This window comes from Limnobaculum parvum (assembly GCF_003096015.2).
GTDB classification, from domain to species: domain Bacteria; phylum Pseudomonadota; class Gammaproteobacteria; order Enterobacterales; family Enterobacteriaceae; genus Limnobaculum; species Limnobaculum parvum.
On sequence record NZ_CP029185.2, the window covers coordinates 2,244,192 to 2,301,862 of the forward strand.

Below are 57,671 nucleotides of genomic sequence, written 5' to 3' on the forward strand. Positions count from 1 at the left end.
ATCTGAACATCCGTTGGTCTCTCCATACCTCACTATCCTCATTCTTATTGTCAGGAAATGAGGTACCAAACTAATAGAAAAAATGTTCCAGCGCTTGAGCTGATATATGATATCTCAGTACATCATATATCAGCTCAAATATTGACCACTTGCGTTTTGATATTTATCTCTGTTCCCCATCATCTCCCAGTGAGTTTTACCCACCCCCTATCTTTTAAACAAAAATTTAACATACCTAAAACTTGGCACGTACCTTGCTACATACCTATTGAAGCCGGATAAAAGGTGAAAATAATCCTGAAATTTCCGGTTGTTAAGGATAAATTGCACCAATAAAGTGCAAATTTGCACTAAAAGCAAGCATATATGTGAATTCGCTCACTAATGGTGCAAATTGCTGGTAAACAAGGTGTTAATTGTTTTACACAAGCACAGCATTAAACTACATTTTAATTACATCATTGGCGGTCTTTAGACTGACTGATGGGCAACAAAAAACGGTTACAACATCATACTGATAATAATGAAGGAGTAAGTCATGCAATTACGCAAGTTGGCACTATCGCTCGTTTTAATGGGTCTGACAAGTACGGCGCTCCACGCAGAGGATTTGGACGGTACTCTGAAGAAAATCAAAGACACGGGAGTCATCACCGTTGGTCACCGGGAATCTTCTGTTCCTTTTTCTTATTATGATAATCAGCAGAATGTTGTCGGTTATTCACAAGACTACTCCAACCTAATTGTTGACGCAGTTAAAAAGAAACTGAACTTACCAAACCTTCAGGTCAAATTAATTCCAATTACCTCTCAAAACCGTATTCCATTGTTACAGAATGGTACTTTTGATTTTGAATGTGGCTCAACCACCAACAACTTGGAGCGTCAGAAGCAAGTTGACTTCTCTAACACCCTGTTTGTGGTCGGTACCCGTCTGCTGGTCAAAAAAGATTCTGGTATCAAAGAGTTTGCCGATCTGAAAGATAAAAATGTCGCGGTAACTTCAGGTACCACTTCAGAAACAATCCTGAACAAACTGAATGACTCCGACAAATTAAACCTGAAAATCATCAGTGCTAAAGATCATGGTGATGCATTCCGTACCATGGAAAGTGGTCGTGCCGTTGCCTTTATGATGGACGATGCATTGCTGGCGGGTGAAAGAGCAAAATCGAAGAAACCAGATCAGTGGGAAATTGTTGCCAAGCCACAATCTTATGAAGCCTACGGCTGTATGCTGCGTAAAGACGACGCTCAGTTTAAAAAGCTGATGGATGAAACTATTGCTCAAGCGCAAACCTCTGGCGCGGCAGAAAAATCTTACGACAAGTGGTTTAAACAACCTATTCCACCGAAGAATCTGAACATGAACTTCGAACTGTCAGAAGATATGAAAAAGCTGTTTAAAGCACCGAACGATAAAGCCCTGAACTAACAGAGTTACATCGCAGTTATCGGCTCTAGGTTGGCTCCCTTTACGCTGAATTGAGCGTAAAGGGATGTCGATAAAAAAGAAATAATAAGGGCTACGTTATGTTTGGAAATTGGAACTGGGGAATATTTTTAGAACAAGCCCCCTTTGGGAATGCTACCTATCTAGACTGGCTCTGGGCCGGTACTCAGATAACGATAGCACTGTCCATATGCTCATGGATTTTGGCATTTATTCTGGGATCGCTGTTTGGTATTTTACGTACCGTTCCTAACCGTGTGCTTTCCGGAATAGGAACGCTGTATGTTGCACTATTTCGCAATGTGCCGCTAATTGTTCAATTTTTTATCTGGTATCTGTTGGCACCTGAGTTATTACCCGCATCGGTTGGTGATTGGTTTAAAGGCGAGTTGGATCCTAATATCCAGTTTTTTATTATCTCAGTCTGTTGCTTAGGTTTTTTTACCGGTGCCCGCGTATGTGAGCAGGTCAAAACAGGTATTCTAACGCTTCCTCGTGGACAAAAAGGTGCGGCCTTGGCATTAGGATTAACCCTGCCTCAGGCATATCGCCACGTACTGTTACCTAATGCTTACCGCATTATTATTCCACCGTTGACCTCTGAAATGCTTAACATGGTGAAAAACTCTGCCGTGGCATCGACTATTGGTCTGATTGAACTTTCTGCACAGGCGAATAAGTTGCTGGAATTTACTGGCCGCTCTTATGAGTCTTTCTTCGCTGTTACTGTTGCTTACGTTCTGATTAACATTGTGGTTATGAGACTGATGAAGCTGGTAGAGAAGAAAACCCGTCTGCCTGGCACCTTTGGAGGATAATGATGCTTGAATTTGACTGGAGTACCATTATTCCAAACATGCCTTATCTGCTGGAAGGCATGTGGGTCACCCTAAGAATTGCAGGCAGTGCGATTATATTTGGTATAGCTTGGGGAACTGCATTAGCGATTTTCCGCCTTGCTCCACCGCCATTTCGTTGGATTAGTTGGATTGCCGCAGCTTACGTTAATACTTTCCGCTCAATTCCTTTGTTCATGGTTCTGCTGTGGTTCTATCTGATTGTCCCTCAACTGCTGCAAACATTTTTAGGGTTATCACCACAAACAGATATTCGCTTTATCTCTGCCGTTATCGCCTTCTCACTGTTTGAAGCGGCTTACTATTCGGAAATTATTCGTGCTGGTTTACAGAGCGTTGCCAGAGGGCAAAACTCCGCCGCACTGGCATTAGGCATGACGCCGTGGCAATCCATGCGTTTGATTATTCTGCCTCAAGCATTTAAAGCCATGACGCCGCTCCTGCTGACTCAGGGCATCATCCTGTTTCAAGATACATCCTTGGTTTACATTATTGGGGTCGCGGATTTCTTTCGTAGCGCCAACAACATTGGTAAGACTTCCGGCACCGAAATTGAGATGGTTTTATTTGCTGGTTTCGTCTACTTTATTATCTGTTTATCCGCCTCTTTACTTGTAACTTATTTGAAAAAAAGGACGACAGTTTGATGATTTCCTTAAAACATGTTTCTAAATGGTATGACCGTTTTCAGGTGTTGTCAGATTGCACAACCGAAGTGAACAAAGGTGAAGTGGTCGTAGTTTGTGGCCCTTCCGGTTCAGGTAAATCTACCCTGATTAAAACCGTTAACGGCCTTGAGCCAATTCAGCAAGGCACTATTTTGGTTGATGGTATTGCGGTTAACGATCCTAAAACCAATTTGGCACAGCTACGCGCTCGGGTTGGGATGGTGTTTCAACACTTTGAATTATTTCCACACCTGTCAATTATTGAGAACCTGACGTTGGCGCAAATAAAAGTACTCAATCGCAGTAAAGACGAAGCGCAAAAGAAAGGGTTAGCCCTGTTAGATCGCGTTGGATTGACCAGCCATGCTAACAAGTTTCCAAGCCAACTTTCTGGTGGGCAACAACAGCGTGTCGCCATTGCCCGAGCGTTGTGTATGGACCCAATTGCCATGCTGTTTGATGAACCGACTTCCGCTCTCGATCCTGAAATGATTAACGAAGTTCTGGATGTTATGGTTGAACTGGCTTACGAAGGGATGACCATGATGGTGGTTACCCACGAAATGGGTTTTGCCAAAAAAGTAGCGCACCGAATCTTGTTTATGGATGAGGGCAAAATTATCGAAGACACCAAAAAGGATGACTTCTTTAATAATCCTCAATCCGATCGCGCTAAAGATTTTCTGGCAAAAATTCTGCACTAAGATTGATATTCAATATCTAAAGGCTCTGCTATTTGCAGAGCCTTTGTACCATCAATCTACAACTCTATTGATGAACAGCACATTAAACTCTGTATAATCACCCCACATTGATACTCTCCCTGTCTCCCTTTATTATGCAACGCGCTAATTAATGATTGTGATTCTTTATGCAGACTGAACTCTCTATCCTATATCGTGCCATGCAACAATTTTTGCTTTACTCGCTCGCTGCAGCAGTATCAACCGGAATGATGTTTCTCGACGTTACGTTGGTAGGCAATCAGTTGGATGAGCTCTCCTATGTCGAGATTTCTCAAGAAATAATGTTATTGATCAGCATAGTATTATTTCTGAGACTAGCATGGAAAAGTATTGATATCAGATCCTCGAGTGTACTGATAGCGGGCTTTTTAGCTGTATGCTTGTCCGCGAGTTCGATAGTGTTTTAGATATGATCCATCACGGATTCTGGCTTTATCCCGCGCTACTGGTTACTGCTATTTGTCTGCTTTATGCCTCTTTCAATATCAAAAATACATTGGTGCAGTTAGCTAATTTTACATGCTCACCCAACTATGGTTTTATGATCTCCGGTCTGGTGTGTATCCTGATTTTTTCCCGACTGTTTGGCATGAAATACTTATGGTACCACCTGCATCCAGAGCAGCCTCATTTCTTAATGTATAACGTCAAAGCTGCCGTTGAAGAAGGCGCGGAGCTATTTGGCTATTCTCTCTGTCTGATTGCTAGCCTGTTTTACTATTATGAGCATCGTTCACCTCGGATAAACCTACCTTCTGAGCCTCATAACTGAAGGCTTCCCCTTCTCTTAGGATAAATAATTAACATAAAACTCATTTACATGCTTTTGAGTATTGTTGAGGCCGACGCTTATCGGCTATCCTATGGGGATCTATTTCCCAATTGCAGATAAATGCTACTGCTAGTCATTTAGCAAATTAAAACAGAAGGACGATGCGTCGCCATGCAAGAGCAATACCGCCCGGAAGATATTGAATCTCACGTACAACACCATTGGCAAGAAAACAAAACCTTTCAGGTCACTGAAGACCCAACGAAAGAAAAATATTACTGCCTCTCCATGTTGCCTTATCCTTCAGGGCGATTACATATGGGCCACGTGCGTAACTACACTATCGGCGACGTAATTTCTCGTTACCAACGTATGCAGGGCAAAAACGTCCTACAACCCATTGGCTGGGATGCGTTTGGTCTTCCTGCTGAAGGTGCTGCGGTTAAAAATAACACCGCCCCAGCCCCTTGGACCTACGAAAATATTGCCTACATGAAAAATCAGTTAAAGCTGTTAGGTTTTGGCTATGACTGGAGTCGTGAATTAGCCACCTGCGATCCTGATTACTATCGCTGGGAACAATGGTTCTTCACCAAACTGTATGAAAAAGGTCTGGTCTACAAAAAAACCTCGGCCGTAAACTGGTGCCCAAATGACCAGACAGTTTTGGCTAACGAACAGGTTATTGATGGCTGCTGCTGGCGTTGTGATACGCCAATTGAGCGTAAAGAGATCCCTCAGTGGTTTATTAAAATCACTGCCTATGCTGACCAACTGTTAGACGATCTGGATACGCTTGAAAGCTGGCCTGAGCAGGTTAAAACCATGCAGCGCAACTGGATTGGTCGCTCGGAAGGGGTGGAAATCAAGTTTGCTATTGATGGTTCAGATGATAGCCTGTCTGTCTATACCACCCGCCCGGATACCTTCATGGGCGTGACCTATGTGGCTATCGCTGCTGCACATCCTCTGGCCGCTCGCGCAGCACAAAACAACCCTGCACTGCATGCATTTATTGATGAATGCCGGAATACCAAAGTGGCCGAAGCCGAAATGGCAACCATGGAGAAGAAAGGGGTTGCTACCGGTTTCAATGCTATTCATCCTTTAACCGGTGAAAAAGTTGCAGTCTGGATCGCTAACTTTGTGCTGATGGATTATGGCACGGGTGCCGTTATGGCCGTTCCTGGCCACGATGAGCGAGACTGGGAGTTTGCGACTAAGTATAGCCTGCCAATTAAACCGGTTATATTAGCCGCCGACGGTACCGCGCCCGATTTAAGCCAGCAGGCAAGCACAGAAAAAGGCGTACTGTTTAACTCTGGTGAGTTTGATGGTCTGAACTTTGATGCCGCTTTCAATGCTATTGCCGATAAGCTGGTATCCATGAACGTGGGTGAACGTAAAATCAATTACCGCTTACGTGACTGGGGCGTCTCCCGTCAACGTTATTGGGGTGCCCCTATTCCAATGATGACGCTGGAAGATGGTACCGTGGTGCCGACACCAGAAGATCAACTGCCGGTTATTCTACCGGAAGATGTCACCATGAATGGTATCACTAGCCCAATCAAAGCCGATCCTGAGTGGGCTAAAGCAACTTATAACGGTCAACCGGCACTGCGTGAAACCGACACCTTTGACACCTTTATGGAGTCATCTTGGTATTACGCTCGTTATACCTGCCCTCAATATGATAAAGGCATGCTAGACCCTGCGGCGGCTAACTATTGGTTACCGGTTGACCAGTATGTAGGTGGTATTGAACATGCCATCATGCACCTGATGTATTTCCGTTTCTTCCATAAACTGCTGCGTGATGCCGGTCTGGTCACTTCTGATGAACCAGCTAAACGTTTGTTGTGTCAGGGAATGGTATTAGCCGACGCCTTCTACTACACATCTAGTACGGGAGAGCGCATCTGGATTTCGCCAAATGATGTCACCGTAGAGCGTGATGATAAACAACGTATCGTTAAAGCTTTAGATAAAGAAGGTCGTGAGCTGGTTTACACTGGCATGGCTAAAATGTCGAAATCTAAGAATAACGGAATCGACCCGCAGGAAATCGTTGAAAAATACGGCGCGGACACCGTGCGTTTGTTCATGATGTTTGCTTCACCTGCAGAAATGACGCTGGAGTGGCAAGAGTCAGGCGTTGAAGGGGCTAACCGCTTCCTTAAACGTTTATGGCGTCTGGCTTATGACCATCTGGCAAAAGGGGCGGTTACAGCACTGAATGTTACGGCTCTAAACGATGAGCAAAAAGCGCTGCGTCGTGACCTGCATAAAACTATTGCGAAAGTAAATGATGATATTGGTCGCCGTCAGATTTTTAACACTGCAATTGCTGCCGTGATGGAGTTAATGAATAAATTAACCCGAGCGCCGCAAGAGAGTGAGCAAGATCGTGCACTGATGCAGGAAGCATTAATGGCCGTTGTTCGTCTACTTTACCCGTTCACCCCACACATCTGTTTCACCCTGTGGCAATCGCTTGGTGGTCAAGCTGATATTGATTCATCACCTTGGCCAGTTGCTGATGAAGCCGCTATGGTTGAAGACGAGAAGTTGGTGGTGGTTCAGGTTAATGGTAAAGTCCGGAGCAAGATCACTGTAGCCGCTGATATTACCGAAGAACAGGTTAAAGCTATTGCGATGTCCGACCATCAAATTGCTAAATATCTGGATGGCGTCACTATTCGTAAAGTGATTTATGTTCCAGGAAAACTTTTAAATCTGGTTGTAGGTTAAGCCAAGGAGTGTATGTGCGACATCCTATTATAACAATCATCGTTGCTATGGCCGTGTTGGTCACTGCCGGGTGCGGGTTTAAATTACGGGGTACAACCAGTGTGCCTAGTGAGTTAAAAACTTTGATTCTTGATACCCCTGACCCTTATGGCCCAATGACCCGAGCGGTCCGCAGCCAGTTACGTCAAAGTGGTGTGACTATCGTTGATAGTTCGACGACTGATGAAAAAACGCTAAAATCAACGCCAGCACTTCGTCTTAGTGGTGAGAGTTCATTCAGAGATACCGTTTCAATATTCCAGAATGGTACTACGGCTGAATACCAAATGGTGATGCAAAGTAGCGCTCAGGTGATGCTGCCAGGAAAAGGTATCTATACCATTAATGCGAAAGTATTCCGTTCATTTTTTGATAACCCATTAACTGCTCTGGCAAAAGATGCCGAAGAAGATATGCTTTATAAAGAAATGAGAGAACAACTGGCACAACAGCTGGTACGTAAACTGATCACCGTTCAGACGACCGAGCAAACAGAAGATGAATCAGCCAACCAGCCGACCACACCAACTCCCGGTGCCGTTACGGTTCAATGATTCGACTCTATCCTGAGCAACTCAGTGCGCAGCTTCATGAGGAGCTGCGCAGTTGCTATCAACTTTATGGCAATGAACCTCTATTGCTGGAAGAAAGTCAGGATGCTATTCGCCGAACTGCTTTAGCTCAGGGCTTTAGCGAAAATTTTAGCTACGATCTTGGTCCTCAAACTGATTGGACGTCTATTTTTACTGAATGTCAGTCCCTCAGTCTTTTCTCCAGCCGAAAATCATTAACCCTTCAGTTTCCTGATAATGGCCCTAACGCGGCTATTGGTGAGCAACTACAGCAATTAGCAACGTTACTAAATCCTGATATTTTACTCATTTTACGCGGCCCTAAATTGACCAAAGCTCAGGAAAATAGTGCTTGGTTTAAAACGCTGGGGGAACATAGCGTTTATGTCAGTTGCTTAACGCCGGAACAAGCTCATCTACCGCGCTGGGTTGCTCAACGGGCCAAAACATTTAAATTGACGATTGATGAGGCGGCAATACAACTCTTATGTTATTGCTATGAAGGCAATCTGCTAGCGCTCTCTCAGGCACTTGAACGCCTTTCTCTGCTTTATCCTGATGGTAAGCTCACGTTACCACGGGTTGAACAGGCAGTTAACGATGCCGCTCACTTTACCCCCTACCATTGGCTTGATGCCATTCTGGCGGGAAAAGCAAAAAGAGCGTTTCATATTCTCCATCTATTACGTCTAGAAGAGACTGAGTCTCTGATTTTGATTCGTACACTGCAACGAGAATTACTGCAGCTTCTGAACTTACAAAGAAAAATGCAACAAACCCCGCTCAGAACCCTATTCGATCAACAAAAGATATGGCAAAATCGGCGCCCTTTGTTAACGCAAGCTTTACAACGGCTAACGGCGGTTCAACTGAATCAGGCCGTTGCCCTACTCACCCAGCTTGAGTTAATCATAAAACAGGACTTTGGTCAGTCTATCTGGGATGGTCTGGAAAGTCTTATGATGCTGCTATGCGGCAAACCCTTATCTGAGGCACGTTTAGATGTCTGACAGAATAGAAAGCGGTGAGGCTATTCACGCCTTATTTGGTGGTACGTTTGATCCCATTCATTACGGGCATTTGAAACCCGTTGAAGCTTTAGCTCAGGAAATTGGTCTTAATCGTATTACGCTATTACCTAACCATGTGCCGCCTCATCGACCACAACCAGAAGCAAATACTCAACAGCGGTTGGACATGGTAAAACTGGCCGTCGCGGATAATCCTCTGTTTTCTGTCGATGAACGTGAGCTGCATCGCCTCGCTCCGTCTTACACTATCGATACGCTGGAAGAAATTCGCCGTGAACAGGGAAAAAAGATTCCATTAGCCTTTATTATTGGTCAGGACTCTCTGTTGACTCTACACTACTGGCACCGCTGGCAAGCACTGTTAGATTACTGTCATCTTTTGGTTTGTGCCCGCCCCGGTTATACCGATAAGTTGGATACGCCAGAACTCGAGAGTTGGCTGGCGCAGCACCGCACCACCAAGATTGATGATTTGAAGCAACAGGCCAACGGTTTAATCTATCTAGCCCATACACCACTGTTAGATATTTCTGCCACCGATATTCGCCAGCGCAAGCATAATGGCATCAGTCTTGATGACTTACTGCCGCCGACAGTACAGCAGTATATAGAACAACAGGGCTTATACCGCTGAGGCTGGAATCATGCTATTATCCGCCATCGGTTAAAAACACAAAAATTCGTTAAGTTCATTTTATTATATTCCGGTGTTTAGCACTGATGTTGCTATGTGCACCCAATAGTAGAATGTTCCATATAATATGAAGAGATTTTTATCAGGAGGAGGAACCTTTGCAAGGTAATGAGCTCCAATCATTTGTTATTGATAAAATAGAAGATCTGAAAGGTCAGGACATTGTCAGTATTGATGTTAGCAAAACGTCCAGTATTACTGACTGTATGATTATTTGTACTGGTACCTCTAGTAAACACGTTCAGTCTATTGCCGATCACGTTGTTCAATCTGCCCGCCAAGCAGGGATGTTGCCTCTTGGTATTGATGGCCAGAATGCCGGCGACTGGGTTGTCGTCGATTTGGACCATGTTATGGTTCATGTATTGCAGGAAGATAGTCGTCAGCTATATGAACTTGAAAAGCTCTGGAGTTAATGAGTGAAACTGCAGCTTATCGCAGTGGGGACGAAAATGCCCGATTGGGTACAGACTGGATTTAATGATTATATCCGTCGCTTCCCTAAAGATATGCCCTTTGAATTAACAGAGATCCCTGCTGGAAAGCGCGGTAAAAATGCGGATATTAAACGCATTCTGGAAAAAGAAGGTGAACTCATGTTGGCCGCTGTGGGTAAAGGTAATCGAATTGTCACGTTAGACATTCCCGGTAGACCTTGGGAAACACCACAACTGGCACAACAGTTGGAGTTATGGAAGCAGGATGGGCGCGATGTGAGTTTACTGATTGGTGGGCCAGAAGGTTTAGCCCCAGCCTGTAAAAATGCTGCCGAGCAAAGTTGGTCTTTATCACCATTAACCTTACCTCATCCATTAGTGAGGGTTTTGGTGGCAGAGAGCCTCTATCGCGCGTGGAGCATCACAACAAACCACCCTTATCACCGTGAATAGCAAATTGAATGAAATAGTTTTGGATGAAAAAAGAACCTAACGCCTTCCGTGATCACACGGCAGAATCCACTTTATTTATACGCCGGGCACTGGTTGCTCTTGTTGGCGTCATTATCCTCATTGCTATTCTTATTGCTAACCTCTATAACATCCAAATTAAACGCTTTGAAGATTATCAGACCCGTTCTAATGACAACCGCATCAAACTGGTCCCTATTGCACCCACCCGCGGATTAATCTATGACCGCAATGGTGTGGTTTTAGCAGAAAACCGAACTATCTATCAACTTGAGTTAGTACCAGAAAAAATCAGTAATCTGAAAGGCGCAATGGAAGATCTGCGTTCAGTTGTCGATTTAGATGATGATGATATCGCTAACTTTGAAAAAGAGCGTAAAAACTCACGCCGCTTTACCCCTATTGCATTAAAAACTAAGCTTACAGAGCTACAAATTTCGCGCTTTGCCGTTAATCAATACCGTTTTCCTGGTATTGAGATAAAAGGGTATCAACGCCGCTTCTATCCTTATGGTTCAGCCCTGACCCATGTTGTTGGTTACGTTTCAAAAATAAATACTCAAGATTTAGAGCGACTAACCTCCAGTGGGCAACTGCAAGATTACTCTGCCACGCATGATATTGGTAAACAGGGTATAGAAAAATATTACGAAGAAGTACTGCACGGTAAACCCGGTTATGAAGAGGTTGAAGTAAACAGTCGCGGGCGGGTGATTCGCCAGCTAAATGAGCAACCACCTCAGGCGGGTAAAGACATCTATCTGACCGTCGATCTAAGCCTGCAACAATATATTGAAGAATTATTGGGTACTCGTCGTGCAGCAGTAGTAGTCAGCGATCCGCGAGACGGCGGGATATTAGCTATGGTATCTAGCCCTAGCTATGACCCAAATATGTTTGTTGATGGCATTGCTTACAACGATTATCAAAAACTGTTGAACGATCCAGATAGACCGCTTATCAACCGTACAACTCAGGGTACCTACCCTCCCGCTTCAACGGTGAAACCCTATGTGGCCGTTGCCGCGCTATCCGAAGGGGTTATCTCTAAGAAATCCTCACTTTACGATCCCGGCTGGTGGCAATTACCAAACACTGATAAACGTTATCGTGACTGGAAACGCTCTGGCCACGGTCATTTGGATGTGACTCGCGCACTGGAAGAATCCGCGGATACTTATTTCTATCAGGTTGCCTATGACATGGGAATCGACCGTTTATCAAGCTGGATGAGAAAGTTTGGCTACGGTGAATATAGCGGCATTGATATTGCTGAGGAGTACCCTGGCGTCATGCCAACCCGTGAGTGGAAGATGAAGCGCCACAAAAAACAGTGGTATCAGGGTGATACTATTCCCGTTGGGATTGGTCAAGGCTACTGGACTGCCACTCCGCTCCAAATGTCCAAATCTCTGGTGACGTTAATTAACGATGGTTTAGTTAAAACACCTCATTTGCTTAGTGGCACAAAAATTAACGGTAAATTGGTACCCTATCAGCAAAAAGAAAATGTCCACATTGGCGACATAAAATCTGGCTTCTGGGAAATTGCCAAAGACGGTATGTATGGCGTAGTGTCTCGTCCTAACGGTACGGCTCGCCGCGTATTTGCCGGTACACCTTATAAAGCGGCGGGTAAATCAGGAACCGCTCAGGTTTTTGGCCTGAAGAAAAACGAAGTCTATAATGCTAAAAAGATTTCAGAACACCTGCGCGACCATGCACTGTTTGTTGGCTTTGCCCCTTATGATAGCCCGAGAGTTGCGGTTTCAATGATTCTTGAAAACGGCGGCGGCGGCGGTGGTAATGCTGGCCCGATTGTTCGCCGTATACTTGACCATATATTGCTGAACGATCAGAACACAGCAATGCCTGAACTTAATGCATCACACAGTGATGGTGACTGACAGTGGCTGATAAATAACCAATGAGTGATAACAAAAAACCAACCATATGGACCAAAATCCATATTGACCCCGTCATGATCTTCTTCCTGCTGGCTCTGCTCGCCTATAGTTTTTTTGTCTTGTGGAGTGCCAGTGGACAGGATCCGGAGATGATGGAGCGTAAAATCAGCCAAACTGTTCTTGGGTTTGTGGTGATGTTGGTAATGGCTCAAATTCCTCCTAGAGTGTATGAAAACTGGGCACCTTATCTGTACGTTTTTTGTGTGGTCTTACTTATTCTGGTTGATGTCTTTGGTCAGATCAGTAAAGGGGCTCAACGCTGGTTAGATTTAGGTGTGATACGATTTCAACCTTCAGAAATAGCTAAAATAGCGATTCCACTGATGGTTGCCCGCTATATAAATCGTGACTCCTGTCCCCCTTCATTAAAAAATACCGGTATTGCTCTGGTCATTATTTTCTTCCCTACCATGCTGGTTGCAGCCCAACCAGACTTGGGGACAGCCATACTGGTTGCGGCATCTGGGCTATTTATTCTGTTTTTAGCAGGGATGAGTTGGCGGTTGATATTCGTTGCTGCACTGGCAGTGGCAGCCTTTATTCCGGTTCTTTGGTTCTTCCTGATGCATGATTACCAACGAGGGCGAGTGTTGATGTTGCTCGATCCGGAAAGCGACCCCTTGGGGGCTGGATATCATATTATTCAGTCAAAAATTGCCATTGGCTCGGGTGGGTTATGGGGTAAAGGCTGGCTACATGGAACGCAATCCCAATTAGAGTTTCTACCGGAGCGTCACACCGACTTTATTTTTGCCGTTCTGGCTGAAGAGCTGGGCTTGGTTGGCGTACTGGTACTATTAGCACTCTATTTATGTGTCATTATTCGTGGATTCATGCTGGCAGCCCATGCCCAAACCAGTTTTGGCCGAGTGCTGATTGGCGGAATAGTGATGATTCTCTGTGTATATGTTTTTGTTAATATCGGTATGGTGAGTGGAATTTTGCCCGTCGTTGGCATACCGTTACCGTTCATCAGTTATGGCGGCTCAGCATTAATTGTGCTGATGGCCGGGATGGGTATTATCATGTCAGTACATACCCACAGAAAACTACTCTCGAAAAACGTTTAAGGACAAGTTAATGCGTAAACAGTGGTTATGGATTTGTGCAATGGGTTTCATGCTGGCGGCCTGTGAGTCGACGCCTCCTCCGCCTAAAACACCAACATTACCACCGCTGCCTCATTCAGGCCCGGCGACTGAAATTAGTGGCATTGAACCTCGTTATGAACCTTACAATATTGGCACGATGAAAGATTATAAGGTGAGAGGGAAAAGTTACCGCATTATTACTCAGCCAGAAAACTTCAGCGAAGAGGGTCTGGCAAGCTGGTATGGTCAGGAGTTGCATGGCAATAAAACGGCGACAGGCGAAATTTTTGACGCTTATGAGCTAAGTGCGGCTCATCCTACTCTGCCCCTCCCCAGCTATGTACGAGTGACTAATTTAAGTAATGGTCGCCAGTTGGTGGTACGCGTGAATGACCGGGGTCCGTTTGTTAAAGGGCGCGTTATCGATCTGTCCAAAGCTGCTGCCGATCGGCTGAATATTACCGGCCAAACTAAAGTCAGGTTGGATGTGATAGTGGTGTCGCCAAACGGTCAGCTATCTGGCCCTGGCACTCTCGGTTCTATTGTTGCAAAACGTTCCTACGAGTTACAGGATCGCCCATTAATTGGCAATCAGGTGATTTCATCACCCCAACAAAACCTCAGTGCCCAGCAAGAAGCCTCGGTGAATATTCCCACTCAGCCAGACAGTCGCATGACCATACCAAGCTCGACTGATAATAACCGTAGTCTATTGCTTAGTGCGCCAACACCGGCTGAAAGCGTCAATATTCCCACATCCCAAAATTCAACTGTCAGCGTACCGGCATCGCCCGATAGAGATAACGCCCAAGGGGTCAGCGCGACTTCAACCGGTTTTCTGGTTCAAGTTAGCGCAGTGAATAACCGTCAACGGGCTGTTGAAGTACAAAAAAAGTTAAGTAGCCTACTGAATGTGCCAGGTATGGTGTCTGATGGCGGAGCATACTATCGCATCCAATTAGGCCCTTTCAGTACCAGAGAGCAAGCTCAAGAATTGCAACAACGTTTAGCAAGCCAGGGACAGCCTAATAGTATTATTTTGGTGGCATCACGCTAACAGGCGGGTAGTCACCTTATCGTCTCACAGACATGGAAAAATTCAGCGGCACCGGATACCCATAAAACAACACGCGTTGGGTGCCCCTCGGCTGGCCACCTGTTATACTGTGGCCGTTATTAACTTTCTACGGATATTGTTGTCCCGCTTATGAAACAGATGCTATCTACAAAAACATTTCGCCATACTCTGCTCAAAAGTCTAACTTTAGGTGCATTCATCGCGCTGGGTACGACTTCCGTCGTTAAAGCTGATGATGTAAATCTTACAACTATCATTCCAGCTGTTCCGCAAATTGATGCTGAAGCCTATATTCTGATGGACTATAACTCAGGTAAGGTTTTGGCAGAAATCAATGCGGATACCCGCAGAGACCCAGCTAGCCTAACTAAAATGATGACCAGTTATGTCATTGGTCAAAGCATTAAAGCGGGAAAAGTCAGCCTAAATGACAATGTCACCATCAGTGATAAAGCTTGGGCTACTGGAAATCCGGAGTTTAAAGGCTCTTCCCTGATGTTTTTACAGCCGGGCACTCAGGTTAAAGTATCTGACCTTAATCGCGGCATTATTATTCAATCAGGAAATGATGCTTGTGTAGCCATGGCTGAGCACGTCGCTGGCAGTCAGGATGCTTTCGTTAATATCATGAACAACTATGTGAAGGCCTTGGGATTGCAAAATACCCACTTTGGCACGGTACATGGTTTAGATGCTGCCGGTCAGTTTAGCTCAGCCCGAGACATGGCGATTATCGGTCAGGCACTGATTCGTGATGTACCCGAAGAGTACGCGATATATAAAGAGAAAGAGTATTACTTCAATAATATCAAACAGCCAAACCGCAATGGTTTACTGTGGGATACCAGCCTGAACGTTGACGGTATAAAAACTGGTCATACTTCAGCCGCAGGTTATAACCTGGTTGCTTCAGCAACCGAAGGCAATATGCGTTTAATCTCCGTTGTTATGGGTGGACGTACCTTTAAGGGGCGTGAAGCTGAAAGTAAAAAACTGCTGACTTGGGGCTTCCGCTTCTTTGAAACCGTTACCCCTCTACAGGTAGGCAAAGAGTTTGCTTCAGAACCCGTTTGGTTTGGTGATACCGACCGCGTTCAGTTAGGTGTAGATAAAAATGCCTCGCTGACCATTCCTCGCGGACGTCTTAACGATCTGAAAGCCAGCTATACCCTGACTAACGGCGAAATCAATGCCCCTCTGGCGAAAGGCCAGGCTGTCGGTACCATTAATTTCCAACTGGATGGCAAGACCATCGAACAGCGCCCATTAGTGGTATTAAACGAAGTACAGGAAGGTGGTTTCTTTGGTCGTATGGTTGACCATATCAAATTGCTGTTCCACCGCTGGTTTGGCTAGTCCCCTTGAAAAAAAAATTTCAGGCCCCATTTAATAAATAGCCTGATGCAATATAGCTCCCGTCACAGCGGGAGCTATAATTTTTATAGGCCACACTTTTTTTAAATTTTTGTTGGAGCAACCATGAAAACGAAACTGAATGAACTGCTCGAGTTCCCATGTCCTTTTACTTATAAAGTGATGGGCTTGGCACAACCTGAGCTAGTCGACCAAGTTGTTGAAGTGGTACAACGCCATGCGCCTGGTGACTATAACCCTCAGGTTAAACCCAGTAGCAAAGGAAACTACCACTCCGTCTCTATCACTATTACTGCAACTCATATTGAGCAAGTGGAAACGCTGTATGAAGAGCTGGGTGATATTGAGATTGTGCGTATGGTGCTGTAATTAGCCAACAAAAATACGTGATAAATCAAACGGACAGATTTCTTCTGTCCGTTTTTTATTAGTTTAACTCGCTAAGAACTAGATGATGCTGTAACCCTCTGAGACACATTTCCCTCTTATTCCGATTAATTTCTTTTTTCCTTTTCAAATATCTTTTCACACCAATTTCAACAGCCAGTGGCATAACTGAGTTGTCGACACTATTCTTGAAATAAGAAAACCATCAGCGTGTACTTCAGACTATTGATAGAGAGGATATATGATGGAAGTCCAACCTTATCTGTTTTTTGCCGGTAACTGTGAAGAAGCACTTCAGTTTTACCAGCGTAGTATTGGTGCCAGAATCACCATGATCATGCGCTACAGCGAATCTCCCGATGCGCTACTTACCCCGGTTCCCGACGAGTGGAAAGACAAAATTATGCATGCCAACGTCAGCGTGGGTCATTCACAATTCATGGCGTCTGATGGTCAGTGCGATCGCATTCACCCTGAATTCCACGGATTTAGTCTCTCCCTGAAAGCGGACAGTAAAACAGATGCTGAGCGGTTGTTTAAATCACTCTCATCAGGAGGAAAAATCAACTTATCGTTTCAGCGCACTTTCTGGTCCAGTGGGTTCGGTATGCTCACCGATAGATATGGCGTAGGTTGGATGATAATGAGTGAAATCGGCACCTAATCCCCATAAATTGACATCCATGCAAATTCCGACCGTAATAATAATGTGCTTAAATCTGCACCGAGTACGGTCGGTAAACCTTCTGTATCTAGCTACGGTGCTCGTTGGGCCGGCACCCGCGAAATTCAAACCGGCTTGTCAACAATCGAATCTCTTTGACCATTAAGTTCTCTCCTATTGCTTTAAAAGACTGAATCTTCCGATTTCATCTGGTGGTCTCCCGAAACGGTGAGTATAATGTTTTTACCATTTTTGCAACGTTATGATGACCTCCTTGCAACAAGACACCATTATATTACGTCAACTTGGGGTACAGCCTTATCTGCCCGTATCTCAGGCAATGCATAACTTTACTGACAGCAGAATCAGTACCACATCAGATGAGCTGTGGTTGGTACAGCATCCTCGAGTATTTACTCAGGGCCAAGCAGGTAAAGCAGAACATGTTTTGGCTGCCGGTGATATTCCGGTAATTCAGAGCGATCGCGGAGGACAAGTCACCTATCACGGGCCAGGCCAGCAAGTGATGTATATCATGATTGACCTGAAGCGAAAAAAGATGGGTGTCAGAGAGCTGGTTACTGCCCTTGAGCAGACGGTCATCAGAACCCTAGCCCATTTTGATATTCAGGCGGTCGCTCGCCCAGATGCTCCCGGTGTTTATGTAAATCATGATAAGATTTGTTCTCTGGGATTACGCATTCGTCGGGGTTGTTCTCTGCATGGATTAGCCTTGAATATCGATATGGACCTTGAGCCATTCACCCGCATTAATCCTTGCGGGTATGCGGGTATGCAAATGACACAGGTAACACAGTTAGCTGAATCAGTCCGCTTTGAACATGTTCATCCTGTTCTGATACAGGAATTTACACAATTACTCGGTTATCACCATCCCGAGCCAAGCTATTGGAATATTAACGACTATGAGTAAACCAATTCAGATGGAACGCGGCATCAAATATCGTGATGCCGATAAAATGGCACTCATTCCGGTGAAGTCAGTGGAAACTGAGCGTCAGGAGATGCTACGCAAACCTGAATGGATGAAAATTAAATTACCCACAGATTCGAGCCGTATTCAGGGAATCAAAGCTGCAATGCGGAAGAATGGATTGCATTCCGTCTGTGAAGAGGCTTCCTGTCCTAATCTGACAGAATGTTTTAATCACGGTACCGCAACCTTTATGATCCTCGGGGCCATCTGTACTCGCCGTTGTCCTTTCTGCGACGTAGCCCACGGTCGCCCAATGGCTCCAGACGTTAATGAGCCGCAAAAGCTGGCACAAACCATTCAGGATATGGCGCTACGTTATGTGGTTGTCACCTCTGTTGACCGTGATGACTTACGAGATGGTGGGGCACAGCACTTTGCTGATTGCATCAGTGCAATTCGTGATAAAAACCCAACCATTAAAATTGAAACGCTAGTACCTGATTTCCGCGGCCGAATGGATCGTGCTTTAGAGATACTCGCCGCGACGCCCCCAGATGTGTTTAACCATAATCTGGAGAATGTCCCTCGCCTTTACCGGCAAGTGCGCCCTGGCGCTGACTATAGCTGGTCACTAAAACTGCTGGAGCGCTTTAAACAAGCTCATCCTGATATTCCAACTAAATCTGGATTGATGGTAGGACTGGGAGAAACTAACCAGGAAATCATCGAAGTTATGCGTGATTTACGCGCTCATGGCGTCACCATGCTCACCTTAGGGCAATATCTGCAACCTAGTCGGCATCATCTTGCAGTTCAGCGTTATGTAAGCCCTGCTGAATTTGATGAGATGAAAGCCGAAGCCATGGCAATGGGTTTCACTCATGCGGCCTGTGGCCCTTTCGTTCGTTCTTCATACCATGCCGACCTGCAAGCAAAAGGTGAAGAAGTCAAATAACCTAACCGTTCTAACGCACAAAAAAAGCGTGCATTGCACGCTTTTTCATTTATTAAACCTAGAAAGCAGGACAATCAGATAATTACTTTTTGTTCTCTACCTGTGGAGCAGCTTCATTGGTTACATCTGTTGATGGAGTATCATTATCCATCGCTTTCTTAAAGCCTTTGATCGCTGCACCCAAATCACTCCCTAAAGTACGCAACTTGTTAGTACCAAATAACAAAACAATGAGCGCACCGACGATCAACAATTTAGTAATGCTTATACCAGCCATATAAACCTTCTTACTTTATCTACTGTCGATTTCTTCGACATAATTAACCCTACTTTCTTTGTACGATAAATATCAGGCGAGCACAATTTTGAAATGTAACAGATTAAAACAACCCGTACGTATCAACCTGCTAATATCTACTCAAAACCCGAAAACAGAACCGTCAGGATAACCACGCCCCACTGAACTAATACCAAAAGTCCTGCCCGGTGCAACAATTGGCGAGCACCCGACCAGCGAGAATCCAGACTGCGGTTATTCTCCCCTTTCTTTCCCCAGCACATATTGATCGCCGTATCAAAAACCTCAGTTTGCTCAGGAAAACGATAAAGAATATTGAACAAATGAGCATCCATCCACAGACGCCAGCAATAGTAGTGACAACCAAGCCCGAGTGCTAAGGAAATCGTTAACATCACCACTGAATAATCAGCGAAAAATAGCATAAGTAATGCAAACAACATGGCAAAAGCAGAAACTGCCGCAAAATAACGCCAGCTATTCAGCATAACGACCAACACTTTCCCAGCTATCGGATGCTCGGTTATCATTCAGTTACCTTCTCCGTAATTAAAACTAAGTAACGCTTAGCCCAGCGCTTCAGTACATTCCGATGGGACTCTCTAAAAATAATCCTTGGCCGAGCCTGACGAATCATCGCTTCAGCTTCCGCAATACTGGTCACTCTGTGCTGTTGGAGTAACCAGGCTGCCACCACAATCGCACTACGCGATAATCCCAATGCACAATGCACTAACACTTGCCCATGAGGGTACAATTCATTGAGCGCCTGTACGGAATGTTGCAGTTCTTCTTCGCTCGGTGCCAATAAATCAAGCTGTGGACAAGCAATATAGGCAACCGCAGGAATGCGAGTACTTTTTTGCCACTCTGAAGTCATATCCAATACGGCATTCACCGCTACCCTATGGCGAGGATAACTGCCTAACAGGATCCCCTCAGTAATCTGATTATTTCTATCATATTTGGCACTAAAATAACGAAATGAGCACCAGGCTCCAATTTGATAAGGCGCTAGCAGCAAACGCGCCGAAGGTGACATATTACCCGCCGCATTCTTTTGAAAAATAGCGCTTCCCAATCCACTATAGCCTAATGCCACCATCAGCAAAGCAACCGCTGGCCATAGCAGCAACCAAAAGCCACCACTCAACCAACACGCCAGAATCGTTAAAAACAGAGTTGCTGAATAGTAGTAAACCGCCAGCCTACGGGCAAAAGGATCTTGACTAGGTTGCCAGCGCCAACGGGAAGCAATCGGTAAGGTATAACTAATAATAACGCCGACAAATAGTCCGGTAATTACATCAATAAAATGATGCTGCCAAGTGGTCAAAACCGAGATACCAATTAAGGCAAACCAACCGTGTAATAGCCAGCGCCACTTAGAGGATATATGGGGATAAAAACGCAGCCAAAGTAACCAGAGCAGAATAATATGCAGCGATGGCGCCTGATTATAGGGGAGATCGAACATTTCTAGTTGCTGAAAAAACCAACCAAACATACCGTCACTTATTGGTCTGATAAAGCTAAATCTTAAAGGAAAAAGTAAAAAACCGACACAAGCCGCAACGGAGGCAATGGTCAATCGCAGGCCATGTACCATCAATTCACGACGAGAAGTACAGATAAACAGTGAAATACCGTACAACAGATCAATGCTCCAGTAAGGAACAATGGTCCAAGGCAAAAAAGGAATTAATGACTCCCAGCTAAATGCCAATACACCAACATCATCTCGTATTGCGGTAAATTGATTCACCTGACCATAGGTTAAAAAAAAGAAAGGCGCTAAAAATAACAACCAAATAGCGGCCCGTAGCCAAAGCTGCCGGCGAGAATCAGGATTTAATGGTAGTTTATTCATTCGACGCACTCCGTCGCTGAGTACAGACGGTCTTCTGGTCGTTCACCAAGGCAATATAAGCACTTTAGATTTTGCAACCGAAATACCCATTGATTCTAATTAATTAGATTAGTCAGAGGCCTTCAAACAAAGGCCTCTGAAAGACTATCTTATTTAACCCGCACCGCAATTGAAACGCTGAAAATTCCCCAGTCATCAATTAACTGAATTTTTTTCTCAAATCCAGCACGTTCTACCATACTGTCCATCTCGCCCTGTGTACGACAGCGCATCACCCAAGGCTTTCCACTTTGGTGGCTAGTCAGGGAACGCGCTATCATCTCAAGTTGTGGATGCCATGGTTGACCGGTATAGACCAACAGCCCACCTGCCGGGATAGTATCCGCCAACCCCATTAATGAAGCCTGAACATCTTTATTCTCAGGAAACAGCTCATATAATCCGGAAATAATTCCCAGCGTTGGGTTGGGCGTCAGTTCAGCAAGGCTTTGACGATCGAAAGCATTACCTACTACAAACTCAGCCTTCTCTGACAGGTGGCGTTCAGCAATCATCTTCTTGCCCTGTTCCACATTCAGTTCGCTGTAATCCCGCAGTAGGATGGACTCAATATCCTGCGCATCCCCTATCGCATCCAGCACATAACGGCCATGGCCAGCGGCGATATCAACAATACGTACCGGTAAATTACGCTGTTTAAGATCGTCAATAGCTTGGCGAATTAACGTTTCAATATTAATTTTACGTTGACGGATCCCTCGCCAACCAATGCTATTTAAATACTGGTTATCAATAAAACGCCCGAAACTGTTGCGGCCTTCCGGATGATTACGATAAACATAATCCAACGTACTGCCTGAATCAAAACCGGTTTCAAAACCGAGACGCACACCTTGTGATGCCTTACCCAAAGAAGCCATTGCTGCAGTCAGCCCGCGATAATAATAACGTTTGATCGAATAATGAGGCAGAGGAGCCATTAGCTCACGATATTTGTCAGCGTTGGCACTCCAACGATCCTCTTCACTGTAATCATGACGCTGTGGCTCCATGATGAATAACTTATCGATAAACGCCCGGATTTTATCAAATGCCAGATGGCGATCTTTTTCCCCCAACGTATCATGATAAAAACCGCTCAGAATATGCTTCTCTTTAACCGACGTATTCAATCGCTGATAAAACTGATGCTGAGGTTTATGGTGTACCACATAATCATCACCAGAGATCAGTAACTGGGTTGGAATCGTAATCGCGGCGGCATCCGCCACAATACGCTCTGAAGTACTATACAATTCCAACAGAATATTCACCGCAATAGCCCGGGTAATCAGAGGATCCTGATTAAAAGAGTCAACCCGCTCTTGGTCGTGCGTTAAATATTTTCCTTTCACATAGGAATTCACATAGAACAAGCCGCGGAATTTCTTCATCAGCCCCAGTCCCGCACGGGCAAATGGAACATAGAGTTTGACCTTAAACGCCGGAGAAGCCAGAATCAGCCCGCGAATTTTTGGTGCATAATCATGGGCCCAAGTCGCTGCGAGTACCGCACCAACGCTCTGAGCAATCACTATCACGTTTTCCATCGGCACACCGCTGTCCGCGGAAACGTAGCGAACAAACTCATCCACATCCCGTACCGAAGTACCGATGCTTGGACTATAGCCCCGTTCTCCCGATGTTTTACCATGCCCTCGAGCATCCCATGCATACATCGGGACATTTGGCATATTCAGTTCATCTACAATATGCTGCAAACGACCTGAGTGTTCATGCCCTCGGTGGAAAAGCACAATCACTTTATCGGCGGTTCCTTCATGCTGAGGCCAACAACGATAGAATAATTCCGTTCCATCCGTGGTTTTAAACCCATTCTCTGTTGCAGTACGAGGTTGCGCTAAACTCATGACTCTCTCCCTTGTGCATTATTTTGCAGCACTTCAAATCGTTGCTTTAAATCCGATATAAAGACCGCTTTATCAGCGTGACAATAAACCGGTTCATCAACATAAACGTCAATAAAGAACGGCACAGGTATCCATTGCCCTTTTCCCATTGCCCGCCCCAGTCCATGCATAAATACTGGCGTTACCGGCACTTCTGGAAATTTCTGACACAAATACCAAAGCCCAGACTTAAATTCAGATAAACGTTCAGGCTCCCCACGCGTACCTTCGGGAAACAGAATTAATATTTTGCCTTCCTGTAGAGCCTGAATGCATCCAGCCAGAGGATTGCTCTGTTTTGGATCGCCACCCCGCACAACAGGAATAATGCCAACCACCCGGGTAGCAAACCAGGCTATCCATCCATTTTTTAGGAAGTAATCTGCCGCAGCCGCAGGATGTACCAAATGTACCTTTGATAGTGGAAACAGCGTTAACAACGTCAGCAAATCGAGATGGCTATTATGGTTAGCAATGATAATTCCCGGCCCTTTTATTGGCAGACGCTTACGATTAGCTACAGAAACCCCTAACCATGCCAGCACCACTGGATAAGCAATTAACACCACAAAAAGTAAACGCAATAGTCGATTCATTCTGACCTCCATCGCGAATTAGTAGTGCAAATAATATAAAACGTGAAAAAACAGCGGCGCGGTATAAATCAGCGAATCCAGACGATCCAGAATACCGCCGTGCCCCGGCAATAATTTACCCGAATCTTTTACGCCAATATCACGCTTAACGGCCGACATCACGACATCACCAATAAAGCCGGTAACTCCAATTAATAACCCAATCAATACCGATTCCCAACCGCTCAATGGCGTTAATACCCCACCCAGTAACCAAGCTAGGAACATGGTAGTCATCACTCCGCCCACTAAGCCTTCGAGCGTTTTATTCGGGCTGACTTTTGGGATCACTTTGATGCGTCCAAATGATTTTCCCCATAAATACTGAGCAATATCATTGCACTCTGTCAAAACGACCAAGAAAATCACCAGTAAAGGCCCGGTTTCAGGCTTACCCGGTAGCACCGTTAAATAGGCGACGTGGCTAATAGCAAATACCGTCGTCATTACCCCCCAATGCAGCATTGAAGCCGAATGGAGGAAGTCTTTATTATTACCAATAAGCACCATGCGCATTGGGAGGAATAGGAAGACATAGACCGGAATAAACACCAAGAACATGCTGTACCATTCAATACCAATCCAGTAATACTGTATCGGTATGGCAATATAGGCCCACAACAAAGGCATATGATCGGTACGTCGTGTTGGTATCAGCGTCAGATATTCTTTTAATGCTAGAAAACTAATAATGGCAAAAATAGTCAGTGAAATGGCTCGAGGGGTCGTAATCGCCAGAGCAAAAACAATGACAATCCACCACCACGTGTTGATTCTCTGTCGCAACTCTGTCCAGTCACGCTCAGGTGAACATAGGGACATCACACGAATGGTAATACTGGCGACAATCAGCAGACCAAACATGATGACTAACGCACGAATCAATATTGGGCTCATACTATGGCTCCCGGCTGTGAGTTAACCACGGCCAATGCTCTGCGACAGCGATTCAGGCAGGTCCAGACCAATAAAACAGATACCAAAGAAAAAAGTATCCAACTCCATTCCATACAGACTGGCCAAATAAAGATAGCCAGAGCATAAGCGCCAAAAATCAAAGCTCTGTCGCTTTTTCCCATGGGGCCGTCATATCGCCGAGATGCACCAATGGTTTGGGCCAATACACCACAAAACTCGGTCAAGGTAGACAGTAATACCGCGAGTAAAACCAGCCACGGGGTTGCACCAGGTAACAGCGCAAAAGGCAAATAAAGTGCGGCATCCGATATCACATCCCCGGTTTCATTTAGCAATGCACCCAGATTTGATTTTTGGTTATATTCCCGAGCCAGTAGACCATCAATGGCATTGAGCGCCATACGAATAAACAGGAATACGGGCAAAATCAGAAATAAAGTAGGTCGAGGAAAAAAGAAGAGCAGCACCCCGATAGCAACCGATGCTATCAGTGCGGCTAATGTAACTTGATTAGCCGTTACACCAGCACGAAAAAGACGTTTTAACAGAGGTCTCAATAAGGCCTGAAACCGTGGCTTAAGATCGTATAGAGTCATAAATCCCTGTGACAGCTAAAAACACCTTATTATGTAGAACACACGCTACAACACCCCTCAATGCTAATCAATCAAAAACTATTCTGATCTCATGTTGTAGCATGCGTTAAGTGGTAACATCTTTCTGCATTAAATCCGTTATGCGCATCATAAATCACTTCACACTCACTTCATTAACGCCCGTTATGCTGACATCATTATTTTACAAACCGCCTTTAGCCATATGACCAGAACCAGACTAGCCATCCTACTAACTACCTTAGCGATTATGACGGTAGCATCATTATTTATCTTTCTACCGAAAAGCTACGGCTATCAGCCACAGATAGGAGATATCATATTTCACACCTCGCGATCGTCCCAAAGTCAGGCTATCCAACTGGCAACCCATTCTCCTTACAGCCATATGGGCATCATTCTGTTTAGAAATAACAAACCTTATGTTTATGAAGCATCTAAACGCGTGCAATACACATCACTCGATGAATGGATTGAACGAGGCGTCAACGGTAAGTATGTGATTAAAAGGATCACCCGTCCCCTAACAACCGACCAACAGCATCTGATACAAAAAACAGCACAGACTTATATCAATGCACCCTATGACCTTAGTTTTTCTTGGTCAGATGAAAAACAATATTGTTCTGAACTGGTATGGAAAATCTATTTCAATGCGCTTGGCATAAAGATTGGTAATCTACAAAAATTACAGGAGTTTGACCTCACATCATCCGCAGTAAAAAAGAAACTGGCAGAACGATACGGTTCATCAATTCCAATGGGTGAAACCGTAATATCCCCCGATGCAATATTTGATTCACCACTTTTGATGACGGTTGGAAAGAAATAAGCCGCAAATTAAAAATAATAGATATTGCTATTTATTATTAAGCGGTCTATGATTTCGCCGCTTTTTATTCAACCCACAATTCACTAGCAAAGGAGGTATATCATGCAACAAATTCAATTAAATATCCTTTGCAGGCGTATCCAGGACTAACCCTACCCGTTCCCCCTGGCTTCGGCCTGCCAATTCGATTTTATCTTTTCTCCAATATATGGATTGGTATATGGGCAATTTTATTCGTCCTTTATCTGAACGCGTCTCTTATATCGCGTCGGATGACACGTGGATCGAAAGTAACGCGATCCAACAATTAAGCACAACCGCCTCACTGCCGGATATGGTTCAGGTAGTGGGTATGCCTGACCTGCATCCCGGCAGAGGTTATCCTGTTGGCGCGGCATTTTTTTCAGTAAACCGCTTTTACCCGGCTTTAGTCGGTAATGATATTGGCTGCGGTATGGGCCTATGGCAAACCGCCATACCGGTCAAACGCCCTAATCTGGATAAGTTAGAAAAAAGAATCTCTCAGATGGGGGATTTTGCTCACTCGGAATGGTTACAGCAGCATCTCTCTGATGAAATGATGGAATCTCCTTTTTCTGATGCGCTGGGCTCCGTTGGGGGTGGAAATCACTTTGCGGAATTACAGCAAATTGATCAGATTTATCATTCAGATTCCCTCAATCATCTGGGACTCAATCCACAACACCTTCAACTGCTAGTTCATAGTGGCTCGCGGGGATTAGGCCAAGCAATTTTACGTCGTCATATTGAACACGCTAACCACAGTGGTCTAACAGCGGGTACCCCTGAGGCAGAGGAATACCTAAGCGAACATCAGCAGGCATTAAACTTTGCCGAACTAAATCGCCGCCTTATCGCCCATCGACTGCTGGAACAAATAAAGACAACGGGAGAATGCCTGTTAGATATTAGCCATAATCTGGTTGAAGCTACGCAAATCAATGGTACTGATGGTTGGCTACACCGCAAAGGTGCCAGCCCTGCCAATCGAGGTCCTGTCATTATACCGGGTTCACGAGGCGACTATAGCTATCTGGTGATGCCAACCACATCGGATATCAGTCTTCATTCTCTAGCCCATGGTGCTGGCAGAAAATGGATGCGAACAGAGTGTAAGGGCCGTTTGTCTGAGCGTTTCTCTCCAGTTCAACTAAGCCGTACTGAATTGGGAAGCCGGGTTATCTGTCAGGATCGTCAACTGATTTATGAAGAGGCACCACAGGCTTATAAATCTATTGATACCGTAATTGACAGCATGGTTGGCTCAGGATTAATCCTAATTCTGGCGCGGCTAAAACCGGTTTTAACCTATAAAACCAGTGGAGGGAAAAACGAATGATACTCTTGCAGATCTCCTCGGCTCAAGGGCCTGACGAATGCTGTCTGGCCGTTGGCAAAGCGCTAAAGCAACTGATAAAAGAAGCTAATGCGATTAGTGTACAGGTTGAATGCCTAGAAATTGAACCCGCCAGACAGCCTGATGGGCTCCGCTCAGTGCTGGTGTCCCTCAGCGGCACGGCTGCCACACAGTTAGCTGATAATTGGTGTGGTTCGGTATTATGGATATGTAATAGCCCCTACCGACCTAACCACAATCGAAAGAATTGGTTTATTGGCATTGCCCGATTTGAGCAAAACAATCCAGAATTAGAAAGCGAAATTCAATTTGAATCATTACGCTCTTCAGGACCTGGCGGACAACACGTTAATAAAACCGACTCAGCAATCAGAGCAACACATATAGCTACAGGTATCAGTGTCAAAGTTCAGTCGGAAAGAAGTCAACATGCCAATAAACGTCTGGCGATATTATTGATCGCACACCGTCTGGAGCAGTTGCGTCAACAGGCCGGAGCTGAGCTAAAAGCAGAACGCCGTATGTTCCATCATCAGATAGAACGGGGTAATCCCCTGCGCGTATTTAAAGGAGTGAATTTCAAATCGGTATAATTCAAATATAAAACCGATAAAATTTAATAAGTTAAAATAGAATTATTAATAGGCTAATTTGTATAATACCATGCCGCGGTTATATAACTACGGCATGATATTCATTAGATTAACAACCTAATTGAGACAGAGTAGGTTTGAATGCATCCATAGCAGATTTACAGCTGTTTTTCAGAGCTTCTTTATCACTCATTTTTTTCCATGATTCAGTTGCAGAATCCATCTGAGTTTTAAACTGATCGGCCATAGCCTTGTTGTCTTTACCCAGTTTGTTTACACAAGTAGTAATGGTAGTAACATACTCATTACACTCAGCTGGTAAACCATTATCCGCAGCCTTAGCAGGCTCTTTTTCACCACAACCACTTAAAGCCAGTAAAGAAAAAGCAACAACAGAAGAAAGAAGAACGCGGGAAGGTTTCATTGATTCGTTTCCTTGAAATTTAATTATAAAAATAACAACAACTTGGAACAACATCTGAACTGTTCGCTGCAAATTGTACCATCAAAAAATATCTATGAGTAGTTTTAACCGTGAGACCAAAATAAAACGCAACACAATGATACTCTATTCTCACCTTCTAAATATAATTTAGGAAAGAAAACCTTCATTCATATTTAAAATGTAAAAACTAATCACTAGCCATATAACATTTAAATAATTTTATCTCGTATTTTGACATGATTTCGAAACATATGGATTGTCATTACCCTGCACCTTCAATATGCGTTGATTTCGCTCACACTCCCATTCAGTGACGGGATAAAACATATTCCAAACACTAAATAATTCGGTTTGTTGTTTTGATAAGCGAAAGTGATAGCGATCGCGCATATAAAAGTAGGTACGAGCAACCATGCCCCGTGCTCTTTCTGGGGGTTCCACGATTTTGTTCTTAAAATCAACTTTCATTTGGCATTGTCCATACTGAGTGGCAGAACCATTCCACTGACCAAACTGAAAATTAGAGCGATCGTAATTAATTTCGCCAATGGCTGGCTGTAAATTATGCAGATCGGTTTCCATGACGTTATATACTGGATCTTGCGTACAATTTTTTCTACCGCCGTTTTGCCAGCATTGCCGCTGGTGACCGAACTGCCAAGCCGGTACCACATGTTCCCACTCTATGCGTCTGGCCCGTTCAACATTTTTTCTAATTTGGTATCCACATCCTTCCAAATCGGGCACACCTTTACGACCAAACCACTGAATTGAGCAGCCACAATAAAAGCTCTGACTCACATCACGGTGAATTTCTATCGCCAGCTGCTTTGCTTTACTAAAACTAATGGGAGCGGCTGCTTCTGGATTTGCTGCCAGCCCATAAAATGGAAAAAAAAGCAGACTAATGGTACTAACCCACCATCTATACCCGGTCATATTATTTTGTATCGGAATCGTTAAAAACAGACCCGCAGGTTAACGGATACTCAGTAAGGAGACAAACAAAAATAATGACCTTTAGGAAAGATCAAAGGAAGTATAGTCATTTTAATCACTATAATATATCAATTAACCAATAATTAACTTCAATAACAAAAAATTCATAATTAAATAAAACAAAAACACACAATAAATATATTTAAAATATTCTATGAAGTTAATAAAGATAACTAAAACATAAGGCAAAACACAAAATGAAACAGTTATCTTAATTTAGTGTACTAAAGAACACCTATTTTAATAGAGTAAATATGGTATAAATTATTTAAGAAATTATTATCTAAACCTATTAAGGGGCGATTATGTGTCCTGACTTTAAATTTCAATGCTCAAGGTGTGGTAACACATCATTTAGGTCTGACCAACACGTAGAATCCTTTGACGATATTTATGGCTCAATATGTTCTGAGTGCTATAAACCCGTAGGAATTCATGATATTACTGAACATAAAATTAGGCGCATTCAACTAATTATAGAAAGGAAATTAATTCCAATTATTCCAATGCCTTAATCATGATGATTATCAAACAGCACCATCAATTTTATACAGGCATGATATCAAATGACCTATTACTCATTGGTTTATTATATTATTAAAAGATAGTTACCTAATTATTTTTACTTTATAAATAGATAAGTATAAAAATCCATCATGTGATTTCACCATTGTTATGAGATTATTTATCAATCTCATAACAATGTGTTTGTAAAAAATAACCGGTGATCACCGCACTCACTAGTCACCAATACAGATAGATTAATTACAGTCGACCAACTCACCCGTTACTTCCAATACACAGAAATTACGCTTGTTTTTGATATGGTAACATCCACTATCATCACACCAACGCTCACTGGCATAAGTCGACTCATTAACCTGATAACGGTCAGATAAGCGCTCCCTGCCAAAAGAGTTCATCCGGCGATCGGACCCAGAAATAACGGAGTTCGGTCTCATGGACTGGGAACGGATAACATAGTCATTACCATCACAATCACTAAGAGATGCAATTCGGTTACCGGAAGAATCAGGATATTTATCAATACAAACCTGATAACTGTCAGCCTGAGCCATTGGAAAATTGAAAGTCACAGCAAAAGCGATAATAGCTAACATTACCTGCAACGTATATTTCATGGCCATAATTCCCTTTCTTTTACTGATTTCTATTATCAGAGATAATCAATTTATGAATAAATTTCCGCTATCCAACATGTTAACCTTTGATACTAGGTTATCTTTCCTATCTCAATCTGACTTTCAATTTATTAACAAAAAACACGTCAATCCTGATAATTAAATGAGAACTGAATTTAAACATTGATACATCGTTGAGTTACAATCAATGAGAAACATTATCAATTCTATACAGACAAAATGAAGAATGTTAATATTTTGATCCGTTATCTTGCTTATTGCTCATGAGGCTACAGCTATGTTCCTTCGTTTACTCCGTTTATGCACCCCCTTGATAATTATATTGTTCGGCTTAACTTCACACTCAGCATTGGCTCATGCCCATCTAAAGCAGCAGACGCCGGTAGCAGAAAGTACCCTAACGGCCTCACCAAAAGAAATTTCATTAAAATATTCAGAAGGTATCGAAGTAAAATTTAGTAAAATAGAATTACTCAATCCAAACAATAAAATAATACTTATTGACGACTTGCTTCTGGATCCCTCCGATAATACTCGGCTGATCGCCCCGCTAAAAGCCCCATTGTCAGCAGGGCGGTATACCGTTAACTGGCATGTAGTCTCTGTTGATGGCCATAAAACCAAAGGCAACTTTCAGTTTATAGTAAAACCTGATTAATGAGTCTAGATACTTTCTATATCTTATTCAGATTATTGCATTTTTCCGCAGTGATATTGCTGTTTGGTATCACTGTCTTTGTTAGTTGTCTGAGCCACGGGAAATTGCGTTTATCACTTCCGTACGATCTGCGCAGGTTATTAACTTATAGCCTGTTGATAGCACTGTTAACCTCGATAGGACTACTCGCTATACAAAGTGGCTTAATGGGGGATGGTTGGTCAGATACGATTAAAGGAAGCGTCATCGCCGATGTTCTCTCAACCACTTTCGGTCAGGCATGGTGCTGGCAGATTATATTTACATTAACTGCAACCGTCGGTTTATTCCTTCCTGTGTACTGGCGTTTCAAGCTGATTACCCTGTTGGCCTTTTTATTATTAATCTCACTGGGATTTGTAGGTCATGTTACCCTGTATAGCGGTACTATCGGTTGGTTACACCGTGCAAATCATGCTCTGCACTTAATCAGTGGTGGATACTGGTTAGGCACTCTCATTCCTTTATTAGTTTGCCTGCGCTATGTGTCTGTTGAGTCGTACTATTTTGATGTGGTACGTACATTAATTCGATTTTCTCTCGTAGGCCACTTGGCCGTCTTACTGGTGGTTTTAACCGGTACCATCAACGGCGCACTTATTTTGCAACGTTGGCCTATTTACTGGTCATCTGCTTATCTGCAACTGCTCGGAATCAAAGTTATCCTGGTAATGATAATGATTATAATTGCCTTGTATAACCGCTATGAGCTTGTACCCAAAATGAATCAGCAAGGCGGCAAAGCTATGCGATGCTTTGCATTCTGTACCGGACTAGAGATCGTGCTGGGTATGGCTGTACTCTCGTTAGTCAGCCTGTTTGCTACCCTTTCACCAACCTGAAACCTTCTGCATCCAAATTTGGCAGTTCTGCCGCTATATAGAAATCAGAAAGATTGATGAAAACCATAGTGATAAATAACATAAGCGACAGACAGAGAAAAACTGATTACGACCAGTGATAAAAAGATCGGAAAAAATTGGACTTTATTGCCAATCAGTCGGGAAAAAAAACAAATCAACAATGCCAATACGGCAGGAAAAATAATAAAGATTAAGAGAGGTAAACCGGCCATCGGAAACACCTGTAATAAAAGAACAACCTTAAGCTGCCCTTCTATTATAGAGTAAAATGAATAAGTTGTTGTTCTGGTGTCCAATCCATATTGGTTATCTCCAACCGTTGGCCTGAGCATTAAGGGAGAAACAATGAATATTCCAGCAATAATCAAATAGCCTAAACACCACCACCTACTCTGACCACTACCATGCAAACGCCATACTGTATATGACAAAGTCATTACTCATTAGCCCGTGGAAAAACGACTTTAATCAACTTGACGGAAGGTAAGATTAATACGGCAATCACCCGTGTCTGTGTGATACCCTGCTTTTACTGGCAAAATACCATGATAGGCCAAACGCGAAGCCCCTCCCCATACCACGACATCCCCTTGAGTCAGTAAGCATTTTTGTACTTTATCACTGCGAGAAAGTCCGCCAAATTGAAATACCGCAGGTAAACCAAATGACATTGAAACAATAGGATAACTAAAGTTTTTTTCATCCTTATCCTGATGTAACGACATCTTCGCGCCGATGGCATAACGGTTAATCAGGCAGACATTCGGTTGGAAATCAGAAAAACCACCTTGTTCCGCTGCTTCTACTGCCAGTTGATAGAGCAATGGCGCTACCGGTGGCCATGATTTACCCGTGAGTGGATCTTCGGCACTGTAACGATATCCCTGACGATCCGTTACCCAACCATAATCGCCACAGTTAGTCATGGCGACTGACATACCATAACCTCCGGGCGTAATCATATGGCGAAATGGTGAACATTCAACAACGGTGGATACCTGAGCTAATATCGCTTTTGCCTGCGGAAGAACAAAATGACGTAAAATCATCGCATCTGGCGCAAGCTCTTCCCGTACCACATCGGGTGGTTCAAGATGTTCAAACAAGTCAAATGTCATCACTATTGTTACTCAAAATAAGCCTACTCCGACGGTAGTTTATAATACCGCCGGACTGCCGACCATCATCAACGCCCTCTTTCATACCGCTAAAGGCTTCTTTCCCCGCAGCAATCACCCCAGAAACAGTCGTCTTGATACCGCCCTTCACAACTGAACTTTCTTCAGCCAGAACCGGCAAACTTATAAACAGAACTCATGCAAGTACGAGTTTTTTCATAAAACATCCATTGAGAATGATCATTCTTGTTCAAACGCTATAACTTTAGCATGCTGAAAAAGAATCTTTACTCGATCCCTGCGGCAAGAACCGCAGCGCAGAGAAATTCTCGGCAACCTTGTTGGGAATGATTTTTAATACTACTTTCTAGTCGGATAAGTTATCCAGCCCAACAATAAGAAAACGGATAGTTTGACCACGCGCGGAAAAGAAAAAGCCCTGATGGCGATCAGGGCGAAGCGAGCAATTTAACAGTATATCTAATCAAGTCATTCGGTGAGGATGCACTCAATCGATATATAATTTAATGCATAACGATTAACCACGTCAATAACAACTTCGAGGGGTCACCTTGGCTATAGCCACATTGACCGTGATCCCCAGACGGAAAAATCTGTATCAACTATTATGATTAGCGCGATAAAGTTCCCACGTATCAAGTTGTATGCCATCTTTAAAAGAACAGACTGAATAACTGCCCTTTGCATTTTGCCTTGGCTGAACTTTACCACCAACGCTAGTGCAATAAATATCTGCGGGGTTTCCCTTCCCACCAATGACAGAAGCATCCTGTGTTTTTGAACCAGAAGAACACCCTTGAATCAGTGCAACGACAAATAGCCCTGATACAATACACGCTACGTTTATCATTTTTCTCATCAACAGACCCCTATTCACTGATATTTATCAAGCTAACAAAATGCCAACTCAACCTGGCAGGACTGTAATAACTATAAATCACATAAGCGATTGCTGCTGGTTTATTATCAGCTTATATGAAATCGGGGGGACTATGGGGAAAGTGACAAATTTTAAACATAAAAAAACCCAGGTAATTATCCCAGGTTTTTATTAATAACTCATTATGCGTTAACCCATCAGGCTAATCTACATAATGAACTATTAGAAATGCTGATTAGCAAGCAACAACGTTAACCGCTGATGGGCCTTTAGCACCATTCTCGATAGAGAAAGATACTTCTTGACCTTCTTCTAAAGTTTTGAAGTTTGTACCCTGAATAGCTGAATAATGTACGAATACATCTTTGCTACCATCTTTAGGAGAGATAAAACCAAAACCTTTATCGCTGTTAAACCATTTTACTAAACCAGTCATTGTATTAGACATTGTGTATTCCTCTAACTCTTATTAAATTACCATAAATTATTTGATGGTCTGCTTGTCAGTTTTACTTATGGGAACTAATTAGAAGGAATTCTTGAAGAAGTGATATCAAAGATAACGCTAAATGGCGAACTGCTTTAAATTACTATACATAAATAGGTCTGTACTACAAACCGGTAATCATTAAGCCACACTTAGTTGGATAACACAATCGTTTCTTCCATTTATTTTCACTACGATGGTATTTATCATTGCAGAGGCCGCATTGATAAATGAGCAACTCCTTAATTACCTGATGCAAATCAGATGAAAAAATAAATAACACATTGAAATTAAAATAAAAAAATAGCTTATTCGCTTTTAAAATTTTTCCAACCGTCAGTAAACGTAATTTGCTTTAGCCTGTTTATATCTATCACAGAATTAAGAAGTGCTTAATAAAAAGAATTTATTATCACTATTATTAATTTGGTGATTGAACTGGCATATGCCATTGTGTTCGAAGCAAGTGGTCATCACATCACTGCTACTATTACAATAATCAAAAATTAGATACCTCGATGATTATCCCTGTCTACTAACAGGGATATTTTTTATCTAATGAAGAGCAAAAACATAACATTCAGCATCACCTCCCGCTTATAACACCGGCTGACAGCAAGTCATTCCAAGATAAAAGCATCAAAGATATTGCTACGCGTCATAGTCACCGATTAGCCAGCGCTAAAGGGCTGGTTCTTGATGAGTGATTAGTATTTTTTAACGTTTGCTAATGCAGGTATTGCTAACGAGTTAAATAGCTCGCCAACAATATGATATCCCTACCAAAACAAACACAAAAAATGACTTTGATTTTTATTTTTCATTTAAATCATTAAGTAATACATTTACACTGTAGCCATTCAGCGCTAATCAAAAAGCTAAAGCACCCTATAAACGTTGTTACTAAATTGAGGAAAACAGATGAAGAAAATTATGTCAGTGATATTGATACTATTGCTCACGGGCTGTTCTTCATATCAGGGAACAGGTGTCAGCAGTTCAGGGGGAGTTCTGGCGCAAGTATTGGTGTTGGTACCGGAATTAGCTTTTAGAATAGGAAATGCTCTAGCAACTCGCTAACCCTTTTATTGATCTAATCTAGGTAACATTTAATTTCACGCCAGCAATATCGCTGGCGTGAAGGTTACAAGAACGGTGACCTGAGTGACTTATTTCAGCGTCCAGGCATCTCCCCATGCTAAACCAATTCCTGGTTCATAATAGGCTGGAGCAACATTACACCACGCTCCATTCGGGAATGGACGGCACTGGTAAGTTTTCCCACGGTTAGTCGCTATATCACCTGGTTTCCAAGTTTTTGCTGCTGTCCAAGCAGGATATTGTCCAGTATCACCTGATGGTTCAGGTTCTGGAGTCGGTTCTGGTTTAGCCACTGGCATCACCGTTAACGTATATTCTGCCACGCTACTCAGTTTTCCATCAGAAACAGTCAGCGTGAAGTGATACTGTTTACCTTCTGTCAATTCTGGCGCAGTAAATGACAGGCTATGTTTATCTTCACCAGAAACAGTCTGCCCATCCGGTATAACCCAGCTATAAACCAGTTTATCACCATCAGGATCGCTGGAATTCGCACCATTCAATACCACATGGACACCGCTGGTTACCGGCCCGGTTGGTCCGCTCAACACAGCTACAGGTGCTGAGTTCGGCGTTGGTACTGGTTCTGGTTCCGGAGTTGGTGTTGGTTCCGGAGTTGGTGTTGGTTCTGGCGTTGGGGTTGGTTCTGGCGTTGGGGTTGGTTCCGGCGTTGGAGTCGGTGTTGGCTCATCGCCACCAACAACATTGACATTAAAGAAATGTTCAACGCATTTTCTGTAGTCACCTGCTTTAAAAGCAGTAAACGGAGTCTGATAACCAACTAACTGACAGGCATAAGTGCTACCATCAGGCGTATTTGGACTCCATCCCCAATCTTGTTCCCAATAGATTGGTAAAGCCCCAGCGCCACCCGCATCAAACTGCTTCATATTTTTACAGCCAAGAACTTCTGATGCCGGAACAGGAACTTTCAGATATTTGGTCTGTTCCTGATAATAAGCAATACGGTTCAGTGACTGAGCGATTTCTGTTGGGCCACCACATTCCACCCCACCATTGATAATCTGAATAGTTACACCAAACCCTGGAACGAGACCACTCTCTTTATCATGAGCATTTGGCTGCCAAGTACCATCAATAACATGCAGCATACTCGGTTTAGGCGGTTGAGGATAAACGTAGAAGAATACTGCACTCGCTAAGTTCAGCCAGGTATCAGCCACCAGTTCAGGTTTATCTAACAACGTGCGCACATCACCAAACATGGCTTCAGAGAAAGGGCCATAGTTGTAGTTATAAGATAGTTGTTTAGCGCCACGACCAAAGTAGCTCAGGAACTGACCATTCTTATCTTTACCACAAGGCCAAGTTTGTCCTTGCCAAACATCTGGATTACATTCACCGTTATAGCCACCGGGATCGCCTTCTTTCCAGCCCATTTCACGTAGCCAAACGAGCCCCTGACGCCATTCGGCTTCCGGTCTCCAACTCTCATGACCACCAGTTTCCTGACCAAAGTGGGCGAACATGGTCGCCAGCCCTTTACGGCAAATGGCATCAGAATCACGACCATCGGTGTACGTTCCGCACACGGCTGGGAACTTACCAATAGCTTTCAGAAAGTTTTCATAGGTATATTCTGGCGCACGCATAGGAAACAGATAAGCCCAGTCATCTGGAGAAATAATCTTCTCTACACGCTTTACGTTTTCCGGATTCGAAGAGCGCCCCGCAGCAATTTGCTCTACAACGTCATTACTGGCGGTACGTATAGACTCCCGCACTTTCTGCATTAATGGATCGCTGGTTAGCTCTTTTTCCTTTTTGTCCAGGTCACTGGCATTGATGGTATATGGCGTTGCAGTACTGGTGACCTGAAGTACCGCATGAGCAGAGAACGTGCTGAATACTATTGCAGCAGCAAGTCCTCCTACAATTTTTATTTTTTTAAAATGCATAGTGTTACCCCTTACCTTAATAAATAAATATGACAGGCACTTCATCACCCAATATCAAGCAACACTATTAATTTAGTCTATTTAAGTAAAAATTATTTTTTAACAAATGAGATATCATTATCTAAAGCCACAAAAATTCACATACTGACCTTATAACAAAAAAAACAGAGCGTATTAAAATCACAAAAAAATCATGATGATATTAACAAAAATTATCATTTTAAAAAAATTAAGGTAAAAATATTTTACACAATAATTTTTAAAATTTTTCATTTTAATGATAATTCACTTTTACTGACCCCTAACAGTCAACAACCCAAAAACGAATAAATAAATTTAAATAAAATAAAAATCAATAAGTTATAATTTATTTTGATTATAAAAATAAATTATAATTCTTATGGCAATTTAAAAAATTAGTTTTTTTAACACTGAACTGATTACTACCCTTGCTATAAAATAACCTGATAAAAATCCCTAAAAAAATACGAAACAAAATAAACAACACATTAAAGCCCGAATAAAACTAACAATAAATATCTCATTCAATGATATGACACCTACACCAACATCAAGCATTAATGAAAAAGTGCCTTAAACTCCATTAATGATGAATTACTTCACCTTGCCATACTAAAAACATTATTCTTTTATATTAAATTCAGCTTTAAAGCAGTTAATTAGCTTAACCCCCTACCCCAGATTTTTATATACCTACCATTTGCAATACAATGAAAACCATAGAAATTGGTTAAGTTATATTCAGCATGATGATGAAAACAGCATTCCACCCGAATTAACGCGTAAAAGCCATTGACTGAGTTCACAAGAGCCGTATAATTCGACCCCACTGAGACATCTGGAGATGTTTTAGGTATAGTCAATTCTTCTACGCTCCCATAGCTCAGCTGGATAGAGCAACGGCCTTCTAAGCCGTAGGTCGCAGGTTCGAATCCTGCTGGGGGCGCCACTTCAAGTTATTTCAAGCGGTTCTTGTTGAATCATCCTCTACAGTTGGTTTTATGCTTTGAACCAATGAAATCAATTCGCTGTCAGACTCCGTCCTGTATAACAATAAAAAATTAGTGTCGTACATCATTCGCGCCAGCTATGTATATCTTTATGGTGGGTACTGGTGACAAGTGGCTGAATTAACATCGCCCCCGCCAAAGCGGGAGCGACCATAATTACAGGCTAATCGTCAATGTGGCGGCCTCAGGTAAGATAATGCATCCTTGCTTATGGTCCTTCAGGCTTCCTCCAACAACGTTAATCGGCTGTTGAATATTACGCAGGCACAGGCTCCAGTTACGGGCATGACCTTCATGGCTCACATACAGTTGATTACCTTCACGACGAACCGTTAACGTAAACTGAATATCTCCGGTAGCTGAAGGCACCATTGCCTGAGCCGATGCTCCATCTTCCAGAGCAAACAGATGGAAACAGCTTCCATCGGTATAATCATAATCAGGACGTTGATCATTATTACCCAACGCGATTAAGCTATTCGCACGTACATACAGCGGAAGACTAAGGAAATCGTGACGCTCACGATGCCAACCCCCGTCAATTTCCCGATTATTGTACAAATGCGTCCAGCGGCCTGGCGGTAGGTAAAACTGCACATCGCCATGTTCGCTGAATACTGGGGCAACCATCAGCGCATCTCCCAGCATATACTGACGATCAAGATAGTCACATCCAGGATCTTCAGGGAACTCCAACATCATCGCTCGCATAACCGGCGTCCCCTGATGCGTAGCTTGCACAGAAGCGGCATACAAATATGGCATCAGTTGACATTTCCAACCGGTAAAGAAACGAACCACATCACAGGCTTCATCGTCATATGCCCATGGCACTCGGTAAGATTTACTGCCGTGTAGGCGGCTATGGCTCGATAGAAGACCAAATGCACACCAGCGCTTATAAATATGAGCCGGAGCCGTATTTTCGAATCCACCGATGTCATGGCTCCAGAAGCCAAAACCGGACAATCCTAATGACAATCCACCTCGTAGGCTTTCAGCCATAGATTCATAAGTAGCGTAGCAATCGCCCCCCCAGTGAACAGGAAATTGTTGGGCGCCAACCGAAGCAGAACGGGCAAACAGGACAGCCTGATCTTCACCTAACATTTCTTTCAAAACGTCCCATACCAACTGGTTATAGATAAAAGCATAGTGGTTATGCATTTTTTGTGGACAAGAACCGTCGTGCCACTGGACATCAGTTGGGATACGTTCGCCAAAATCCGTTTTAAAGCAATCTACTCCCATCTCAATCAAACGGCGCAAATGCCCAGCGTACCAGTCACAAGCCTCAGGGTTGGTAAAATCAACAATCCCCTGTCCTGGTTGCCATTTATCCCACTGCCATACATCTCCGTTTGGACGTTTAAGCAAGTAACCTCGTTCCATCGCTTCACGGAACAATGGGGACTTTTGCCCGATATAAGAGTTTATCCAGACACATATTTTTAAGCCCCGCGCTTTCAGGCGTTTTAACATGCCAACAGGATCGGGAAAAGTCTCGGGATCCCATTCAAAATCACACCACTGAAACGCTTTCATCCAGAAGCAGTCAAAGTGGAACACATGCAACGGCAGTTGGCGCTCCGCCATACCATCAATAAAACGATTCACCGTTTCTTCATCATAATTTGTCGTAAATGACGTTGTCAGCCATAAACCAAATGACCATGCCGGGGGCAATGCGGGTCTACCCGTTAAGCATGTATAGCGGTCCAGTACCTGCTTGGGCGTCGGGCCATCAAAAACCAGATACTCCAAATGTTCACCTTCAACGCTGAACTGTACTTTGGACACTTTTTCCGAGCCAACTTCGAACGATACACATTCAGGATGATTAACCAATACACCGTATCCCCGGTTAGTGAGATAGAACGGAATATTCTTGTAAGCTTGCTCGGTACTGGTACCACCATCACGGTTCCAAGTCTCAATGATCTGCCCATTTTTTACGAAGGCGGTAAACCGTTCACCTAGCCCATAAACGGTTTCACCAACACTGAGATCGAGACGTTCATAAAGGTAAGTTTTCCCATCATTAGCGCTTTGGATATAACCATTAGATTTAGCCACGCTGCCGGTAATACGTTCGCCATTGCGCAAGAAGTCTAATGACCACTCATTACCTTTAGTAACACGCACGCTCAAATTGCCACTGTATAACGCAGCAAACTGTGGATTATCATCAAACTGAACTGTATGGGTATCCCGTGGCATGAGTGGATAGTCTGGCCCTCTGGCAACCCGACCGGAAAAGTGTTCAATACGTACACCAATCACGCCCTCCAATGGAGAGAAAAAGCGCAGGGTAAACAGCGGGCTATCAACTTGTGCCCCACGAGTGCTGGCGTCGCGAGGCGCGGCATAAATCACCATTTCACGGTTGTGCTGTTCTACTTCAAACACGTATAACGGATGGAGTAAACTTAACCCCTCCTTAATCAGCCAGTTACCATCACTAATTTTCATGGCTTAAGCCCTCCGATGACTTAATAGATTGGTTGGTTGACGATTTGATAAACTCTTGCTCATTACGTTTTGCCCCGGCAGATAACTCAGCCAAGATACGATTAATAAACGGTGTATTGAGGGTATAAAGGCGAGCGGCAATCAACGCACTGAGCAGATAACAAAGCCCTGGAATCAAAGTAAATAGCGCCACAATAACGGACAAAGTGCCATCGTTTTGAGTTGCTGCTCCGGATTCATAACCTGCACCAGCCAACATCCAGCCAATCATTGCTCCGGATAATGCCAAGCCTAGCTTGAGTACAAATAGTGTTCCTGCAAAACTGATCCCCGTCAGGCGTTTACCATCTTTCCATTCACCGTAGTCGACAGTATCAGACATCATGACCCACTGAATGGGCGTCACTAACTGATGCAGAACCCCAATGACAAAGATAAAGATAAACATGGTGATATTGGCACCAACAGGTACCCAGAACATGGCAATGCTCAATACGGAAAGCACAGCATTGGTCCACCAGAATATACTGACTTTACATTTCCAATCAGTCAGTGGCTTAGCGGCAGCACTACCCAACAGATTACCGACGGAATAGGTAACCAAAAATAGAGTGAATACCGCGGGATTTCCCAGAATGTAGGTTACGTAGTACATCATGGCTCCGCCACGCACAGCGACCGCTAAAATATTGAGAATGGTCAGTAGACCGACGATTCGCCACTGGTCGTTACGTACAATATCCCGTAAATCCTCACGTACACTTCCCTGAGTAGCACCATCGTCGCTGATACGCTCCTTGGTGGTGGCAAAACAGATGGCCAGCATCACTACTGCCACGACCGCTAGTACAGCAATTCCCCCCTGAAACCCAACGACTTTATTTCCCTGACCAATCAGCTCCACCAACGGCATCATCAATACCGTACTGAGCATTCCACCCGCAGTAGCAAGTACAAAACGATAAGATTGCAGCGAGATGCGCTGTGTAGGGTTGGCTGTAATGACGCCGCCCAGTGCACAATAGGGAATATTGACCACGGTATACATCAAGGTTAACAGCGTATAAGTTACTGCGGCATAAACCATTTTACCGGTCATACTTAGCTCCGGTGAACTGTAGGCAAATACGCAAACAATACCAAAAGGAACCGCGCCAAATAGCACATAGGGTCGAAATTTACCCCAGCGGGTGCGAGTTCTGTCCGCTAACAGCCCCATACAGGGGTCAGATATCGCATCTAACGCACGCGCCAGCAAAAACATAGTACCGACAAAGCCGGCCGGAATACCAAATATGTCGGTATAGAAAAACATCATATACAGCATGACATTATCAAATACGATATGACTGGCTGCATCTCCCAATCCATAACCAATTTTTTCTCGCTTAGACAGAATCTGGTTGTGCATAAATGTTCCCTGAACTGTTAAGAATAAACTTCATCACTGTAGTGACTATTGTTAATGCTAACTATTGTGTTTTTTGATTATGAATTTATGTTTTATGATTAATGTGATCGCGAAGGGGTTTATATAAAAATCTTTAAAATTAATGAGATAGTCGTATTGAAAATATATCTAAAGTACAACGCATCTATACCTAAATCGGTGCCTTTTATTTCATTCTTTTCTGTTTTAAGCAAAAAGCTATCCTAACAATGACTATTTCTGGCACGGCTTTACTATTTAAGAATTGGTTAAGATTTTAATGCTATTTTTCGCTTCGAAATAAAACGATAAGGAGTGAAAATTAGGTATGGAAAAGATCAAATCAGCAGCTTCTTTTATAACTTTCTGCACTATCTTCTATATGGCAGCCATCTGGATAGGATGGGTCAGATGACATTATCTGCATTAAAGTGGTTCTCCGTCTTTTAACATCTACAACCGCCCCACTTTTCTAATTAATCTCAACTTCTCCCTGACAGAAGGCTTCGCTTCTGACAGAATATGACACCCGTTGTTAAAGAATGGATCTATTCTCAGATGTCAGCAAAGATTATTGATGGTAAGGCCATAGCTCAACAGCTAAGAACTGAAATTGCCCTAAGTGTTCAACAACGCCTTCAGGCAGGCAAACGCGTTCCTGGTTTGGCTGTTATTTTGGTTGGTGAAAACCCCGCATCTCAGATTTATGTCAATAGCAAACGCCGCGCCTGTGAAGAAGTTGGCTTTTTGTCTCGTTCATTCAATCTGGATATGACCTGCACTGAGAATGAGCTGCTTGAACTCATTGGCTCCTTGAATAACGATCCGCTGATTGATGGCATTTTGGTTCAATTACCGCTTCCGCAAGGCTTTGATAACATCAAGGTTCTGGAACGTATCTCTCCAGAAAAAGATGTTGATGGCTTCCATCCTTATAATATCGGTCGTTTGTGTCAGCGCACGCCAAAACTTCGCCCTTGTACTCCTCGCGGTATTATTACCATGCTACAACGCTGTGAGATCAACACTTACGGCTTAGATGCTCTGGTTATCGGTGCCTCTAATATTGTTGGTCGACCAATGGGGCTGGAATTACTGCTGGCTGGCTGCACGACGACCATTACCCATCGATTTACAACCAACATGGAAAAGAAAGTCAGAGAAGCTGACTTGATTGTTGCCGCCGTTGGTCGTCCCGGCTTTGTGCGCGGAGAATGGATTAAACCCGGTGCTATCGTTATCGACGTGGGTATTAACCGGTTAGAAAGCGGAAAAGTGGTCGGCGATGTGGAATATGATGCCGCTGCCGAACGTGCCGGTTGGATAACCCCGGTTCCCGGTGGTGTTGGCCCAATGACGGTAGCCACGCTGATGCAGAATACCTTACAAGCCTGCGAACTTTATCACGATCCGATGTGATACTGACAGATGTAAAAAAGCGCCTTTAGGCGCTTTTTTACATCTAAAGAAACAACTACTTACGACGCCAAACGGTACCCTGAGAGCCATCCTCCAGAATGATCCCCATCTCGGTTAAGCGATTACGTGCCACATCCGCCATTGCCCAATCTTTGGTCTGACGGGCGTCATTACGCTGTTTAATCAAAGCTTCAATCTCGGCAACTTCGCTGTCATCCGCATTTTGGCCTGCACCCTGTAAGAAAGATTCCGGAGACTGTTCTAGCAACCCTAATACGCCAGAAAGACGACGCAGCTCCGCAGCCAGTTGATTAGCCGCAACCATATCTTCAGCTTTCAGACGGTTAATTTCACGCGCCATATCAAACAGCACGGAATAGGCTTCGGGGGTATTAAAATCATCATCCATCGCTTCACGAAACCGTGCTTCGAACTCAGTATTACCCTGAGCTTCTAACGCATCATCAGTGCCTCGCAGCGCGGTATACAGGCGTTCAAGCGCCGTTCTTGCCTGCTTAAGATTCTCTTCACTGTAATTCAATTGGCTACGGTAGTGACCGGACATCAGAAAATAACGCACCGTTTCGGCATCGTAATGTTTCAGCACATCACGGATAGTGAAAAAATTATCTAACGACTTAGACATTTTTTCACGATCAACCATCACCATACCGGAATGCATCCAGTAATTAACGTAAGGGCCATCGTGGGCACAGGTCGACTGAGCAATTTCATTTTCATGATGTGGGAACATCAGGTCAGAACCACCGCCGTGAATATCAAAGTGTTCACCTAACTGTTTGCAGTTCATGGCGGAACACTCAATATGCCAACCTGGACGCCCATCCCCCCACGGTGATGCCCAGCTTGGTTCACCCGGTTTAGACATTTTCCACAGCACGAAATCCATTGGATTACGTTTTACATCAGCGATTTCAACTCTGGCACCAGCCTGAAGCTGCTCTAAATCTTGGCGGGATAACAAGCCATAATCAGGATCGGTATCTACCGCAAACATGACATCACCGTTATCTGCCACATAGGCGTGGTTACGCTGCAACAACAGTTCGACCAGCTCAATAATCTCCGCGATATGGTGGGTCGCTCTTGGCTCTAAATCAGGGCGGGCGATGTTCAACGCATCAAAGTCCGCATGCATTTCTGTCAGCATTCTGGCGGTTAGCTGCTCGCAGCTCTCTTTATTTTCGGTAGCTCGACGAATAATTTTATCGTCAACATCCGTCACGTTTCTGACATAAGTCAGCTTATAACCCAGAAAACGCAGATAGCGAGACACAACATCAAAGGCAACAAAAGTACGTCCATGCCCGATATGACACAGGTCATAAATGGTTACCCCGCATACATACATGCCGACTTTATCCGCATGAATGGGTTTAAATTCTTCTTTTTGTCTGCTCAGGGTATTAAAAATCTTTAGCATTGGAAGCCTGTTACCGTTTGATTAATTGATAGGGAAGATATATTGAAACCTGATTATCAGGGCATTGCAAGAGGAACCCCATGATTCATGAGGTATATATCACTATGAGGGGTTGCAGCAGAGGATAATCTCCCCCACTGCGGACAAATTTTAAGCCATCAAAGAAGATCTATTTTACTGCAATGCCTTCAATTTCAATTGAAGCACCCAGTGGGATTTTCCCTACCTGCAAGGCCGTTCTCGCTGGAGGAGCGCCTTTAAAAGCCTTGGCGTAAATCTTATTCATACTGGCGTAATCATCAATATTATTAAGATAGATATTAACCTTCACCAGTTTATCCAAAGATGAACCGCCCGCTTCCAATACGGTACGCAAATTAGTCATCGCCTGCTCCGTTTGCGCTTCAATACCTTCAACCATTTTTCCAGTTGCAGGATCGATAGGCAATTGGCCGGAAGTAAAAACAAACCCGTTAGCTTCAATAGCCGGAGAAAAAAGCGCCGAGGGTTTAACACCTTCCGGCATGACTACATTACGCTCAGCAGACTGAACACTACCAGCAGACAATAACATCGCCGCCATAACAACAGATAGACACGTTTTATTCAGCATTAAAATATCCTTATCGATTATTTTACATCACCAACTAATGGGTCATTTCTCAATCGAACCATCAAGCAAGCTGCCTGAACATTGTCAGGCAGCTACCGTTGATACGACTCAGAACCAAGGGGATTGGCTCATTACGCCGCTATAGAACAGCATCCGTCCACAAACGGCTGCAGAGAGTATTACCAGCATCAAGACTGTGGCACCAACCATCGAAATAGATGATTGCTTATACAGGTAAGTAGCAACGCAGGTTCCGGTGATTAATCCACCAAAGATTAACCAACCCATCAGGCCAGAGCCTAATACTGCGATGGCGCTACGGACCATTTGGCCTTGGCCATTCACGCCGTGGCTATACCACAACACCACCCAGAACATGAGTAACACGCCCAGCAGAATACCCGTCAACAACAGCCCAGGGATCTTCCCTTGCGGTGCATGTTGACGATACTGATAAACCGCCACCATCAGGCTGATGGTGACAAACCCCAATAATATAGCCGTGGCAATAAAATTGAGATGGGTTATCAGCGTGTGCCACATTGGATGGCTGGCCATTTGATAATAGACCTGTGCCGAAACCAATATCGCGGCAATACCCGCCAGAGAAGCCACAAAACTGACACTTTTCACCAATGCACGATTGCGGTTAAAACGAAATACCACAGCGGCCCAGATGAATACCACACCATTCAATAAGAAGAAGGCAACCACTTCACGGCTTAGCCAAGAGTGTCCTAGGCCTAAAATGGCACGATAAGCGCCTAACGGCGACCCCAAGTGTAACAGTGACAGAAACGAGCCAACAATATTGATAGCTAAAATAGCCAGTGCCATATAGCGCAACCGGTTAAAACGCGTCTCTTCATTCAACCATATCGGTTGAACCGTCATTAATGCCGTCATAGCAATAATGGAGCCAACGGCCCACTGACACAGTACGGTGAAAAAGACTAAAGGAAGTTCATATTCAGACATGATGGTATCTCCTTATTCCTTATCACCGGCAGGGATGATCACAATATTTGGATGACTGATATTGTGATCCGGCAGTTTGTAGTGCGTTTCAATGCGTGATAAATCAGCACTGTAACGCTTACGAAGCTCATCAATATCACCAAACTGCAATACCCCAGCCGGGCAAGACTCTACGCAACGAGGCTTCAGCCCTTCATCCAAACGTTCGGCACACAGGTTGCATTTACTGGTTTTCCCTTCCACCGGGTCAAATACCGGTGCGTTATATGGACAAGCCATAATACACATCCGGCAACCGATACATTTGTCGTGATCCTGAACCACAATACCATCAGGCCGTTTGCTGTAAGTATCCGCCGGGCACACCTTCATACATTGAGGGTCATCACAGTGGTTACAGGACATGCTGATAAATGCCATGCCGTTAGGATCGTCAAAAGTAAACTCCCTGACGCGGCGCCATAAGACACCCGTCGGCGTTGCATTTTCTGACTTACAGGCCATTGAGCATGTTTTACAGCCATAACAGCCGCGCATATCAACTAAAAATCCATATTGTCTAACCATGATTACGCCTCCGCTCTGACATCGACTAAGGTACTGTTACAGCTGTGGCCTGTTCCCAGTACTTCAGTCAAATCGTTAGTCACATGGCTACTGCTGCCCCCCTGCTGTTCCCACCAACCGTTATCAAGGCTGACAACACCACGCTTAATCTGGCGGGTGACAACCGCCAACGCACGGTGTTCCCCACGGTTGTTAAAGGCGATAGCCCATTCTCCGTGACGAATATTACGGCTGGCTGCATCATCTGGATGAATCATGATATTAGGTTGATTACGCTGAACTTCGAGGATCCACTCATTCATGCCATGACTGGAATGAACGCTACGCGCCAGCTTGCGCTGAACGGCCATTAGTGGGTACTTCTGAGCCAACTCAGGTGAACCTTTCGGCGACTCCTTCACCTGCATATAGGTGACAATCGGCGCAAAGTCCTTTTTCTGCCACTCTTCAACAAAAAAGTGGGCTTTCCTAGTTGGCGTGCGAAAGATACCGTCTTTGAATGGAATCCATGGTGCATCAACGGGCTTAATCGGCCCTTTGCGCAGTTGTTCAATGGTAATTCCGGTTCCTTCCAGACAATTCTCAATGTAATGCTCAATCGGTTGATTAAACACTTCACCAAAACCAAAGCGTTCTGCCAGGCGAGCAAAAATCCAATAGTCCGGTTTCGCTTCGCCCACTGGCTCTACGGCTTTTTCCATCAGTTGTACATAGTGACTGCGAACCCCGGCCATCAGGCTGACGTCCTCAAAAATGGTCGTCACGGGTAACACCAAGTCAGCATACAGCGTGGTTGAGGTCATCAAGTTGTCGGCAACCACCACGAAAGGCACTTTCTTCAGCGCTTTCTTCACCATATTGGTGTTAGGCAACTGAGTCAGCACGCCCATGGTCATGATCCACCAAAAATTGATCGGATGCGGTCGCTCATTGACGATCCAGTCACCCACTTTTGATACAGGGATAGGGGGGATCTTTTGAACTTCTTTCGGCGCAGGTAATGGGGGATTGATCTTGATCATCTGACGCACGCCACCGGCATCACACACCCCGCCACCGGCTTTACCCATGTTGCCGGTCAACAATGCCAGATAGAATTGCCCCGCCGCCACATAAGTACCAAACTCAGTACGCTGTGCTCCAGACATATTCTGTACGATCATGGCTGGTTTACTGCTGGCATATTCTCTTGCCAAACGAAGTACTGTGGCCGCTGGTACATCGGTTTCGGCTTCAACTTTGGCTAAATCCCACTGTTGAGACTCAGTACGGATCAGCTCAAATACGGTTGTATATTCAGCATTAGCCGGCAGTTCGGCTTTGGTTAGCGCAGGGACAATGCCTGGCGCATCATGACGAACCGTGCTTTGCGTTAAGGTGTCATATACCAGATAGCTTTCCGCATCCTCTGGTTTTTCCCGCATTTGTTTTTTCTGAGCATCAACTAAATAGACGGCACCCGTATGCTGACGTAAAAAATCAACATCATATAGCTGCTCGTCCATGATAATTTTTATCATGCCCAGCGCCAGTGCCGTATCGGTACCCGGGATAATAGAAACCCATTCATCAGCTTTAGCAGCCGTTTCATTAAAACGTGGGTCAATTACCACCAGACGGGCACCATTGGCCTGTGCCTTGATGTATTCTTTAAAGTAGGCCTGCATGGTCACCGCTGGGTTATTTCCCCAGCAAAGGATATAGCGACTATCGGCAATCGTATCGCGCATATCCGCATAACGTAGCCCTACGATTGGCATCATCGCTGCGGTTACCGCAGAACAACAGAGGGATCCCGCCTGTTTGGTTGAACCACCCAAATAGTCGAAAAACGCTTTCCCCATATCATTTTTAATCGAGTCCATGTTACCGGCATGGGTAGAAAGCATCATGCCTTTATTACCATGAGTGGCAATAGTGTCACGAATATTTTTCTCAATCAGATCTAACGCCTCATCCCATGAGATCGGCCTAAACTTACCTTCCCCTTTTTCACCAACCCGAAGCAGCGGCGTTTTCACTCGCTGTTTATGATAAACCCACTTGGTACGACTCATCCCACGCAGGCAACACTTCACGTTGAAATCTTTGCTGGCTTCAATTTTTTTCAGCTCGCCCTGATAGACATAAGCCGTTAAATTGCAGTGTAAACACTCCATCGCGCAGGTGGAGCGAAAAGTCTGATAATCGCTGAGCTTTAAACGAACTCTTGGTAATGGTTTTTTATCCTCACTAACCAGTGAAAACGCACAAGGCGAAATACTCGCTAGGCCAATTACCCCTAATCCTTTTAGCAGGGTTCGACGATTCAGTCTGATATCCGATATGTTTTTCATGATGTTTCCGCCACATCTTATGTTTATGGTCATCCTCACATTTGCCTGTCTTCCTGTTAAATAACACATAAAAGACACCATAAGTTAACTGCGGTTAACTTATGGTGTACTGATCGAGATCAACTTACCTCTTTATGTTTAATCAGTATTAGGCATGAAAAAACACCACGACTCCCCATTCGAGTTAGTGTTGTAGGGGTTATTCTGGTCAGAACGGTTGAAAAAAGGTAAACTTCTGGGTCATTTGTTATTCATATCGTTTGTTGAGGCGCGTTTCGGATGTCAGATACCCAGGGTATAAACTCGGTAGAGATTGCAATTACTATTCTCGAAGCGCTTGCTGAACACAATAAACCAGCCAGAGCCATTGATATAGCACGCCTGTCTGGGCTATCCAAAAGCCGATTACACAAGTATCTGGTGTCGTTAAGCCGATGCGATATGATTTATCAAGATCCGGAAACCAGCCTTTACTCGTTAGGTAATAAGCTGTCCGTATTAGGCGTTGCGGCACAAAAGCAGAATGGTACGCTCACCACTATCAATAATGCGTTATCCCTGCTTAGGGATAAACTCAATATCTCTACTGGCCTTGCTATTCAAAAAGGCAATTCAATTAATCTGGTTCAATATAATCGCAGCAATAAAAATATTGAGATTGATTATAAAGATAATACGCCGATTCCACTGACAAACAGCGCTGCGGGAAAAATCTTTTTAACCTATGATGAAAGCTATCAACATGAAAAAATCTTAAGGGAAGAAGAACGACAGCAGATAATCCAATCGGGTTACTCAATTCGTTTGACAGAAACAGAAGGTATCCCAGGCGATCGTGCAATCTCTTGCCCTATATTTAGTTCATCAGGGCGTTTGATCGGTGCTGCGGTTATGATGGGGTTGTTGCCTGATACATATCAAGAGTTACACCCTCTGGCCCTTCAATTACTCTCTACGATAAAAGAGATAAGGTTATAATTATTTTCTCTTAATCCGGTGACTGGCAATCATTTTAATGAATAAATCACACCTGTAATTCCCATATTCACGTATAGACAGTCGCAATTATCGGCCTTAACCGGATACTTAAAATTAATAATTCAGTCTTACCAAGAAAACCAGAATAAAGCACTGGTAAGTTATTCCTAAATACTATAAACCAATGGGTGCAGCAAGTAACACCTTAAGATACAATAAACAGTTGATTGATTAACTACTAAATTTCAGGATATTCAATGATTACTCTTCATACCAACCACGGCGATATTGCGATAAAACTTTTCACTAAAGAAGCGCCCGGTACAACGCAGAATTTTTTAGATTATTGCCGTAGCGGTTTCTATGATGGGACCCTTTTTCACCGCGTAATCAATGGTTTTATGATTCAAGGCGGCGGTTATACCTCAGGTATGGATGAGAAATACACTAACGACACCATTAAGAACGAAGCCAACAACGGGCTGAAAAATACCCGAGGTACTCTGGCAATGGCTCGTACCGCTGCACCTCACTCCGCGACAGCACAATTCTTTATTAACCTAGTGAACAATGATTTCCTGAATTTCCGTTCAGAAAGTGGTGACGGCTGGGGATATTGCGTATTCGCTGAAGTGGTTGAAGGCATGGACGTAGTGGATAAAATCAAAAGTGTCAAAACCAAACGCTCAGGTATGCACCAAGACGTTCCCGTTGAAGATGTGATTATCAATAACGTCACTATTGATGAAGAATAATATTCATTGATGACCACGCTATTTATCGCCGATCTTCACCTCAGTGATCATGAACCAGCAATCACCGCTGGTTTTCTCGCCTTTCTACAAAGGGAGGCTGTTCATGCAGATGCACTCTATATTTTGGGGGATCTGTTTGAGTTCTGGATCGGCGATGATGACCCTAATGAATTACACGATACGGTAGCGCAGGCGCTGGCTGAACTACACGATAAGGGCGTTCCTTGCTATTTTATTCATGGCAATCGTGACTTCCTTATCGGTAAAGATTTCGCCAAGCGTAGTAAGATGACGCTATTACCGGAAGAGCACATCATCGACGTTTATGGTCAGAACATATTGATTATGCACGGTGATACTTTGTGTATAGACGATCCTGATTATCTACGCTTTCGCCGTTATATTCGTAATTCAATGATTCAGAAAATATTCTTGTCTCTGCCATTGTGCTTACGCCAAAGAATCGCCGGAAAATTACGCCGTCAAAGTACAAGAAGCAACCGCGCCAAATCTTCACTGATGATGGACGTCAACCCACTGGCAGTCATTAAAGCACTCAAAGATCATAAAGTGATACACATGATACATGGTCATACCCATCGACCTGCCATCCATGATATGACCATTGGTGGGCGACTGTCTCAACGTGCCGTACTGGGTGCCTGGCATGATCATGGTTCGGTCTTACGTGTCGATCCTGACGCTAAAATTGAGCTGGTCAGCTTTCCACTGTAGTCTCTAAAATCGGTTTCTCCTACCGCCTTGTTGCTGATATTCGCGCAATAATTATGAAAAGTCACATGACGCAAACGTTTCCCTCACCATCAAGCCGTGGTATCCTCTACGCCCTCATACAATAAGTATGAACATATTGTCGTGCTTTGGTTGATAACCGTATGTTGTCGCGTTATGTTTTATCCCAAGATTTCAATTACTGCCTGCACTAACACAGGAGCATCACACCTATGCCAGCCAACGCTGCCGAGGCAAAAATTGCTATTGTTATGGGGTCCAAAAGTGACTGGGCTACCATGCAGTTTGCCGCCGATATTCTGACCGCCTTAAACATCCCTTTTCACACTGAAGTTGTCTCCGCACATCGTACACCAGATAAACTATTCAGTTTTGCTGAGCAAGCCCAAAACAATGGGTTTGATGTGATCATTGCGGGTGCTGGCGGCGCAGCCCACTTACCGGGAATGCTGGCGGCTAAAACCTTGGTACCCGTACTCGGTGTTCCGGTACAAAGCGCAGCCCTGAGCGGTATAGATAGCCTTTACTCCATCGTTCAGATGCCTCGAGGTATTCCGGTTGGTACGCTGGCAATTGGTAAAGCCGGTGCTGCCAATGCCGCCCTGCTAGCGGCTCAAATTTTGGCGCTGCATGACCCACAGATTGCTACTCGCTTGGCAGAATGGCGGCGCAAACAGACGGATGACGTACTGGATAACCCCGATCCGAGGGAACCGGCATGAAACCCGTCTGCGTATTAGGTAATGGTCAGTTAGGCCGAATGTTAAGTCAGGCTGGAGAACCGTTAGGGATTGCAGTCTATCCCGTAGGTCTGGATGCAGAACCCGAAGCCGTGCCTTATCAGCATGCGGTAATTACTGCCGAAATCGAACGCTGGCCCGATACCCCATTAACTCAAGTACTGGCAAACCATACGGGTTTCGTTAATCGGGACATATTTCCGCAGTTGGCGGACCGCCTAACACAAAAGCAATTGCTGGATAGGCTCAATCTGGCAACCGCACCTTGGCAGCCGCTAAACGCGGCTACCGAATGGCCTGCAATTCTGAACCGCCTCGGTTCACTGACTATCGTTAAACGACGCGTTGGTGGCTACGACGGTCGAGGTCAGTGGCGAGTAAAACCCGGCGATGAAGAGTACTTACCCGATGAAATCTATGGCGAATGCATTGTTGAACAAGGCATCGCCTTTAGCGGTGAAGTCTCTCTGGTTGGGGCTCGCAACCAGCATGGTGAGTGTGTGTTTTATCCACTGACTCACAACCTGCATGAAGAAGGTATTTTGCGTACCAGCGTTGCGTTGCCAGCACCCAATGCTCATTTACAGCAGCAGGCGGAAGAGATGCTTAGCGCGCTCCTCAATGAGCTCAAATACGTTGGCGTGATGGCGATGGAGTGTTTTATTGTTGACGGTAATCTGCTGATTAATGAGTTAGCTCCTCGAGTACACAATAGCGGACACTGGACACAAAACGGTGCTTCAATCAGTCAGTTTGAGCTTCATTTACGAGCAATTCTTAACCTGCCAATGCCGCAACCGGATGTCGCAACGCCATCAATAATGGTCAATTTAATCGGTACCAACGTCAATCCACAGTGGCTATCGCTACCGCTGATTCATCTACACTGGTATGACAAAGAAGTACGGGAAGGTAGAAAAGTTGGGCATTTAAATCTGAATCATCCCGACCGTCAGGTATTAAAACAAACATTAATACAGCTTAAACCGATGATGGATGAGGTCTATGGGTCCAGTATTGATTGGGCTTTAGATAAATTAAAGTAACCTGAATAACTTCATTGAAGGTTTCGTTCACATCGGAACGAAACCTTCGTTAACTATCAACAACCACTAATCCTGATAGCGTCGATACAAAGCCTTTCCTTTCAGCAGACTCACGCCTAACCACCCACCGCATAAGGACAGCAACACCGCACACAGTAGCGGAAGCACGATCCACATCAGATAGTTTGGCTGCCATGGGAAATCAAACACTTTGTACTGCAACCACCACAGGGAAACCTCAGCGCCGATAGCTGCCGTAATGCCTGCCGCCAGCCCTAATAAAGCAAACTCGCTCCACAATGTTCGCCGCAGAAGACGTTTTCCCGCGCCCAGAGTGCGATAAACCACCAACTCCTGTCGGCGTTGACGCATCCCAACCTGCACCTGAGCTAACAGCAGCAACACACCGCAAACCACCACTAACACCACCATCGCCTCCAGCGCCTGAGCTACCTGCTGGAATACGGTAGAAATCTGTTTAAGAATGCTACCTATATCCATCAGACTCAAGGTTGGGAACTGGCGGTTTAGCTGAACCAATGCCGGCCCCTCTTGCTGATAGCGAAAGCTGGTTAAATAGGTTTGAGGTAAACTGTTCAGCGCCCCTTCAGGGAAGATAAAATAAAAGTTAGGCTTTAGGCTCTCCCAGTCTACCCGTCGCAGGCTGGAAATCGTTGCTTCAAACGTTCGGGTATCACCGCTAAAAGTCAGCTTATCGCCAATGTTCACATTCAAACGCCCGGCTAAACCTTCATCAATGGATACTTCCCCGGACTTTGGCGGCCAATTTCCTTTGGTAATATCGTTTGGCGATGACTTATTAACCGCCAGCCAAGTCAGATTCAGTTCGCGATTAACCGCCTCACCGCCCGGATCGTCCTCTTTCACCAGTTTAGTGGCTTCCTGCTGATTTATTTGGGTCAACCGCACCCGCACTATAGGATAAAACTCGCCCGGTGCAATGTGATGGGTGGTAAAGAACTGTTCCAGCGCCGGTAGTTGCTGCTTGGTCATATTCATAACGAAATAGTTAGGGCTACCCGGTGGGATCTGCTGCTGCCAGCGATCCAACAACTCTCCCCGCAGCATAAACAGCAAGGCCAATAACATAAATGAGAACGAGAAAGCCGAAAGCTGACTGGTGGTTATCCAAGGCTGGCGTAATAGGCGATTAACCGCTAAACGCAGTGCCAAATTCTTGAGTGTAATGCGTCGTAACAGTAACAAACTGCACCAGCCAAGAGCACCTAGCAATAAAGAAAGCACCAAAATACCAAACAGCGCCCCCCACCACATCGGGTTAAACCCCACCAGCGCAGCCAGCAATAACACCACAATCACGCTAATCATCGGTAGGTAAAACTTCAGCGGCCAGACATTGCTGACAACATCTTCACGCAGTACTCGTAAAGGCCGGGTGGCTAATAATTGCTTATAGGGGCGTAGCCCAACAATCACGGAAATAAACAGTAATGAGCCTAGGCTCCATAACCATGGCCACAGGCCTGCCGCAGGCAGAGCTTTCGGCAAAACCGGTGCCAGCAGTACCATAAGACCTTTTTCAAACAGCAGACCTATAGAACAACCTACGATGGCGGCTAACAGCAACACCGATAACCATTGCCCAATCACTAATTTACGCAACGACTGTCGCCCTGCTCCCAGCGTTTTCAACACTGCGATCAGGTTATAACGGCTACGGCAGTAGTGGCTCATAGAAACGGCTACCGCAGCAACTGACAATAACAGGGTTAAAATAGCTGACAATAACAGGAAGTTTTGTGCCCGCTGTAGCGATTTACCGACTGCGGTTCCTGACTGCTCCATGCCAAACCAACGCTGATCCGGGCGAAGCTGAGGAGTAATAAACTCACCAAAACGGTTAAGATCCTGTTCCGCACCGGCAAACAGATAGCGATAGGTCAATCGACTTCCCGGCTGAATGGCCCCGGTTTTCTCAATATCCGCATAGTTCATCAAAATACGCGGTGCCGTTTGGAAAGGATTAAAACCCGAGTCGGGTTCCTGACGGATCTCCCCTGCAATGCGGAAAGTGGCATCCCCCACCTCCAACATCTCTCCCGGATGTGCATTCAACAGTGCCAGCAGACGAGGTGCAACCAACACGCTACCCACTTCCGGGCGCAGATTATCGGGCAATGTTTCTAACTTACCGTACAGCGGATAATTCAGGTCGACAGCCTTAACTGATGACAGCAAAGGCACATCATTCGCATAAGCCATGGTCATGAACGAAAGCTGGCGGCTTACGCTTAATTTGTCTTTCTCTGCCTGCTGTAGCCACGCTGGCGATATGGGCTGACTCGCGGTTAACACCCGATCGGCAGCAATAAAATCACGACTCTGCTGGCTTAGTCCCTTTTCCATCCGATCGCTGATACTGCCCAATGCCAGTACACACGCTACCGCCAGAGTCAGCGAGAACCAAACGATAAGCAACGAGGGCGAACGCCACTCCCGCCAAAACCAGCGCCAAATCATGACTCCTCCCACAGCTTACCGTCGCGTAAGCGCAGTCTGCGTTGGCAACGTGCCGCCAACGTTTCATCATGCGTCACCAGCACCAGCGTAGTGGCATAATCGCGATTCAGAGAAAACAGCAGATCGGCAATTTTTATTCCCGTCTGTCGGTCGAGATTTCCCGTGGGTTCATCAGCAAAGAGAATTTTAGGGCGACCAATAAAAGCACGAGCAATGGCCACACGCTGCTGTTCACCCCCGGAAAGCTGCGCGGGTAAATGGCCAATACGCTGGCCTAATCCAAGCTGCTCTAGCAGTTGGGTGGCCTGTTGTTTACTGCTGCGTTCGTTATCACCCCGCAGCAGCGCCGGTAACTGTACATTTTCCAGCGCGGTCAGGGTGGGCACCAGCATAAATGATTGAAACACAAAACCCACATTTTGAGCGCGCAACGCAGCTCTGGCTTCTTCATCTAACTCAGGTAGTGATTGCCCTAATAACTTGATATCTCCGTTACTGCCATCATCCAGACCGGCGAGAATACCCAGCAATGTCGATTTACCTGAGCCTGATTCACCAATTAATGCTATTGTTTCAGCAGATTTGACAACTAACTCAACTCCGGTAAGGATGTTGAGCTTATGCTCTCCTTCACCAACAAATTTATTTAAATGATGAACTTCAAGAACATTATTCTCAGGCATATCCCGATCCTTTTATTACTGGGATTGTCGTCAATACGTATCGCAAATGCCGATACGCTACTTATTCTGGGCGACAGTTTAAGCGCCGGTTATCAGCTTCCGATCCAACAGGCTTGGGCCACGCAGTTGGGTGAACGTTGGAAATTGAATCCTAAAGCCCCTACCGTCATTAACGCCAGTATCAGTGGTGATACCTCA

At 44.5% G+C, this 57,671-nt stretch carries 57 protein-coding genes and 1 tRNA gene (2 of these 58 cut by a window edge); 32 read left to right on the top strand and 26 right to left on the bottom strand.

Annotation, left to right across the window (positions count from 1 at the left end; all coding sequences use genetic code 11):
- Window positions 1-26, bottom strand: the beginning of a protein-coding gene (locus HYN51_RS09365) for an MFS transporter (RefSeq protein ID WP_108899788.1). It extends 1,288 nt beyond the left edge of the window; the window shows 26 of its 1,314 coding nt (coding positions 1-26); the start codon lies at window positions 24-26; its stop codon lies off the left edge, out of view.
- Window positions 27-538: 512 nt separating this feature from the next.
- On the opposite strand from HYN51_RS09365, the gene HYN51_RS09370 reads away from it, so the two are divergent.
- The 19 genes from HYN51_RS09370 to lipA all read left to right on the top strand — a co-directional run bounded on the left by HYN51_RS09370 (window position 539) and on the right by lipA (window position 18,947).
- Window positions 539-1,435 carry a glutamate/aspartate ABC transporter substrate-binding protein gene (locus HYN51_RS09370; RefSeq protein WP_108899789.1) on the top strand — a complete coding sequence of 299 codons (897 nt, stop codon included), beginning with the start codon at window positions 539-541 and terminating at the stop codon, window positions 1,433-1,435.
- A gap of 98 nt (window positions 1,436-1,533) precedes the next feature.
- Window positions 1,534-2,271, top strand: a complete 738-nt coding sequence (locus HYN51_RS09375; protein ID WP_108899790.1) for an amino acid ABC transporter permease — start codon at window positions 1,534-1,536, stop codon at window positions 2,269-2,271.
- 2 nt (window positions 2,272-2,273) lie between these two features.
- Window positions 2,274-2,957 carry a glutamate/aspartate ABC transporter permease GltK gene (gltK, locus tag HYN51_RS09380; RefSeq protein ID WP_108899791.1) on the top strand — a complete coding sequence of 228 codons (684 nt, stop codon included), beginning with the start codon at window positions 2,274-2,276 and terminating at the stop codon, window positions 2,955-2,957.
- Window positions 2,957-3,682 carry an amino acid ABC transporter ATP-binding protein gene (locus tag HYN51_RS09385; RefSeq protein WP_108899792.1) on the top strand — a complete coding sequence of 242 codons (726 nt, stop codon included), beginning with the start codon at window positions 2,957-2,959 and terminating at the stop codon, window positions 3,680-3,682. The genes gltK and HYN51_RS09385 overlap by 1 nt, the downstream gene beginning before the upstream one ends.
- Window positions 3,683-4,133: 451 nt before the next feature.
- Complete coding sequence (locus tag HYN51_RS09395; protein WP_110996813.1) at window positions 4,134-4,496, top strand: hypothetical protein; 363 nt, start codon at window positions 4,134-4,136, stop codon at window positions 4,494-4,496.
- 171 nt (window positions 4,497-4,667) lie between these two features.
- The gene (leuS, locus tag HYN51_RS09400; protein WP_108899794.1) at window positions 4,668-7,250 is read left to right on the top strand and encodes a leucine--tRNA ligase; all 2,583 of its coding nucleotides are present in this window, start codon (window positions 4,668-4,670) and stop codon (window positions 7,248-7,250) included.
- 14 nt (window positions 7,251-7,264) lie between these two features.
- Window positions 7,265-7,843 (top strand): LPS assembly lipoprotein LptE, encoded by a 579-nt coding sequence (gene lptE / locus HYN51_RS09405; protein ID WP_108899795.1) that lies wholly within the window; start codon window positions 7,265-7,267, stop codon window positions 7,841-7,843.
- Window positions 7,840-8,871 (top strand): DNA polymerase III subunit delta, encoded by a 1,032-nt coding sequence (gene holA / locus HYN51_RS09410; protein WP_108899796.1) that lies wholly within the window; start codon window positions 7,840-7,842, stop codon window positions 8,869-8,871. The genes lptE and holA overlap by 4 nt, the downstream gene beginning before the upstream one ends.
- Entirely contained in the window at window positions 8,864-9,526 is a 663-nt protein-coding gene (gene nadD / locus HYN51_RS09415) for a nicotinate-nucleotide adenylyltransferase (RefSeq protein WP_108899797.1), read from the top strand. Before holA ends, nadD begins: the two co-directional genes overlap by 8 nt.
- Window positions 9,527-9,684: 158 nt before the next feature.
- On the top strand, window positions 9,685-10,002 hold the full coding sequence (gene rsfS, locus HYN51_RS09420) for a ribosome silencing factor (RefSeq protein WP_108899798.1): 318 nt from the start codon (window positions 9,685-9,687) through the stop codon (window positions 10,000-10,002).
- Between the two features lie 3 nt (window positions 10,003-10,005).
- On the top strand, window positions 10,006-10,476 hold the full coding sequence (gene rlmH, locus HYN51_RS09425; RefSeq protein WP_108899799.1) for a 23S rRNA (pseudouridine(1915)-N(3))-methyltransferase RlmH: 471 nt from the start codon (window positions 10,006-10,008) through the stop codon (window positions 10,474-10,476).
- Between the two features lie 23 nt (window positions 10,477-10,499).
- Window positions 10,500-12,401 (top strand): peptidoglycan DD-transpeptidase MrdA, encoded by a 1,902-nt coding sequence (gene mrdA, locus HYN51_RS09430; RefSeq protein WP_108899800.1) that lies wholly within the window; start codon window positions 10,500-10,502, stop codon window positions 12,399-12,401.
- A gap of 20 nt (window positions 12,402-12,421) precedes the next feature.
- On the top strand, window positions 12,422-13,531 hold the full coding sequence (mrdB, locus tag HYN51_RS09435; protein ID WP_108899801.1) for a peptidoglycan glycosyltransferase MrdB: 1,110 nt from the start codon (window positions 12,422-12,424) through the stop codon (window positions 13,529-13,531).
- A gap of 10 nt (window positions 13,532-13,541) precedes the next feature.
- Window positions 13,542-14,609 (top strand): endolytic peptidoglycan transglycosylase RlpA, encoded by a 1,068-nt coding sequence (rlpA, locus tag HYN51_RS09440; RefSeq protein WP_108899802.1) that lies wholly within the window; start codon window positions 13,542-13,544, stop codon window positions 14,607-14,609.
- Window positions 14,610-14,759: 150 nt separating this feature from the next.
- Complete coding sequence (gene dacA / locus HYN51_RS09445; RefSeq protein WP_108899803.1) at window positions 14,760-15,986, top strand: D-alanyl-D-alanine carboxypeptidase DacA; 1,227 nt, start codon at window positions 14,760-14,762, stop codon at window positions 15,984-15,986.
- A 123-nt stretch (window positions 15,987-16,109) separates the two neighbouring features.
- Window positions 16,110-16,373, top strand: coding sequence for a DUF493 family protein YbeD (ybeD, locus tag HYN51_RS09450; RefSeq protein WP_108899804.1), 264 nt, complete (start codon window positions 16,110-16,112; stop codon window positions 16,371-16,373).
- A gap of 259 nt (window positions 16,374-16,632) precedes the next feature.
- A complete protein-coding gene (locus HYN51_RS09455; RefSeq protein WP_230513959.1) occupies window positions 16,633-17,055 on the top strand; it encodes a VOC family protein in 423 nt (140 codons plus the stop codon).
- 262 nt (window positions 17,056-17,317) lie between these two features.
- Entirely contained in the window at window positions 17,318-17,989 is a 672-nt protein-coding gene (gene lipB / locus HYN51_RS09460) for a lipoyl(octanoyl) transferase LipB (protein ID WP_108899806.1), read from the top strand.
- Window positions 17,982-18,947, top strand: a complete 966-nt coding sequence (gene lipA / locus HYN51_RS09465) for a lipoyl synthase (RefSeq protein ID WP_108899807.1) — start codon at window positions 17,982-17,984, stop codon at window positions 18,945-18,947. The genes lipB and lipA overlap by 8 nt, the downstream gene beginning before the upstream one ends.
- 82 nt (window positions 18,948-19,029) lie before the next feature.
- On the opposite strand, the gene tatA is transcribed toward lipA, so the two are convergent.
- From tatA to HYN51_RS09500, 7 genes are all read right to left on the bottom strand, one after another.
- Window positions 19,030-19,224: a Sec-independent protein translocase subunit TatA gene (gene tatA / locus HYN51_RS09470; protein WP_108899808.1), complete on the bottom strand. Its 195-nt coding sequence runs from the start codon at window positions 19,222-19,224 to the stop codon at window positions 19,030-19,032.
- A 137-nt stretch (window positions 19,225-19,361) separates the two neighbouring features.
- Entirely contained in the window at window positions 19,362-19,775 is a 414-nt protein-coding gene (locus HYN51_RS09475; RefSeq protein WP_108899809.1) for a hypothetical protein, read from the bottom strand.
- Window positions 19,772-21,115, bottom strand: coding sequence for a phosphatase PAP2/dual specificity phosphatase family protein (locus HYN51_RS09480; protein WP_108899810.1), 1,344 nt, complete (start codon window positions 21,113-21,115; stop codon window positions 19,772-19,774). The genes HYN51_RS09475 and HYN51_RS09480 overlap by 4 nt, the downstream gene beginning before the upstream one ends.
- Before the next feature lie 149 nt (window positions 21,116-21,264).
- Window positions 21,265-23,025 (bottom strand): bifunctional alpha/beta hydrolase/class I SAM-dependent methyltransferase, encoded by a 1,761-nt coding sequence (locus HYN51_RS09485; RefSeq protein ID WP_108899811.1) that lies wholly within the window; start codon window positions 23,023-23,025, stop codon window positions 21,265-21,267.
- A complete protein-coding gene (locus tag HYN51_RS09490; RefSeq protein WP_108899812.1) occupies window positions 23,022-23,660 on the bottom strand; it encodes a lysophospholipid acyltransferase family protein in 639 nt (212 codons plus the stop codon). The genes HYN51_RS09485 and HYN51_RS09490 overlap by 4 nt, the downstream gene beginning before the upstream one ends.
- Window positions 23,661-23,678: 18 nt before the next feature.
- Window positions 23,679-24,596 carry a phosphatidate cytidylyltransferase gene (locus HYN51_RS09495; RefSeq protein WP_108899813.1) on the bottom strand — a complete coding sequence of 306 codons (918 nt, stop codon included), beginning with the start codon at window positions 24,594-24,596 and terminating at the stop codon, window positions 23,679-23,681.
- Entirely contained in the window at window positions 24,593-25,213 is a 621-nt protein-coding gene (locus tag HYN51_RS09500; RefSeq protein WP_108899814.1) for a CDP-alcohol phosphatidyltransferase family protein, read from the bottom strand. Before HYN51_RS09500 ends, HYN51_RS09495 begins: the two co-directional genes overlap by 4 nt.
- Before the next feature lie 223 nt (window positions 25,214-25,436).
- Between HYN51_RS09500 and HYN51_RS09505 the strand changes: the two genes are divergently transcribed.
- The 3 genes from HYN51_RS09505 (at window position 25,437) to prfH (ending at window position 28,034) form a co-directional block, all read left to right on the top strand.
- Window positions 25,437-26,063, top strand: coding sequence for a YiiX family permuted papain-like enzyme (locus HYN51_RS09505; RefSeq protein ID WP_230513960.1), 627 nt, complete (start codon window positions 25,437-25,439; stop codon window positions 26,061-26,063).
- 220 nt (window positions 26,064-26,283) lie between these two features.
- Complete coding sequence (locus HYN51_RS09510) at window positions 26,284-27,423, top strand: RNA ligase RtcB family protein (protein WP_108899816.1); 1,140 nt, start codon at window positions 26,284-26,286, stop codon at window positions 27,421-27,423.
- A complete protein-coding gene (gene prfH, locus HYN51_RS09515) occupies window positions 27,420-28,034 on the top strand; it encodes a peptide chain release factor H (RefSeq protein WP_108899817.1) in 615 nt (204 codons plus the stop codon). Before HYN51_RS09510 ends, prfH begins: the two co-directional genes overlap by 4 nt.
- Window positions 28,035-28,143: 109 nt before the next feature.
- Here prfH and HYN51_RS09520 read toward each other — a convergent pair whose 3' ends face one another.
- The 3 genes from HYN51_RS09520 to HYN51_RS09530 all read right to left on the bottom strand — a co-directional run bounded on the left by HYN51_RS09520 (window position 28,144) and on the right by HYN51_RS09530 (window position 30,620).
- Window positions 28,144-28,458 carry a DUF5339 family protein gene (locus HYN51_RS09520; protein ID WP_108899818.1) on the bottom strand — a complete coding sequence of 105 codons (315 nt, stop codon included), beginning with the start codon at window positions 28,456-28,458 and terminating at the stop codon, window positions 28,144-28,146.
- 240 nt (window positions 28,459-28,698) lie between these two features.
- Complete coding sequence (gene endA / locus HYN51_RS09525; RefSeq protein ID WP_108899819.1) at window positions 28,699-29,418, bottom strand: deoxyribonuclease I; 720 nt, start codon at window positions 29,416-29,418, stop codon at window positions 28,699-28,701.
- Between the two features lie 821 nt (window positions 29,419-30,239).
- The gene (locus HYN51_RS09530; protein ID WP_157953013.1) at window positions 30,240-30,620 is read right to left on the bottom strand and encodes a hypothetical protein; all 381 of its coding nucleotides are present in this window, start codon (window positions 30,618-30,620) and stop codon (window positions 30,240-30,242) included.
- A gap of 298 nt (window positions 30,621-30,918) precedes the next feature.
- Between HYN51_RS09530 and copC the strand changes: the two genes are divergently transcribed.
- Both copC and copD read left to right on the top strand, forming a co-directional pair.
- Entirely contained in the window at window positions 30,919-31,299 is a 381-nt protein-coding gene (copC, locus tag HYN51_RS09535) for a copper homeostasis periplasmic binding protein CopC (protein WP_108899821.1), read from the top strand.
- Complete coding sequence (gene copD / locus HYN51_RS09540) at window positions 31,299-32,180, top strand: copper homeostasis membrane protein CopD (protein ID WP_108899822.1); 882 nt, start codon at window positions 31,299-31,301, stop codon at window positions 32,178-32,180. The genes copC and copD overlap by 1 nt, the downstream gene beginning before the upstream one ends.
- 44 nt (window positions 32,181-32,224) lie before the next feature.
- On the opposite strand, the gene HYN51_RS16345 is transcribed toward copD, so the two are convergent.
- The 6 genes from HYN51_RS16345 to HYN51_RS09570 all read right to left on the bottom strand — a co-directional run bounded on the left by HYN51_RS16345 (window position 32,225) and on the right by HYN51_RS09570 (window position 37,727).
- A complete protein-coding gene (locus tag HYN51_RS16345) occupies window positions 32,225-32,638 on the bottom strand; it encodes a DUF805 domain-containing protein (protein ID WP_157953014.1) in 414 nt (137 codons plus the stop codon).
- 27 nt (window positions 32,639-32,665) lie between these two features.
- Entirely contained in the window at window positions 32,666-33,319 is a 654-nt protein-coding gene (gene alkB / locus HYN51_RS09550; protein WP_108899824.1) for a DNA oxidative demethylase AlkB, read from the bottom strand.
- Window positions 33,309-33,470, bottom strand: coding sequence for a hypothetical protein (locus HYN51_RS09555; RefSeq protein ID WP_157953015.1), 162 nt, complete (start codon window positions 33,468-33,470; stop codon window positions 33,309-33,311). The genes alkB and HYN51_RS09555 overlap by 11 nt, the downstream gene beginning before the upstream one ends.
- A 468-nt stretch (window positions 33,471-33,938) precedes the next feature.
- Window positions 33,939-34,199, bottom strand: a complete 261-nt coding sequence (locus HYN51_RS09560) for a putative hemolysin (RefSeq protein WP_108899826.1) — start codon at window positions 34,197-34,199, stop codon at window positions 33,939-33,941.
- Between the two features lie 256 nt (window positions 34,200-34,455).
- Window positions 34,456-34,668 (bottom strand): transcription antiterminator/RNA stability regulator CspE, encoded by a 213-nt coding sequence (cspE, locus tag HYN51_RS09565; protein WP_108899827.1) that lies wholly within the window; start codon window positions 34,666-34,668, stop codon window positions 34,456-34,458.
- 1,208 nt (window positions 34,669-35,876) lie between these two features.
- A complete protein-coding gene (locus tag HYN51_RS09570) occupies window positions 35,877-37,727 on the bottom strand; it encodes a chitinase (RefSeq protein WP_230513961.1) in 1,851 nt (616 codons plus the stop codon).
- Between the two features lie 893 nt (window positions 37,728-38,620).
- On the opposite strand from HYN51_RS09570, the gene HYN51_RS09575 reads away from it, so the two are divergent.
- Window positions 38,621-38,697 (top strand) — tRNA-Arg (locus HYN51_RS09575).
- A 217-nt stretch (window positions 38,698-38,914) separates the two neighbouring features.
- On the opposite strand, the gene yicI is transcribed toward HYN51_RS09575, so the two are convergent.
- Window positions 38,915-41,230: an alpha-xylosidase gene (gene yicI, locus HYN51_RS09580; protein ID WP_108899829.1), complete on the bottom strand. Its 2,316-nt coding sequence runs from the start codon at window positions 41,228-41,230 to the stop codon at window positions 38,915-38,917.
- The gene (locus HYN51_RS09585) at window positions 41,220-42,641 is read right to left on the bottom strand and encodes a glycoside-pentoside-hexuronide family transporter (protein ID WP_108899830.1); all 1,422 of its coding nucleotides are present in this window, start codon (window positions 42,639-42,641) and stop codon (window positions 41,220-41,222) included. The genes yicI and HYN51_RS09585 overlap by 11 nt, the downstream gene beginning before the upstream one ends.
- Before the next feature lie 576 nt (window positions 42,642-43,217).
- On the opposite strand from HYN51_RS09585, the gene folD reads away from it, so the two are divergent.
- Window positions 43,218-44,078: a bifunctional methylenetetrahydrofolate dehydrogenase/methenyltetrahydrofolate cyclohydrolase FolD gene (folD, locus tag HYN51_RS09590; protein ID WP_108902011.1), complete on the top strand. Its 861-nt coding sequence runs from the start codon at window positions 43,218-43,220 to the stop codon at window positions 44,076-44,078.
- 55 nt (window positions 44,079-44,133) lie between these two features.
- On the opposite strand, the gene cysS is transcribed toward folD, so the two are convergent.
- The 5 genes from cysS to HYN51_RS09615 form a co-directional block, all read right to left on the bottom strand.
- Window positions 44,134-45,522, bottom strand: coding sequence for a cysteine--tRNA ligase (gene cysS, locus HYN51_RS09595; protein WP_108899831.1), 1,389 nt, complete (start codon window positions 45,520-45,522; stop codon window positions 44,134-44,136).
- A gap of 169 nt (window positions 45,523-45,691) precedes the next feature.
- Entirely contained in the window at window positions 45,692-46,135 is a 444-nt protein-coding gene (locus HYN51_RS09600) for a RidA family protein (protein WP_230513962.1), read from the bottom strand.
- Window positions 46,136-46,243: 108 nt separating this feature from the next.
- On the bottom strand, window positions 46,244-47,113 hold the full coding sequence (locus tag HYN51_RS09605; RefSeq protein ID WP_108899832.1) for a dimethyl sulfoxide reductase anchor subunit family protein: 870 nt from the start codon (window positions 47,111-47,113) through the stop codon (window positions 46,244-46,246).
- Window positions 47,114-47,125: 12 nt separating this feature from the next.
- Complete coding sequence (locus tag HYN51_RS09610; RefSeq protein ID WP_192878391.1) at window positions 47,126-47,680, bottom strand: 4Fe-4S dicluster domain-containing protein; 555 nt, start codon at window positions 47,678-47,680, stop codon at window positions 47,126-47,128.
- Window positions 47,681-47,682: 2 nt separating this feature from the next.
- Window positions 47,683-50,016, bottom strand: coding sequence for a molybdopterin-containing oxidoreductase family protein (locus HYN51_RS09615; protein ID WP_108899833.1), 2,334 nt, complete (start codon window positions 50,014-50,016; stop codon window positions 47,683-47,685).
- 279 nt (window positions 50,017-50,295) lie between these two features.
- Between HYN51_RS09615 and HYN51_RS09620 the strand changes: the two genes are divergently transcribed.
- From HYN51_RS09620 to purK, 5 genes are all read left to right on the top strand, one after another.
- Entirely contained in the window at window positions 50,296-50,994 is a 699-nt protein-coding gene (locus HYN51_RS09620) for an IclR family transcriptional regulator (RefSeq protein ID WP_108899834.1), read from the top strand.
- 257 nt (window positions 50,995-51,251) lie between these two features.
- Window positions 51,252-51,749, top strand: a complete 498-nt coding sequence (gene ppiB, locus HYN51_RS09625; RefSeq protein ID WP_108899835.1) for a peptidylprolyl isomerase B — start codon at window positions 51,252-51,254, stop codon at window positions 51,747-51,749.
- A 9-nt stretch (window positions 51,750-51,758) separates the two neighbouring features.
- Window positions 51,759-52,484, top strand: a complete 726-nt coding sequence (gene lpxH / locus HYN51_RS09630) for a UDP-2,3-diacylglucosamine diphosphatase (RefSeq protein ID WP_108899836.1) — start codon at window positions 51,759-51,761, stop codon at window positions 52,482-52,484.
- 230 nt (window positions 52,485-52,714) lie between these two features.
- Complete coding sequence (gene purE / locus HYN51_RS09635) at window positions 52,715-53,224, top strand: 5-(carboxyamino)imidazole ribonucleotide mutase (RefSeq protein WP_108899837.1); 510 nt, start codon at window positions 52,715-52,717, stop codon at window positions 53,222-53,224.
- Window positions 53,221-54,288: a 5-(carboxyamino)imidazole ribonucleotide synthase gene (purK, locus tag HYN51_RS09640; protein ID WP_108899838.1), complete on the top strand. Its 1,068-nt coding sequence runs from the start codon at window positions 53,221-53,223 to the stop codon at window positions 54,286-54,288. Before purE ends, purK begins: the two co-directional genes overlap by 4 nt.
- A gap of 66 nt (window positions 54,289-54,354) precedes the next feature.
- Here the strand turns inward: purK and ybbP are convergent, their stop codons facing one another.
- Complete coding sequence (ybbP, locus tag HYN51_RS09645) at window positions 54,355-56,790, bottom strand: putative ABC transporter permease subunit YbbP (RefSeq protein WP_108899839.1); 2,436 nt, start codon at window positions 56,788-56,790, stop codon at window positions 54,355-54,357.
- Window positions 56,787-57,473 (bottom strand): putative ABC transporter ATP-binding protein YbbA, encoded by a 687-nt coding sequence (gene ybbA, locus HYN51_RS09650; protein WP_108899840.1) that lies wholly within the window; start codon window positions 57,471-57,473, stop codon window positions 56,787-56,789. Before ybbA ends, ybbP begins: the two co-directional genes overlap by 4 nt.
- Between ybbA and tesA the strand changes: the two genes are divergently transcribed.
- A protein-coding gene (tesA, locus tag HYN51_RS09655) for a multifunctional acyl-CoA thioesterase I/protease I/lysophospholipase L1 (RefSeq protein ID WP_192878483.1) crosses the window boundary here: on the top strand, window positions 57,444-57,671 show its 5' end (the start). It continues 423 nt past the right edge of the window; 228 of the gene's 651 nt are visible here — the first part of the coding sequence; the start codon lies at window positions 57,444-57,446; its stop codon lies off the right edge, out of view. The genes ybbA and tesA overlap by 30 nt on opposite strands.

What these genes read in the sequence shown, in the direction of transcription:
- nadD (WP_108899797.1), top strand. Translation starts at nt 8,864, where the DNA reads ATGTCTGACAGAATAGAAAGCGGTGAGGCTATTCACGCCTTATTTGGT.
- HYN51_RS09560 (WP_108899826.1), bottom strand. Translation starts at nt 34,199, where the DNA reads ATGAGAAAAATGATAAACGTAGCGTGTATTGTATCAGGGCTATTTGTC.
- leuS (WP_108899794.1), top strand. Translation starts at nt 4,668, where the DNA reads ATGCAAGAGCAATACCGCCCGGAAGATATTGAATCTCACGTACAACAC.
- ybeD (WP_108899804.1), top strand. Translation starts at nt 16,110, where the DNA reads ATGAAAACGAAACTGAATGAACTGCTCGAGTTCCCATGTCCTTTTACT.
- HYN51_RS16345 (WP_157953014.1), bottom strand. Translation starts at nt 32,638, where the DNA reads ATGACTTTGTCATATACAGTATGGCGTTTGCATGGTAGTGGTCAGAGT.
- yicI (WP_108899829.1), bottom strand. Translation starts at nt 41,230, where the DNA reads ATGAAAATTAGTGATGGTAACTGGCTGATTAAGGAGGGGTTAAGTTTA.
- gltK (WP_108899791.1), top strand. Translation starts at nt 2,274, where the DNA reads ATGCTTGAATTTGACTGGAGTACCATTATTCCAAACATGCCTTATCTG.
- cspE (WP_108899827.1), bottom strand. Translation starts at nt 34,668, where the DNA reads ATGTCTAATACAATGACTGGTTTAGTAAAATGGTTTAACAGCGATAAA.
- purK (WP_108899838.1), top strand. Translation starts at nt 53,221, where the DNA reads ATGAAACCCGTCTGCGTATTAGGTAATGGTCAGTTAGGCCGAATGTTA.
- HYN51_RS09605 (WP_108899832.1), bottom strand. Translation starts at nt 47,113, where the DNA reads ATGTCTGAATATGAACTTCCTTTAGTCTTTTTCACCGTACTGTGTCAG.
- copD (WP_108899822.1), top strand. Translation starts at nt 31,299, where the DNA reads ATGAGTCTAGATACTTTCTATATCTTATTCAGATTATTGCATTTTTCC.
- mrdB (WP_108899801.1), top strand. Translation starts at nt 12,422, where the DNA reads ATGAGTGATAACAAAAAACCAACCATATGGACCAAAATCCATATTGAC.
- lipB (WP_108899806.1), top strand. Translation starts at nt 17,318, where the DNA reads ATGATGACCTCCTTGCAACAAGACACCATTATATTACGTCAACTTGGG.
- endA (WP_108899819.1), bottom strand. Translation starts at nt 29,418, where the DNA reads ATGACCGGGTATAGATGGTGGGTTAGTACCATTAGTCTGCTTTTTTTT.
- HYN51_RS09385 (WP_108899792.1), top strand. Translation starts at nt 2,957, where the DNA reads ATGATTTCCTTAAAACATGTTTCTAAATGGTATGACCGTTTTCAGGTG.
- HYN51_RS09475 (WP_108899809.1), bottom strand. Translation starts at nt 19,775, where the DNA reads ATGATAACCGAGCATCCGATAGCTGGGAAAGTGTTGGTCGTTATGCTG.
- holA (WP_108899796.1), top strand. Translation starts at nt 7,840, where the DNA reads ATGATTCGACTCTATCCTGAGCAACTCAGTGCGCAGCTTCATGAGGAG.
- HYN51_RS09495 (WP_108899813.1), bottom strand. Translation starts at nt 24,596, where the DNA reads ATGAGCCCAATATTGATTCGTGCGTTAGTCATCATGTTTGGTCTGCTG.
- HYN51_RS09375 (WP_108899790.1), top strand. Translation starts at nt 1,534, where the DNA reads ATGTTTGGAAATTGGAACTGGGGAATATTTTTAGAACAAGCCCCCTTT.
- HYN51_RS09510 (WP_108899816.1), top strand. Translation starts at nt 26,284, where the DNA reads ATGGGCAATTTTATTCGTCCTTTATCTGAACGCGTCTCTTATATCGCG.
- lipA (WP_108899807.1), top strand. Translation starts at nt 17,982, where the DNA reads ATGAGTAAACCAATTCAGATGGAACGCGGCATCAAATATCGTGATGCC.
- HYN51_RS09370 (WP_108899789.1), top strand. Translation starts at nt 539, where the DNA reads ATGCAATTACGCAAGTTGGCACTATCGCTCGTTTTAATGGGTCTGACA.
- purE (WP_108899837.1), top strand. Translation starts at nt 52,715, where the DNA reads ATGCCAGCCAACGCTGCCGAGGCAAAAATTGCTATTGTTATGGGGTCC.
- lpxH (WP_108899836.1), top strand. Translation starts at nt 51,759, where the DNA reads ATGACCACGCTATTTATCGCCGATCTTCACCTCAGTGATCATGAACCA.
- alkB (WP_108899824.1), bottom strand. Translation starts at nt 33,319, where the DNA reads ATGACATTTGACTTGTTTGAACATCTTGAACCACCCGATGTGGTACGG.
- HYN51_RS09500 (WP_108899814.1), bottom strand. Translation starts at nt 25,213, where the DNA reads ATGACTCTATACGATCTTAAGCCACGGTTTCAGGCCTTATTGAGACCT.
- HYN51_RS09505 (WP_230513960.1), top strand. Translation starts at nt 25,437, where the DNA reads ATGACCAGAACCAGACTAGCCATCCTACTAACTACCTTAGCGATTATG.
- HYN51_RS09600 (WP_230513962.1), bottom strand. Translation starts at nt 46,135, where the DNA reads ATGCTGAATAAAACGTGTCTATCTGTTGTTATGGCGGCGATGTTATTG.
- HYN51_RS09585 (WP_108899830.1), bottom strand. Translation starts at nt 42,641, where the DNA reads ATGCACAACCAGATTCTGTCTAAGCGAGAAAAAATTGGTTATGGATTG.
- mrdA (WP_108899800.1), top strand. Translation starts at nt 10,500, where the DNA reads ATGAAAAAAGAACCTAACGCCTTCCGTGATCACACGGCAGAATCCACT.
- HYN51_RS09395 (WP_110996813.1), top strand. Translation starts at nt 4,134, where the DNA reads ATGATCCATCACGGATTCTGGCTTTATCCCGCGCTACTGGTTACTGCT.
- prfH (WP_108899817.1), top strand. Translation starts at nt 27,420, where the DNA reads ATGATACTCTTGCAGATCTCCTCGGCTCAAGGGCCTGACGAATGCTGT.
- HYN51_RS09485 (WP_108899811.1), bottom strand. Translation starts at nt 23,025, where the DNA reads ATGAGTTTAGCGCAACCTCGTACTGCAACAGAGAATGGGTTTAAAACC.
- rlpA (WP_108899802.1), top strand. Translation starts at nt 13,542, where the DNA reads ATGCGTAAACAGTGGTTATGGATTTGTGCAATGGGTTTCATGCTGGCG.
- tatA (WP_108899808.1), bottom strand. Translation starts at nt 19,224, where the DNA reads ATGGCTGGTATAAGCATTACTAAATTGTTGATCGTCGGTGCGCTCATT.
- ppiB (WP_108899835.1), top strand. Translation starts at nt 51,252, where the DNA reads ATGATTACTCTTCATACCAACCACGGCGATATTGCGATAAAACTTTTC.
- HYN51_RS09610 (WP_192878391.1), bottom strand. Translation starts at nt 47,680, where the DNA reads ATGGTTAGACAATATGGATTTTTAGTTGATATGCGCGGCTGTTATGGC.
- HYN51_RS09570 (WP_230513961.1), bottom strand. Translation starts at nt 37,727, where the DNA reads ATGCATTTTAAAAAAATAAAAATTGTAGGAGGACTTGCTGCTGCAATA.
- HYN51_RS09480 (WP_108899810.1), bottom strand. Translation starts at nt 21,115, where the DNA reads ATGAATAAACTACCATTAAATCCTGATTCTCGCCGGCAGCTTTGGCTA.
- cysS (WP_108899831.1), bottom strand. Translation starts at nt 45,522, where the DNA reads ATGCTAAAGATTTTTAATACCCTGAGCAGACAAAAAGAAGAATTTAAA.
- copC (WP_108899821.1), top strand. Translation starts at nt 30,919, where the DNA reads ATGTTCCTTCGTTTACTCCGTTTATGCACCCCCTTGATAATTATATTG.
- HYN51_RS09620 (WP_108899834.1), top strand. Translation starts at nt 50,296, where the DNA reads ATGTCAGATACCCAGGGTATAAACTCGGTAGAGATTGCAATTACTATT.
- folD (WP_108902011.1), top strand. Translation starts at nt 43,218, where the DNA reads ATGTCAGCAAAGATTATTGATGGTAAGGCCATAGCTCAACAGCTAAGA.
- ybbP (WP_108899839.1), bottom strand. Translation starts at nt 56,790, where the DNA reads ATGATTTGGCGCTGGTTTTGGCGGGAGTGGCGTTCGCCCTCGTTGCTT.
- HYN51_RS09490 (WP_108899812.1), bottom strand. Translation starts at nt 23,660, where the DNA reads ATGAATCGACTATTGCGTTTACTTTTTGTGGTGTTAATTGCTTATCCA.
- HYN51_RS09615 (WP_108899833.1), bottom strand. Translation starts at nt 50,016, where the DNA reads ATGAAAAACATATCGGATATCAGACTGAATCGTCGAACCCTGCTAAAA.
- HYN51_RS09520 (WP_108899818.1), bottom strand. Translation starts at nt 28,458, where the DNA reads ATGAAACCTTCCCGCGTTCTTCTTTCTTCTGTTGTTGCTTTTTCTTTA.
- dacA (WP_108899803.1), top strand. Translation starts at nt 14,760, where the DNA reads ATGAAACAGATGCTATCTACAAAAACATTTCGCCATACTCTGCTCAAA.
- HYN51_RS09530 (WP_157953013.1), bottom strand. Translation starts at nt 30,620, where the DNA reads ATGAAATATACGTTGCAGGTAATGTTAGCTATTATCGCTTTTGCTGTG.
- ybbA (WP_108899840.1), bottom strand. Translation starts at nt 57,473, where the DNA reads ATGCCTGAGAATAATGTTCTTGAAGTTCATCATTTAAATAAATTTGTT.
- HYN51_RS09455 (WP_230513959.1), top strand. Translation starts at nt 16,633, where the DNA reads ATGATGGAAGTCCAACCTTATCTGTTTTTTGCCGGTAACTGTGAAGAA.